At 62.6% G+C, this 57,671-nt stretch carries 49 protein-coding genes (1 of these 49 running past the window's edge); 20 read left to right on the top strand and 29 right to left on the bottom strand.

Annotated features, from left to right (window positions below; all coding sequences use genetic code 11):
- Together QQL79_RS00245 and QQL79_RS00240 are read right to left on the bottom strand one after the other, a co-directional pair.
- Positions 1 to 292, bottom strand: partial view of an LLM class flavin-dependent oxidoreductase gene (locus QQL79_RS00245; RefSeq protein WP_284386797.1) — the beginning only. The gene continues 779 nt to the left of window position 1, outside the view; the window shows 292 of its 1,071 coding nt (coding positions 1-292); it begins with the start codon at positions 290 to 292; its stop codon lies off the left edge, out of view.
- Positions 293 to 372: 80 nt separating this feature from the next.
- On the bottom strand, positions 373 to 981 hold the full coding sequence (locus tag QQL79_RS00240; RefSeq protein ID WP_284386795.1) for a TetR/AcrR family transcriptional regulator: 609 nt from the start codon (positions 979 to 981) through the stop codon (positions 373 to 375).
- Positions 982 to 1,108: 127 nt separating this feature from the next.
- Between QQL79_RS00240 and QQL79_RS00235 the strand changes: the two genes are divergently transcribed.
- The 3 genes from QQL79_RS00235 to QQL79_RS00225 all read left to right on the top strand — a co-directional run bounded on the left by QQL79_RS00235 (position 1,109) and on the right by QQL79_RS00225 (position 4,859).
- On the top strand, positions 1,109 to 2,323 hold the full coding sequence (locus QQL79_RS00235) for an MFS transporter (protein WP_284386794.1): 1,215 nt from the start codon (positions 1,109 to 1,111) through the stop codon (positions 2,321 to 2,323).
- A 292-nt stretch (positions 2,324 to 2,615) separates the two neighbouring features.
- Positions 2,616 to 3,605, top strand: a complete 990-nt coding sequence (locus QQL79_RS00230) for an AraC family transcriptional regulator (RefSeq protein WP_284386792.1) — start codon at positions 2,616 to 2,618, stop codon at positions 3,603 to 3,605.
- A gap of 60 nt (positions 3,606 to 3,665) precedes the next feature.
- A complete protein-coding gene (locus QQL79_RS00225) occupies positions 3,666 to 4,859 on the top strand; it encodes an MFS transporter (RefSeq protein WP_284386790.1) in 1,194 nt (397 codons plus the stop codon).
- 41 nt (positions 4,860 to 4,900) lie between these two features.
- Here QQL79_RS00225 and QQL79_RS00220 read toward each other — a convergent pair whose 3' ends face one another.
- The 3 genes from QQL79_RS00220 to QQL79_RS00210 all read right to left on the bottom strand — a co-directional run bounded on the left by QQL79_RS00220 (position 4,901) and on the right by QQL79_RS00210 (position 9,873).
- Complete coding sequence (locus QQL79_RS00220) at positions 4,901 to 6,034, bottom strand: patatin-like phospholipase family protein (RefSeq protein WP_284386788.1); 1,134 nt, start codon at positions 6,032 to 6,034, stop codon at positions 4,901 to 4,903.
- 108 nt (positions 6,035 to 6,142) lie between these two features.
- On the bottom strand, positions 6,143 to 8,056 hold the full coding sequence (locus tag QQL79_RS00215; RefSeq protein ID WP_284386786.1) for a glycoside hydrolase family 127 protein: 1,914 nt from the start codon (positions 8,054 to 8,056) through the stop codon (positions 6,143 to 6,145).
- Positions 8,053 to 9,873, bottom strand: a complete 1,821-nt coding sequence (locus QQL79_RS00210; RefSeq protein WP_284386784.1) for an aminopeptidase P family protein — start codon at positions 9,871 to 9,873, stop codon at positions 8,053 to 8,055. Before QQL79_RS00210 ends, QQL79_RS00215 begins: the two co-directional genes overlap by 4 nt.
- Positions 9,874 to 10,043: 170 nt before the next feature.
- Between QQL79_RS00210 and QQL79_RS00205 the strand changes: the two genes are divergently transcribed.
- The 5 genes from QQL79_RS00205 (at position 10,044) to QQL79_RS00185 (ending at position 17,067) form a co-directional block, all read left to right on the top strand.
- Entirely contained in the window at positions 10,044 to 11,786 is a 1,743-nt protein-coding gene (locus QQL79_RS00205) for an ABC transporter substrate-binding protein (RefSeq protein ID WP_284386782.1), read from the top strand.
- 228 nt (positions 11,787 to 12,014) lie between these two features.
- Positions 12,015 to 13,859, top strand: a complete 1,845-nt coding sequence (locus tag QQL79_RS00200; protein ID WP_284392773.1) for a dipeptide ABC transporter ATP-binding protein — start codon at positions 12,015 to 12,017, stop codon at positions 13,857 to 13,859.
- Positions 13,856 to 14,806 (top strand): ABC transporter permease, encoded by a 951-nt coding sequence (locus tag QQL79_RS00195; RefSeq protein WP_284386780.1) that lies wholly within the window; start codon positions 13,856 to 13,858, stop codon positions 14,804 to 14,806. The genes QQL79_RS00200 and QQL79_RS00195 overlap by 4 nt, the downstream gene beginning before the upstream one ends.
- Positions 14,803 to 15,756, top strand: coding sequence for an ABC transporter permease (locus tag QQL79_RS00190; protein ID WP_284386778.1), 954 nt, complete (start codon positions 14,803 to 14,805; stop codon positions 15,754 to 15,756). Before QQL79_RS00195 ends, QQL79_RS00190 begins: the two co-directional genes overlap by 4 nt.
- A 9-nt stretch (positions 15,757 to 15,765) precedes the next feature.
- Complete coding sequence (locus QQL79_RS00185) at positions 15,766 to 17,067, top strand: alpha/beta fold hydrolase (protein WP_284386777.1); 1,302 nt, start codon at positions 15,766 to 15,768, stop codon at positions 17,065 to 17,067.
- Positions 17,068 to 17,130: 63 nt separating this feature from the next.
- On the opposite strand, the gene QQL79_RS00180 is transcribed toward QQL79_RS00185, so the two are convergent.
- The 12 genes from QQL79_RS00180 to QQL79_RS00125 all read right to left on the bottom strand — a co-directional run bounded on the left by QQL79_RS00180 (position 17,131) and on the right by QQL79_RS00125 (position 29,193).
- Entirely contained in the window at positions 17,131 to 17,946 is an 816-nt protein-coding gene (locus QQL79_RS00180) for a MetQ/NlpA family ABC transporter substrate-binding protein (RefSeq protein WP_284386775.1), read from the bottom strand.
- A 19-nt stretch (positions 17,947 to 17,965) separates the two neighbouring features.
- Positions 17,966 to 18,634, bottom strand: coding sequence for a methionine ABC transporter permease (locus tag QQL79_RS00175; protein WP_284386772.1), 669 nt, complete (start codon positions 18,632 to 18,634; stop codon positions 17,966 to 17,968).
- Between the two features lie 5 nt (positions 18,635 to 18,639).
- Entirely contained in the window at positions 18,640 to 19,611 is a 972-nt protein-coding gene (locus tag QQL79_RS00170) for a methionine ABC transporter ATP-binding protein (protein ID WP_284386770.1), read from the bottom strand.
- 202 nt (positions 19,612 to 19,813) lie between these two features.
- The gene (locus QQL79_RS00165) at positions 19,814 to 20,890 is read right to left on the bottom strand and encodes an ABC transporter ATP-binding protein (RefSeq protein ID WP_284386768.1); all 1,077 of its coding nucleotides are present in this window, start codon (positions 20,888 to 20,890) and stop codon (positions 19,814 to 19,816) included.
- A 5-nt stretch (positions 20,891 to 20,895) separates the two neighbouring features.
- Positions 20,896 to 22,812 (bottom strand): glycoside hydrolase family 127 protein, encoded by a 1,917-nt coding sequence (locus QQL79_RS00160; protein ID WP_284386766.1) that lies wholly within the window; start codon positions 22,810 to 22,812, stop codon positions 20,896 to 20,898.
- A gap of 23 nt (positions 22,813 to 22,835) precedes the next feature.
- Positions 22,836 to 23,702, bottom strand: a complete 867-nt coding sequence (locus QQL79_RS00155) for a carbohydrate ABC transporter permease (RefSeq protein ID WP_284386763.1) — start codon at positions 23,700 to 23,702, stop codon at positions 22,836 to 22,838.
- Positions 23,699 to 24,595 carry a carbohydrate ABC transporter permease gene (locus QQL79_RS00150; RefSeq protein ID WP_370461233.1) on the bottom strand — a complete coding sequence of 299 codons (897 nt, stop codon included), beginning with the start codon at positions 24,593 to 24,595 and terminating at the stop codon, positions 23,699 to 23,701. Before QQL79_RS00150 ends, QQL79_RS00155 begins: the two co-directional genes overlap by 4 nt.
- An 81-nt stretch (positions 24,596 to 24,676) precedes the next feature.
- Positions 24,677 to 25,915, bottom strand: coding sequence for an ABC transporter substrate-binding protein (locus tag QQL79_RS00145; protein ID WP_284386759.1), 1,239 nt, complete (start codon positions 25,913 to 25,915; stop codon positions 24,677 to 24,679).
- 48 nt (positions 25,916 to 25,963) lie between these two features.
- Complete coding sequence (locus tag QQL79_RS00140) at positions 25,964 to 26,983, bottom strand: LacI family DNA-binding transcriptional regulator (protein ID WP_284386757.1); 1,020 nt, start codon at positions 26,981 to 26,983, stop codon at positions 25,964 to 25,966.
- A gap of 285 nt (positions 26,984 to 27,268) precedes the next feature.
- Entirely contained in the window at positions 27,269 to 28,033 is a 765-nt protein-coding gene (locus tag QQL79_RS00135; protein WP_284386755.1) for an SDR family NAD(P)-dependent oxidoreductase, read from the bottom strand.
- Positions 28,011 to 28,508 (bottom strand): 2,4'-dihydroxyacetophenone dioxygenase family protein, encoded by a 498-nt coding sequence (locus tag QQL79_RS00130; RefSeq protein WP_284386753.1) that lies wholly within the window; start codon positions 28,506 to 28,508, stop codon positions 28,011 to 28,013. The genes QQL79_RS00135 and QQL79_RS00130 overlap by 23 nt, the downstream gene beginning before the upstream one ends.
- A 34-nt stretch (positions 28,509 to 28,542) precedes the next feature.
- Positions 28,543 to 29,193 carry a GntR family transcriptional regulator gene (locus QQL79_RS00125; protein WP_284386751.1) on the bottom strand — a complete coding sequence of 217 codons (651 nt, stop codon included), beginning with the start codon at positions 29,191 to 29,193 and terminating at the stop codon, positions 28,543 to 28,545.
- A 238-nt stretch (positions 29,194 to 29,431) separates the two neighbouring features.
- On the opposite strand from QQL79_RS00125, the gene QQL79_RS00120 reads away from it, so the two are divergent.
- From QQL79_RS00120 to QQL79_RS00070, 11 genes are all read left to right on the top strand, one after another.
- Positions 29,432 to 30,481, top strand: a complete 1,050-nt coding sequence (locus QQL79_RS00120; protein ID WP_284386750.1) for a mannonate dehydratase — start codon at positions 29,432 to 29,434, stop codon at positions 30,479 to 30,481.
- 13 nt (positions 30,482 to 30,494) lie between these two features.
- Positions 30,495 to 31,604, top strand: coding sequence for a lactonase family protein (locus tag QQL79_RS00115; protein ID WP_284386748.1), 1,110 nt, complete (start codon positions 30,495 to 30,497; stop codon positions 31,602 to 31,604).
- 6 nt (positions 31,605 to 31,610) lie between these two features.
- Entirely contained in the window at positions 31,611 to 32,822 is a 1,212-nt protein-coding gene (manD, locus tag QQL79_RS00110) for a D-mannonate dehydratase ManD (RefSeq protein WP_284386747.1), read from the top strand.
- Between the two features lie 7 nt (positions 32,823 to 32,829).
- Entirely contained in the window at positions 32,830 to 33,834 is a 1,005-nt protein-coding gene (locus QQL79_RS00105; protein WP_284386744.1) for an aldose epimerase family protein, read from the top strand.
- 341 nt (positions 33,835 to 34,175) lie between these two features.
- Positions 34,176 to 35,966, top strand: a complete 1,791-nt coding sequence (locus tag QQL79_RS00100; RefSeq protein ID WP_284386742.1) for an ABC transporter substrate-binding protein — start codon at positions 34,176 to 34,178, stop codon at positions 35,964 to 35,966.
- A 62-nt stretch (positions 35,967 to 36,028) separates the two neighbouring features.
- Entirely contained in the window at positions 36,029 to 37,027 is a 999-nt protein-coding gene (locus QQL79_RS00095) for an ABC transporter permease (RefSeq protein ID WP_284386740.1), read from the top strand.
- Between the two features lie 9 nt (positions 37,028 to 37,036).
- Positions 37,037 to 37,939: an ABC transporter permease gene (locus QQL79_RS00090; protein ID WP_284386739.1), complete on the top strand. Its 903-nt coding sequence runs from the start codon at positions 37,037 to 37,039 to the stop codon at positions 37,937 to 37,939.
- 9 nt (positions 37,940 to 37,948) lie between these two features.
- Positions 37,949 to 38,989 (top strand): ABC transporter ATP-binding protein, encoded by a 1,041-nt coding sequence (locus QQL79_RS00085; protein ID WP_284386737.1) that lies wholly within the window; start codon positions 37,949 to 37,951, stop codon positions 38,987 to 38,989.
- Positions 38,986 to 39,990 carry an ABC transporter ATP-binding protein gene (locus QQL79_RS00080; protein WP_284386736.1) on the top strand — a complete coding sequence of 335 codons (1,005 nt, stop codon included), beginning with the start codon at positions 38,986 to 38,988 and terminating at the stop codon, positions 39,988 to 39,990. Before QQL79_RS00085 ends, QQL79_RS00080 begins: the two co-directional genes overlap by 4 nt.
- 24 nt (positions 39,991 to 40,014) lie before the next feature.
- Positions 40,015 to 40,989, top strand: coding sequence for a mannonate dehydratase (locus QQL79_RS00075; protein ID WP_284386734.1), 975 nt, complete (start codon positions 40,015 to 40,017; stop codon positions 40,987 to 40,989).
- Complete coding sequence (locus QQL79_RS00070) at positions 40,986 to 41,807, top strand: NAD-dependent epimerase/dehydratase family protein (RefSeq protein ID WP_284386732.1); 822 nt, start codon at positions 40,986 to 40,988, stop codon at positions 41,805 to 41,807. The genes QQL79_RS00075 and QQL79_RS00070 overlap by 4 nt, the downstream gene beginning before the upstream one ends.
- Here QQL79_RS00070 and QQL79_RS00065 read toward each other — a convergent pair.
- The 7 genes from QQL79_RS00065 to ftsH all read right to left on the bottom strand — a co-directional run bounded on the left by QQL79_RS00065 (position 41,804) and on the right by ftsH (position 51,087).
- The gene (locus QQL79_RS00065) at positions 41,804 to 42,778 is read right to left on the bottom strand and encodes a nucleoside hydrolase (protein WP_284386730.1); all 975 of its coding nucleotides are present in this window, start codon (positions 42,776 to 42,778) and stop codon (positions 41,804 to 41,806) included. The genes QQL79_RS00070 and QQL79_RS00065 overlap by 4 nt on opposite strands.
- Before the next feature lie 24 nt (positions 42,779 to 42,802).
- Complete coding sequence (locus tag QQL79_RS00060; RefSeq protein ID WP_284386728.1) at positions 42,803 to 44,317, bottom strand: DUF5060 domain-containing protein; 1,515 nt, start codon at positions 44,315 to 44,317, stop codon at positions 42,803 to 42,805.
- 219 nt (positions 44,318 to 44,536) lie between these two features.
- Positions 44,537 to 45,379: a DeoR/GlpR family DNA-binding transcription regulator gene (locus QQL79_RS00055; protein ID WP_284386726.1), complete on the bottom strand. Its 843-nt coding sequence runs from the start codon at positions 45,377 to 45,379 to the stop codon at positions 44,537 to 44,539.
- A 207-nt stretch (positions 45,380 to 45,586) separates the two neighbouring features.
- Positions 45,587 to 46,567, bottom strand: coding sequence for a D-erythronate dehydrogenase (gene denD, locus QQL79_RS00050; protein WP_284386724.1), 981 nt, complete (start codon positions 46,565 to 46,567; stop codon positions 45,587 to 45,589).
- A 112-nt stretch (positions 46,568 to 46,679) separates the two neighbouring features.
- Positions 46,680 to 47,405: an outer membrane protein gene (locus QQL79_RS00045; RefSeq protein WP_284386722.1), complete on the bottom strand. Its 726-nt coding sequence runs from the start codon at positions 47,403 to 47,405 to the stop codon at positions 46,680 to 46,682.
- 273 nt (positions 47,406 to 47,678) lie between these two features.
- Entirely contained in the window at positions 47,679 to 49,022 is a 1,344-nt protein-coding gene (glmM, locus tag QQL79_RS00040; protein WP_284386721.1) for a phosphoglucosamine mutase, read from the bottom strand.
- Between the two features lie 133 nt (positions 49,023 to 49,155).
- Complete coding sequence (gene ftsH, locus QQL79_RS00035) at positions 49,156 to 51,087, bottom strand: ATP-dependent zinc metalloprotease FtsH (RefSeq protein WP_284386719.1); 1,932 nt, start codon at positions 51,085 to 51,087, stop codon at positions 49,156 to 49,158.
- 343 nt (positions 51,088 to 51,430) lie between these two features.
- Here ftsH and QQL79_RS00030 point away from each other — a divergent pair, with 343 nt between their 5' ends.
- Positions 51,431 to 52,384: an ABC transporter substrate-binding protein gene (locus QQL79_RS00030; RefSeq protein WP_284386718.1), complete on the top strand. Its 954-nt coding sequence runs from the start codon at positions 51,431 to 51,433 to the stop codon at positions 52,382 to 52,384.
- On the opposite strand, the gene tilS is transcribed toward QQL79_RS00030, so the two are convergent.
- From tilS to tolA, 5 genes are all read right to left on the bottom strand, one after another.
- Entirely contained in the window at positions 52,381 to 53,643 is a 1,263-nt protein-coding gene (gene tilS / locus QQL79_RS00025) for a tRNA lysidine(34) synthetase TilS (protein WP_284386716.1), read from the bottom strand. The two genes, QQL79_RS00030 and tilS, sit on opposite strands and share 4 nt — an antisense overlap.
- A complete protein-coding gene (gene ybgF / locus QQL79_RS00020; protein ID WP_284386714.1) occupies positions 53,640 to 54,665 on the bottom strand; it encodes a tol-pal system protein YbgF in 1,026 nt (341 codons plus the stop codon). Before ybgF ends, tilS begins: the two co-directional genes overlap by 4 nt.
- A gap of 184 nt (positions 54,666 to 54,849) precedes the next feature.
- Positions 54,850 to 55,338, bottom strand: coding sequence for a peptidoglycan-associated lipoprotein Pal (gene pal, locus QQL79_RS00015; protein ID WP_113120222.1), 489 nt, complete (start codon positions 55,336 to 55,338; stop codon positions 54,850 to 54,852).
- 274 nt (positions 55,339 to 55,612) lie between these two features.
- Entirely contained in the window at positions 55,613 to 56,923 is a 1,311-nt protein-coding gene (gene tolB / locus QQL79_RS00010) for a Tol-Pal system beta propeller repeat protein TolB (protein ID WP_284386712.1), read from the bottom strand.
- A 60-nt stretch (positions 56,924 to 56,983) separates the two neighbouring features.
- The coding region (tolA, locus tag QQL79_RS00005; RefSeq protein WP_284386708.1) for a cell envelope integrity protein TolA at positions 56,984 to 57,671 on the bottom strand (688 nt) is incomplete at its 5' end.

Raw genomic sequence — 57,671 nt, 5'->3', positions numbered from 1 at the left:
CGAGCGTTGCCGCCGCCGAAGCGAAATTGGCCGGCCGCCAATAGCCCGGCCGGATCGCAATCAGCGGCTCGAAAGTCGTCGTGCGCGCCGCCAGCGCCGCGGCGAGGGTAAAGGTATCGGGCCGCCCCCAGCCCGTGCCGATCAACGCGCCCCGCCAGCCATGCTCTTCCAGGGCCCTGGCATGGCTGGTCAAAGTCTCAAGGCTGTTATGGCCGTCACTGGCCGTGTCACCCCGATGACCGGGCTTCACGTCATTGGGAATGTACCAGAGGAATTCGGAAGTGCTGCTCATGCTCGAAAGCTAGCGGCAATGCCGGGGCCAATCCCGTCATTTTGAACAGCGCATCGGCGAAGCTTTGCTTTTCGCTGGGCCTAATGCGGCCGTTCCGGCGCCTCCCGCAACAACCCCTCGACCAGTTGGCGATAGGCGGCAGTAGCGCGTTTGGACGTCGCGACCGGGTCCTCCGCATTGGCGATCCATTGCGCCGCATAACAGGATGCGCCCGTCACCATGCGAGCCGTTGCCTCGGTATCGATATCGCGGATGGCGCCCTCGGCCAGGAGCGCATCAAGGCTGGTCTTCATGGCCATGATGCAGCCATTCGCGCTCGGCCAGGAGGCCGGATCGCCCATGACGGCCGGACCGTCGCGCAGCATGATGCGGCCGATTTCGGGCTCGAGCGCCATTTCGATATAGCCGATCCCCTCCTCGACAAAGCCTTCCCAGCGGCTCGGGGCCCTGGCGGCTCTCTCCTTGAGGCGCAGGGTCATTTCCCCGTCGATCTCAGCGACAACGGCCTCGAACAGCCCCTTCTTGTCGCCGAAATGGTGATAGAGCGCGCCGCGCGTCAGCCCGGCTTCGGCGGTGAAATCATCCATCGAGGCCTCGGCATAGCCCAGCGTGGCAAAGGCCTGCCGCCCCGCGGCCAGGAGCTTGGCGCGGGTCTCGACGATCATTTCCTGACGGGTTCTGCGTGTCATACCGATACCTACTCACATACGGCTCGAATGTCAATTGACATACGGATCGTATGCCATTACCTGTTTCCCATACGCCCCGTATGCGAACTGCATGAGGGCCTTTCATTCATGTCGAGGACGGTCCGAAATGTCGAACCCCTATGCAGAAATATTCAAAGCCCCCGGAGCCAAGGCCTTTGCCAGTGCCGGCTTCTTTGCCCGCATGCCCATCGCCATGGCGCCGATCGGCATCGTCGCCATGCTGTCCCAGACCCATGGCGAATATTGGCTCGCCGGCGCCGTTTCGGCCGCCTATGCGCTGACCAATGCGCTCCTTGCCCCGCAAATCTCCCGCGTGGTCGACCGGCTCGGCCAGGCCCGGGTGCTCGCGCCCACCACCATCATCGCCGTCATCGCCTTCGCCGTTCTGGTGCTGGCCGCCAATCAGGGCTGGCCTGCCTGGACGCTCTTTGCGGCAGCGCTGGGCGCCTCGGTCATGCCCAGCTTTCCGGCCATGCTGCGCGCCCGCTGGAGCGAATTGTTCCGCGACCGGCCGGAGCTGAACACCGCCTTTGCCTTCGAATCGGCAGCCGACGAGCTGGTCTATATTGCCGGCGCGTCGCTTTCGGTGGGGCTCAGCGTCTCCCTCTTCCCCGAAGCGGGCCTTGTGGTCAGCACCATATTGCTCGCGCTGGGCGGCTTTGCCTTCATCGTGCAACGCGCCACCCAGCCCAAAACGCGCAGCGGCGCGGAAGCCTCCGGCGCATCGGCCATCTGGCAGCGTCCGGTGCAGATCATTACCCTGGCCCTGATTTTCGTCGGCGCCATTTTCGCCACCGCCGAAGTCAGTGTCGTCGCCATCACCGAGGAACTGGGACAGCCCGGCGCGGCCAGCCTCGTCATCGGCGTCTATGCCGTCGGCTCCTTCGTCGTGGGGCTGATCATCGGTGCGCTCAATCTCAAAATGGCGCTGGAACGGCAATTGGCCATCGCTCTCTCCGTGCTGGCCATAACCGCGATACCGCTGCTCTTCGTCGATAACGTGCCGCTCCTGGCCGTGGCCGTCTTTGTCAGCGGCGTCGCCATCTCGCCCACCTTCATCACCGCTTTCGGCCTGGTCGAACGGCGCGTGCCGGCCGCCATCCTCACCGAGGGCATTACCTGGGTGGTGACCGGCATCGGCATCGGCATGGCGCTCGGTGCTTTCCTCACCGGCTGGGTGGTGGACACCTATGGCCCCGCCAATGGCTTCTGGGTCTCGGTCATCGCCGCCGCACTGGCGCTCACCACCATCCTGCTGGGGCAAAAGACGCTCGCGGGCGGCTCCGATTGCGCGGATGCTCATCCTCAGCCCGCGGAGTGAGATGCGGGTCCGCTCGGATGCTTGGGGTACCGTCTTCCCCACCCACCGCCGCTTCCCTCGGGCTTGATCCGAGGGCCACTCGCCGCTTGTGCCGGGTTGAAAATAGCCCTCGGGTCAAGCCCGAGGGAAGCGATTGTGGGTGGGAGGGGCATGGTGTCTCTGATTCGAGGCTTGGCGGTCGTGCCAAGGCCGCCCAATCAACCGCGATGTGGGAGAACCAGCCGAGGCCGCCGCCGCCCAACCGTCAAAGCCGCCCCTTGCCCACCAGACGATCAATGCATAATATCCACCCATGCTTGATCGTTCGTCCGCACCCGCCCTGTCCCCCAGCGTTCCGATGGATGCGCTGAGCGAGGTCTTGCAGGATTTTCGCCTGAGCGGGGTTAATTATGGCCGCTGCGAGCTGCGCCATCCCTGGGGCATTGCCTTTCCCGAACAGCCCCTGCTGCGCTTCCATTTCGTCAGCCAGGGGCCATGCTGGCTCTATACCGAGCAGCAGGGTTGGCTGGAATTGAACGATGGCGACCTGGTGCTGCTGCCCAAGGGCATAGCGCATCGCCTCGCCAGCGCGCCCGATGTGCCCTGCAATGCGCTCAGGAGCTGCCAGGTCACCCGCTTTGGCGGCAATGTCTGCGAGGTCATGCAGGAGGGACCCGGGCCGACCAGCACGCTGTTCAGCGGCTCCATGGTGCTGGGCGCCAGGGCGCTCCATCCCCTGCTCGATCTCATGCCACCGGTGATCCGCAGTTGCGATGTCGCCACCAAGGATCCCGTGGTCACCCCCCTGCTCGAAGCCATGACGGCCGAAGCCGGCCAGCATCGCATGGGCGGGGCTACCATTCTCTCGCGCATGGCCGACCTCCTCACCGCCCGCCTCATCCGCTGCTGGTTCGACTGCACCAGCAGTCCCACCACCGGCTGGCTGGCGGCCATCCGCGATGTGCATGTGGGCCGGGCTTTGGCCGCCATGCATCGCGACCCCGGCCATGGCTGGACGGTGGAAAGCCTGGCCGCCACTGCCGGGCAATCGCGCTCGGTCTTTGCCGAACGCTTCAGCACGCTATTGGGCGAAGGCGCGGCCCACTATCTGACGCGCTGGCGCATGCAGCTGGCCCAGGAATGGCTCGGACAGGGCGAGCTGACAATTGCCGAAGCCGCGTCACGGCTGGGCTATGAATCGGAAGCCTCCTTCGCCCGGGCCTTCAAGCGCACCACCGGCCAATCGCCCGGTGCGGCTCGTCGCACACCTTCCGGACAAACGGGCATGGAATTCGGATTGTAGGACACAGATCGTCCGAATGAGCTCGTCTATGAAGACCCTCCAAATTCTGGAGACTCTTCAATGACAGACACAAGTATGCCGCTGGACGGCGACGCGGCGGCGCAGGCCCGCTGGAGCACCAGCACCTGGCTGGCGGTCATTTCCATGTCGGTCGCCACCTTCGCCCTGGTATCAGCCGAATTCCTGCCCGCGGGCCTGTTGACGCCGATGGCGGCCGATCTCGGCATCAGCGAAGGCACGGCCGGCCAGGTGGTCACCGCCACGGCCAGCGTGGGCGCCGTCGCCGCCCTGTTCGCCAATGTCGCCATCGGCCGGCTCAGTCGCAAGGCGGTGCTGGTCGGGCTGAGCGCCCTGGCCATCGCCTCCAATATCCTGGCGGCAATAGCCACCGATTTCTGGATATTGCTGCTGGCCCGCGCCGGGCTCGGTATTGCGCTCAGCGGCTTCTGGTCGCTTTCGGCCGCCGTCGTGGCGCGGCTGGTCGGCGTCAATTCGCTGGGCCGGGGCATGTCCATCATCTTTGTCGGCGTGTCGCTCGCCACCATTGCCGCCCCCTCGATCGGCGCCCTGCTCAGCGACTGGCTGGGCTGGCGTACCGCCATGGCCGCAACCGCCGGCGCGGCCGCCATCGCCATGCTGCTGCAATTGGTGAGCCTGCCCAGCCTGCCGGCCGGCAAGGGCACCAGCCTTGGCGATGTCTTCCGCCTGATGGGCCGCCGGGGCATCCAGCTCGGCATGCTCGCCGTGCTGCTTTTGGTCACCGGGCACTTTGCAGGCTTCGTCTATGTGCGCCCCTTCCTCGAACAGGTGACCCAGCTGCCCGCCAGCGCCGTTGCCTGGGCCCTGCTCGGCTATGGCGTTGCCAGCGTCATTGGCAATGTCGCGGGCGGCCGCATGGCCGACGCCAATGTGCGGGCGGCATTGGCCACCACCGGCACCACGCTGGGCATAGCCGCCCTCGCCCTGGTGCTCTGGGGCAGCTATACCGGCGCCGCCTTCGGCTTCGTGGCGCTCTGGGGCTTTGCCTTCGGCACCGCGCCGATCGTGTTGCAGACCAATCTGTCGCGCGCCGCGCTCGATGCCCTGGAAGCCTCGGGCAGCCTCATGGTCGTCTGCTTCCAGGTCGCCATCGCCGTGGGCGCCGTGGTCGGCGGCTATATCGTGGATGGCGTCACTGTTGCCGGCACGCTCGCCCTTACCGCCGTGCTGGCGGGATTGACCATGCTTCTGGCCCTGCTGCAACCGCGCAGCTGATGCCCATCAGCCCCCTTCCCAAAGCCTGGGAAGGGGTTTTGCTACAGGCTGGCAGCCCAGCGGTCGCCGCTTTGCGCGGCGGCACAACCGAAATCATAGAGCCTGGTCATCTTGGCCCGGTCGAAATCGGTGGCGGCAATCCCCTCGGCCGTCTCGGGAATGGCCGTCACCTTGAGGCTGCCTCCGAGCCGGCGCAGGAATTCCATGCTCGCAATCAACGAATTGCGCGTATTGGCCTTGATCGCGGTTTCAAACGCCCTTTGGAAAATGGGCAGGATCTGCGGATCGACCACCGAAAAATCGGGACCGAGCTTGCCATTGACGATGGCATAGACCTCGACCTTGGCGCCATTGGCCGAAACGCGGGAGGTCAAAATGGCCTCCGGCACCACCAGGATATTGGCCGTTACGCCCCCATCCACATGCATTTCGCTGAAGCTGCGGCCATTGGCCTGCACCTTGATCAGCTCGGCGGGGAACACGCCCGGAATGCTGGCCGAAGCCAGCAGCACCGATTTGAACAGCGCAAAGGCATGCGGGTCCCTGCTGCTGGCAATGGCGCCCATGTCCCAAACCGCGGTGCGCTGGGAATCGAGATTGGTGGTGACAACCGTCAGCACCCGGCCCTTGGCATGCTCAGCCGCAATGGCGGCCAGCAATTGCGGGGTGACATATTTGTCGACCAGCCGCGCCAGTGGCTCATCGCGGAACAAGCCCGTTCCGAACAGGCCCGAAAGCCCGGCAAATTGCAGCAGGCCATCGGTTTCCCCCGAGGTGAACATCTGCGTCAATACCGGATCATAGGCCGGGCCGAGAAAGGCGAAGGGCGCGATCAGCGCTCCCACGCTCGCCCCGCTCACCACCGAAAAGGCCGGCCGCTGTCCGGTTTTGCTCCAGCAGGCGAGGAACCCCGCGCCATAGGCCCCCGAGGCGCCACCGCCCGAAAGCGCCAGAAATTTCACCTGCGACCCGGTCGCGACGCGCCCCACATTGGCAACCAGCTCCTTGCTGTCGTCGGCCCAGAACCGCGCCGCCGGAATGCCCGGAATGCTCGCCTGGCCGTCTTCGGCAAGGCTATAGGGGGTTCGGGAGGTCGTGGTGCAGCCTGCCAGCAACAGGGCCATGCCCACCGCCGTGACCAAACCCCTCAGCCTGGAAAAGCCCTGCCTGGCCATAGCACCCTCCGCCGCATTGCCCAGAATTGGCGCAGCAAGCGGCTTCTGTCCAGAGCCGGAGCCCGCGCTGTTTAACAGCCCCTTGCCCTGGCCGGTGCGTCGATTGGCTCAGAATTGCTCGCGCAGCCACACGGCCATGCCGCCAGCCTGCCTGTTGGCCCAGAGGTGATAGGGGATGGCGCGCAGCTGCGTCACTTCGGTTGCCGGCCGTTCGCGCCGATAGAGCTGGCCGTTCCAACCAGCATGGCTGGTCTTGCCGGCAGTGGCCGACAGCCGCACGGCGCCCCCCAATAGATCGGGATCGAACGCTGCCACAATCTCGGCATCGGCCGGCAACACCAGCAATTGCGGGGCAAAACCCAGATCGGCCTCTTCGGCGCAATAAACCACCGGCCCGCGCTTTAGCGCCACTTTTCCGGCATCCTCGCTGACCTCGGGATGGGCATGGAGGCGCTCGACCGGCATGTCGAAGCCGATCCGCACCACATCGCCCGCCGCCCATTGCCGGGCAATGGCGAGATAGCCCTTTTCGGCAGTGCGCACATCGACCGCTTCGCCATTGACCGCAACGCTGGCCTTGCTGCACCAGCCCGGCAGGCGCAGCCGCAAGGTGAACTGCGCGGGCGCCGCCGGGGTAAGGGTCAGCGCAATGTCGCCATCCCAGGGATAGGCCGTCTCCTGGGCAATCCGCACCGTCTGCCCGCCAATCTCGGCTTCGGCACTATTGGCGCCATAGAGATGCACCGCCAGTTCATCCGGCTTGGTCGTATAGAAATAGCTGCCCAGCGAGGCGATCAGCCGGGCAATATTGGTGGGGCAGCAGGGGCAGTAATGCCATTTCCAGCGCCGGTGCTGGCCGTGGCTCTCCAGCACATTCTCATAGAAATAGTGCTCGCCATCGCGCGCAATGCCGGACAGGGCACCGTTGAAGATGGCCAGCTCGACATGGTCGGTAAACCGGCCATCCAGCTCGATCTGGGCCATGCGATGGCCCCAAAAGGCCAGCGCCACCGCGGCACAGGTCTCGGCATAGGCGGTTTCGTTGGGCAGGTCATATTCGCGGGTAAAGCCCTCATTGGCGCCCGATGGCCCCAGCCCGCCGGTGACATAGAGCTGGCGCCTGGTGAGGTTGTCGAATAGCCGGTCCGAAGCCGTCAGCAGCGTCAAATCGCTGCTTTCATAGGCCAGGTCCGCCATGGCCGAGAACAGATACATGGCCCGCACGGCATGGCCCACCACCTGGGTCTGCTCGCGCACCGGCATATGGGCCTGGCTATAGGCATAGGTCTGGTAGTGGTAATGCGCCGGATCATCGCCGCGGCGGCGCGCCTCCTCGTCGTAATAGGAGGGCATCTGGCCCCGCTCGTCGACGAAATATTGCGCGAGTTCGAGGTGCCGGGGGTCCTTGGTCACGCGGTAGAGCTTGACCAGCGCCAGCTCGATTTCCTCGTGGGCGTCATATCCAACCAGCTTGCCCGGCTCGCGGCCGAAGGTGGCCTCGATATGATCGACAGCCCTGATCATCACATCGAGAAAGGCCCGTTTGCCGGTGGCCTCGAAATAGGCGACCGCGCCCTCCAGCAGATGCCCCATGGAATACATTTCATGCAGGTCGCGCAGGTTGGTCCAGCGCTTGTCCGGCTCGCGGCGGATGAACCAGGAATTGAGATACCCATCGTCCATCTGGCCCTGGGCGAGCTTGGCGACGATCTCGTCGATCTTTTCTTCCAGCGCCGGATTGGGATGGGCCTTGAGCGTATAGCTGGCCGCTTCGATCCACTTGCCGAAATCGCTGTCGAAAAAATGCTGCATCGACAAGCCGCTGGGCTGGATCGGCCGGGCCAATGGGCCGGGCGGCTGATCGAAATTCAGCACTTCGAGAAAGCGTTCCTCGTCGAGCCGCCTATGCTGGCTGGGCACCGTCACCTCGCGGACGGTGCGGGTCCAGCTTTCCCAGAAACCGCCGGTGAAATCGACCTTGGCATGATCGACGGGGACATAGCGTTGGGAGAGATCGGTCATCGGATTGCTTTCGCGGGATTGGTGGCAATCGGGGCAGTGCTGCGTTCGAGGAAGGCTGCGGCGCGTGGCGACAGGCGGCCGGTCAGGGCTTTGCGCACCCTGACGTGATAGTCGTCGAGGAAGGCGATTTCGGCCGCGGTCAACGTCGAGATATCGGCCAGGCGCAGATCGATCGGCACCAGGGTGAGCGTTTCAAAGCGCAGGAAACCGGCGGCCCCGGCCACCACTTCGACCTGGTTTTCGACGCGTAATCCGAAGGCGCCTTCGCGGTAATAGCCGGGCTCGATGGTCATCACCACGCCCGGCTCGAAGCCAAATGCATTGACGGCCTTGCCGAAGCGGTGGGGATGCTCGTGTACCGAGAGGAAATGGCCGACGCCATGCCCGGTACCATGGTCGTAATCGAGGCCAATATCCCAGAGCGGGCGGCGGGCCAGGGCATCGAGATGATGGCCCTGGGCGGTGGGTGGGAATTGTGCCGTCATCAGCGCCACAAAGCCCTTGAGCACCGCGGTATAGGTTTGTCGCACGGCGGCATTGGCGGGGCCGAAACTCATGGTGCGCGTCGCGTCGGTCGTGCCGCCCCAATATTGGCCGCCCGAATCGATGAGATAGGGCAATTCGCCCGTCAGCGGGGCATTGGTTTCGGGCTTGGACGAATAATGGCACATGGCCGCATTGCTGCCGGAAGCCGAAATCGCGCCGAAACTGTCCTCGACGAAATCCATGCCGGCGCGGCGGAAGTCAAGCAATTGCGCCTGCGCCTCAAGCTCGGTGATGGGATTGCCCGATGCGAGCCGGGCGGGCACTTCGGCATCGAGCCAGGCCAGAAACTCCGTCCAGGCCACGCCATCCTGGAGATGCGCCTGCCGGAAGCCCGCCAGCTCCACAGCGTTCTTGATGGCCTTGGCCAAGGTCACCGGGCTGAATTGCAGCAGCGGCTTGCCGCCGCCGGCCTCGACGGCCAGCCGCACCGCCACCGGAGCAAAGCCCGGATCGACCAGTACGGCTTTGCCCGCCGCCCGTTCGCGCACCGCCGCGATCAACCCATCGGCGGGCTGCATGACGAGGCCCTCGGCCTCGATGTCGCTGCGGTCATTGGGCAGTTTGCGCTCGTCCACGAACCAATCCACCCGCCCATCGCGGCCGACAATGGCGGTCGAATGCGCAATGGGCGTATGGGCGATATCGCCGCCCCGGATATTGAGCAGCCAGGCGATATTGTCGGGCTGGGTTTCGACCAGGAAATCGGCGCCGGATCGTTCGACCGCCGCCCCGATACGGCCGCGCTTGCTGACGCTGTCCTCGCCCGCCCAGCGCAGCGGAAAGGCCCGGATCGGGGATAGTGGCGGCGGCGGTTGATCGGGCCAGATGGCGTCGATGAGATCGGTTTCCAGCAGGACCAGTTCCCCGCCGGTGCGGCTCATCGCCGTTTCGAGCTTTCCATAAAGCGCGCTCGGCACCAGCATAGGATTGATGCCGATGCGCTGCCCAGGCGGCAGCTTTTGTTCGAGCCAGGCCTCGATGGGAAAATCGAAGAAATGGGCGATCTCGAACCGGCTGGTATCGACCTCGCTGCGCACCTGCACCTGATAGCGGCCATCGACGAACAGCACGGCGTGATCGGCGGTAACCGCCGCAATCCCCGCCGAACCGCTAAAGCCGGTGAGAAAGGCCAGCCGCTCATCATGGGGCGCCACGACCTCGCCCTGATAGGGGTCGAACCGAGGTACGACGAGGCCATAAAGACCGGCTGCGGCCAGCTTTTCCCGCAGCTGGCGCAGGACGCTCTCGGTTCGACTCGGCGCGTTCGGCATGGTGGCCCTCCTCCCATTTCCCCTTATGGCGGCAATGTTCTAAGTCACTGTATTTAGTTTGTCGACAAATTCGTTGACTCGGGCGGGCGCATCTGTTGTCCTCTGGCTTCCGCCGGAGACAGAGGGGTCTGGCCCGGCACAAAAACGCTTGGAGGGAGACCATGCATCACATGACCGGATTTGCACGATTGGCCCTGGCGGGCCTCATGGCCACGACCAGCATCATCGCCTTGCCACAGCTCGCCGCGGCCCAGGATGGCCAGCCCGGCGGCACGCTGCGCATTCTGGGTACCGCCGATATCGACCATTTCGATCCGACGTCCGCAGCGCTGGTCACCAGCAATAATTTCCTGCGCGCGGTGACCCGGCAGCTGATCAGCTATGCCGCTTCGACCGATGAGGCCGCCCGCATCACGCCCGAGGGCGACCTTGCCACCGAAGTGCCCCAGCCCAGCAATGACGGGTTGACCTATACGTTCAAGCTGCGCCAGGGCGCGCAGTGGAATGCCCCCTCGGGCGCGCGCCAAATCACCTCGGCCGATTTCGAGCGCGGTATCAAGCGCATGTGCAATCCGCTGCTGGGTTCGGCCGCGCTGACCTATTACCAGGACCTGATCGTGGGCCTGGCCGATTTCTGCTCGGGTTTCTCCAAGGTCGAGCCGACTGTCGAGGCGATGAAGGCTTATATCGAAGGCAATGACATTACCGGCATCGAGACGCCGGATGACGAAACCATCGTCATCAACCTCACCCAGAAGGCTGGCGACTTCATCTATATGCTGAGCCTGCCCACCTCCGCGCCGGCTCCGGTCGAAGTGCTCGACTACCTGCCCGATGGCCCCGATTATCGCAGCAATTTCATCGCCAGCGGTCCCTATACCCCCGGCGACTACACGCCCGATAGCAGCCTGCAACTGGTCCGCAACCCGGCCTGGACCGCTGAGAGCGATCCACTGCGCAAGGCCTATGTCGATGACATCCAGATCACGTTCGGCCTGCAGCCAGATGCCGTTCTGCAGCAATTGCAGTCCGGCGATGGCGACATGACCTATGACATCACTATCCCGCCGGCCATCCTGCAATTGCTGACAGCCACGGGCGATGAAAAACTGATGACGGTCTCGTCGGGCGCCACGGCATTCCTCTTCATCAACACGGTGTCGGAAAACAACAATGGCGCCCTGCGCGACCTCAAGGTGCGCCAGGCGCTGAACTACGCCATCGACAAGGCCGCCATCGTGCAGCAATCGGGCGGCCCAACGGTCGGCCAGCCGGTCAACGGCATTTTCGGACCGGGCGTGCTGGGCTATCACGATTTCAATCTCTATCCCTCGCCCGACGCCAAGGGTGATCCGGCCAAGGCCAAGGAATTGCTGGCCGAAGCGGGCTATCCTGATGGCATCACGCTCAAAATGCCGTTCCGCAACCAGAATAACGAGCCGGCCATCGCCCAGACCATCCAGGCCAGCATGGCAGCCGCCGGCATCACGCTGGAGCTGACCCCGGTGGCCCCGGCGGACTATTATTCCAAGTTCATGACCAACCCGGTCAACACCAAGGAAGGCACCTGGGATATCGCTCCGGTGGGCTGGACGCCCGACTGGGCCGGCGGCTCGGCCCGCTCGGTATTCCAGCCGCAATTCAGCTTCAACGGCACGCACCAGACCTATAATTACACCGACTACAACAATCCCAAGGCCAATGAACTGGCCCAGCAGGCCATCAATGCCACGACGCCCGAGGAAGTGGGCAAGCTGTGGTCTGAGGTTGACGAGCTGGTCATGGCTGACGCGCCGGTCGTGCCGTATCTGGCCAACAAGGTCGTGCTTTACCGCAGCGCCGCCGTGCAGAACTTCCAGCCCTATGCGCTGGGTGTGCAGGGTGATTGGACCAATGTCTGGATCCAGCGCTAGACTAAGTGAATAGCGAGCCGCGATCCCAGCTTTTTCGCGTACGCGAAAAAGCTGACCTCCCTCCCCCTTGAGGGGAGGGATTGAGGATGGGGGTGCTGGATTTTCCACGAGCATAGAGTTCGTGGAGGCCGCGGCACCCCCACCCTAGCCCTCCCCTCAAGGGGGAGGGATTGGATCGCGGCTCGCGCCCATTTGCGCCAGCTCAAAACACGGAGCCGCTCCTTGCCAGTGCTTGAAGCCCGCAATCTGACTGTTTCCATTCCCACCGAAGACGGCACGATCCATGCCGTTCAGAATGTCTCATTCGCCATCGAGGCCGGGGAATTGTTCGGCATTGCCGGGGAATCGGGCTCGGGCAAATCGGTCATGATGCAGGCCATTCTGGGGCTGCTGCCCTATGCCGATATTACCGGTGAAGTGCTGTTCGAAGGCCGCGACCTGCTGCGCGAAAACCCCAGAGGCCTGCGCAAATTGCGCGGCTCGCGCATCGGCATGATCTTCCAGGACCCGCTGTCGAGCCTGCATCCCTATTACACCATCGGCAGCCAGATCACCGAGGCGATCCACGCCCATGAAAAGGTGAGCAAACCGGCGGCGCGGGCCCGCGCCATCGAGATGCTGGCCAAGGTGGGCATAGCCAATGCGGACGAGCGGTTTCATGCCTATCCGCACCAGTTTTCCGGCGGCATGCGCCAGCGCGTGATGATCGCCATGGCCCTGGTGCTGAACCCAGCTTTGATCATTGCCGACGAACCCACAACGGCGCTCGACGTGACGGTGCAGGCGCAGATCGTTGCGCTGCTCGACACCATGCGCAAGGAATTGGGCACGACCGTCATCATGATCACCCATGATCTGGGGCTGCTGTCCTCCGTCGCCGACCGGGTGATGGTGATGTATGCCGGCAATCGCATGGAATATGGCGCCAGCGACGCCGTCTTCACCACGCCCGCTCACCCCTATACGGCGGGCCTGCTCCGCTCCTCCCCGGCCAATTATGCGGCGGGGGAAGAGCTGATCGCCATTCCAGGCCGCCCGCCCAGCCTGTTGCACATGCCCGAGGGCTGCGCCTTTGCGCCGCGTTGCAGCGCCGTGATGGACAAGTGCCACACGCGGCGCCCGCCGCTGCGCCGCTATAGCGACAAGGTCGAAGCCCTGTGCTGGCTGGAAGACACCGCCCCAGCCCCCGCGCAGCGGGCCATATCCACCGACCGCCGAGCCGACACGCAGACTGCGCCTGTCGTGCTCAGAATCGAGGATGTCGCACTGAGCTTTGCCACCGGCGGCCTCTTTGACAAGAAGGGTCGGTTCGAGGTGCTCAAGGGCATTAATCTGGAAGTCCGGCGCGGCGAAACGCTGGGGCTAGTGGGTGAGAGCGGTTGTGGCAAATCCACCCTCGCCCGGGTCATTGCCGGCCTTATCCCGGCTACCAGTGGCCGTGTGTTGTTGGGCGATGCCGATATGGCCCATCTCGATGCCGCCGGCTGGCGCGAGACGCGCAAGGCCGTGCAATTAGTGTTTCAGGACCCGTTCGGCTCGCTCAATCCGCGCCGCCGCGTCGGCGCGATTATCGGGGACCCCTTCCGCATCCACCACGTCGCCTCCGGCGCCGGCCGCAAGGCCCGCGTGCAGGAACTGATGGAGCGGGTGGGGCTCAATCCCGAGCACTATAACCGCTTCCCGTCCGAATTCTCCGGCGGGCAGCGCCAGCGCATCGGCATTGCCCGCGCCCTGGCGCTCAATCCGGGCCTCATCATCTTTGACGAACCGGTCTCGGCGCTCGATGTGTCCATCCAGGCGCAGGTGCTCAATCTGATGTCCAAGCTGCAGCGCGAACTGGGCCTTACCTATCTGTTCATTTCGCACGATCTGGCCGTCGTCCGGCAAATCTGCAACCGCATCGCGGTGATGAACAAGGGCCGCATTGTCGAACTGGCCGATGCCGAGGCGATCTATGCCAATCCGCAGGATGAGTATACGCGAACCCTGCTTGCCGCCTCGGTTACCCCACCGCCGCAGCACGCCGCGCGCGGCCGCGATCTGGTCCGGACCATAGATTGGGTCGCCGCATGAGCATTCCGGCAAGTTCCGCCCCCGCCGTGGTCCAGCGCGGCTCCTTCTCGCTCACCCTGCGGCGGTTGCTGCGCGACAAGGCCAGCCTTGCCGCCATGGTGTTCATCATTGTGCTGGTGCTGTTTGCCGCTGCCGCGCCGCTGATCGAGGCCTGGGCCGGCCATTCCCCGATCCAGCAATTCCGCGATACGGGCCTCTCCACCATGGGCCTGCCTGTGGCGCCCAATGCCGAATTCGTACTGGGCACCGACCAGTTGGGCCGCGATGTCCTTGTTCGCCTTGCCTATGGCGCTCGGGTGTCGCTGCTGGTGGGGGTGCTGGCCTCGCTGGCGGCCTCGCTGATCGGGGTTACGGTCGGCGTGCTGGCCGGCTTTTTCGGCGGCTGGATCGATATGGTGCTGAGCCGCGCCATGGATCTGGTGATGAGCGTGCCCTTCCTGCTCTGCGCCCTGGCGCTGGTTTCGGTGTTTGGACCCAGCCTGTCGCTGAGCATCGGGGTGATCGTATTTTTCAGCTGGACCACGATGGGCCGCGTGGTGCGCAGCCAGGTCATGTCGCTGCGCGCCCGCGAATTCGTCCAGGCCAGCCGCTCCCTCGGCGCCGGCCCACTCTCCATCATGGTGATCGATATCCTGCCCAATCTGAGCGTGCCCATCATCGTCTACACCACCATGATGATCCCCAGCGCCATCGTCTTTGAAGCCACCCTCTCCTTCCTGGGTCTGGGCATTGTGCCGCCCGCGCCCAGTTGGGGCGGCATGCTGGCCGATGCCGCCGCCAATTCGATTTATCTGGTGGCCTGGTGGCTGGTGCTTATTCCCGGTCTGGCGCTGCTGCTGACCACGCTGTCGTTCAATATTCTGGGCGATGGGCTGCGCGATGCGCTTGATCCCAAATCCCGGCCCGTGATCAGGCGCAGCCTGCTGCGGTGGGGGAAAAGGCCATGATCCGGTTCCTCCTCGGCCGCATTGGTTTTGCCGCGCTGATCCTGTTCGCGCTCAGCACTTTCGTCTTTTTCCTCTTCTTCGTGGCGCCCGGCGATCCCGCCCGCATGGTGGCCGGCGACAAGGCCACCGAAGCCCAGCTCGTACAGATCAGGAGTAATCTGGGGCTCGATCGCCCCATCCACGAGCAATATCTGAGCTTTCTCGGCCGCGCCGCCACCGGCGATCTCGGCTTTTCCTACCGCAACCAGCAACCGGTCACGACGCTCATTGCCAATCGCCTGCCCGCCACTATTTCGCTGGTCATTGGCGGCGTCATCGTCTGGCTCGCCGTCGGCATTCCCATCGGCATCATGTCGGCCCGCCATCCCGGCGGGCTGCGCGACCGGCTGGGCCAGGCCTTCATCCTCGTTGGCTTGAGTTTTCCGACCTTCGTGCTCGGCATGGTCTCGCTCTATGTGTTTTATTTCCTGCCGCGCCAGGCCGGGTTCACCCTGTTCCCGGCCGGCGGCTTCAAGCCATTCCTGCCCAATCCGGCGCTCTGGGCCTGGCACCTGGCCCTGCCCTGGGCCACCCTGGCGCTGACCACCGCTGCCGTCTATGCCCGCCTCACCCGCGGACAAATGCTCGAAGTGATGAACGAGGACTATATCCGCACCGCCCGTGCCAAGGGCCTGTCGGAAGGGCGCGTGGTTTTCAAACACGGCATGCGCGCCACCCTCACCCCGCTGGTGACGCAACTCGGCGCCGATATCGCCCTGCTGCTGGGCGGCGCCATCGTCATCGAACAGGTCTATGGTCTGCAGGGCGTCGGCGCGCTGGCGGTGCAGGCGGTCAATAATCAGGACCGACCCATCATTATCGGGGTGGTGCTGCTGGGTGGCTTTTTCATCGTCATCTCCAACATTATCGTCGATATCACCTATGCTCTGCTCGACCCGCGCGTTCGCTAGGAAGCCGTCATGATCGTCTCGCAATACACCATCCCTGGCATGCATATTCGCGATCACCTGATCGACGTGCCACTCGACTGGTTCGCCAGTCCCGATGGCCCCACGATCAAGCTCTTCGCCCGCGAAGTGGTCGACCCGACCAAGAAGGATGCCGCTCTGCCGCTGCTGGTCTTCCTGCAGGGCGGGCCCGGCGGCAAGTCGCCCCGCCCGGCCGGCGGCGGGCCATCCTGGTTGGCCGAAGCGCTCAAGACCCACCGGGTCATCCTGCCCGATCAGCGCGGCACCGGCCGCAGTATGCGGGTCGATGGCGCAACCATGCAGCGCTTTACCAATGGCGAAGCGGCCGGCGACTACCTCGCCCATTTCCGCGCCGATTCCATCGTGGCCGATTTCGAGCATTTGCGGAAAACCGTGTTCGGCGGAGCCAAATGGCAATCGCTGGGCCAGAGCTATGGCGGCTTCCTCACGCTGACATATCTGAGCCAGGCGCCCGAGGGCCTTTCTGCCTGCTATGTGGCTGGGGGGCTGGCCAGCCTCACTCCGTCCGCCGAAGAGGTCTATCGGCGCACCTATCCTCGCGTGGAAGCCAAGACGGCTCGCTATTACAAGCGCTATCCCGACGATCGCGCAACGATCGGCGCCCTGGCCGATTTCATTGCCAATAATGATGTCCGCCTGCCCGATGGCGACCGCCTCACCGTGCGGCGGCTCCAGAGCATCGGCATCGATTTCGGCATGGCGCCGGGCTTCGAGAACATTCACTGGCTGGTCGACGATGCCTTCGCCACGCCCGAGCGCGACCGTCTCTCCGACCACTTCCTGGCCGAGGCGATGCGCTCGACCAGCTATGACGGCAATCCGCTCTTTGCCGTGCTGCAGGAAAGCATCTATGGGCACGGACCGGGTGCCACCGCCTGGGCAGCCCAGAAAGTGCGTGAGGAGCTGCCCCAATTTGCCGAAACCGGCCGCCCCCTGCTGTTCACCGGCGAGATGATGTTTCCCTGGATGTTCGAGGACATCCGTTCGCTGCGGCCCTTCCGAGCCGGGACGGAGGCCCTGGCCCGGCGCAGTGATCACAGCCTGCTCTACGATCGAGAACGGCTGGCGGCCAATGCGATCCCGGTCTCGGCCATCATCTATCACGACGACATGTATGTGGATGCCGGGCTGTCGCTCGAAACGGCCGCCCTGGTCGGCAATCTCGACCATTGGGTGACCAATGAATTCGAGCATGACGGCATCCGCCAAAGCGGCAATGTCTTCAAACGGCTGGTGAAGATGACGGAAGAGCGCGGCGGGCCGTTGGCCTAGGTTCGGAACCCGGCAAATGCGGAAAATCCGCCCGGTACGAGACCGGGCGGATCAACATCGAAACTACTGGCTGACGGGCAGGACAGCGCCCTTGTACTTTTCGGTGATGAAGTCCTGGATCGGCTTGGAATGCAGCACTTCCACCAGCTTGACGATCTCCGGCCGGGTCTCGTCACCCCGGCGCACGGTGATGATATTGGCATAGGGGTTGTTCTCCCCGCTCTCGACTGCCACCGGGTCGTTGACCGGATCGAGCCCGGCATCGAGCGCATAATTGGCATTGATCACCACTGCATCGGCCTCGTCATTGGCATAGACCTGCGGCAGCAGCGGACCCTCGATATTGGGCAGGAATTCAAGATTCTTGGGGTTTTCGACAATGTCGGAAATCCGCGCTGACAGTGCATCGACACCGTCCTTAAGCTTGATCACCCCTTCACGCTGGAAAATGGTGAGGATGCGCCCTTCCTCGGCCACGGCATCGCGCAGGATGACCTGACCATTTTCCGGCAGATCGGCCAGGCTCTCCACGCGCTTGGAATAGATGCCGATCGGCTCGATATGGATGCCGCCGGCATTGACGAAATCATAGGTCGGATCGTCCTTGTGATCGGCCAGCACGGAATTGAGATAGGGCACGTGCTGGAAGTAATTGGCGTCGATTTCGCCAGCGGCCAGCGCCGTATTGGGCAGGATATAGTCCTGGAACGGCACGATCTCGAGCTCGATCCCTGCTTCCGCCAGGATGGGCTTGGCCTGTTCGAGAATTTCGGCATGCGGCACATAGGAGGCGCCGACCACCAGCTTGGTCTGGGCCAGGGCCGGGGTCGCCAGCGCCACGGCGCCAAACAGGGCGCTCGTCAGGAGAGTCTTGATCATGGAGAAATCCTTGGTTGAACTAACGTTTGTCGAGCTTTCGCGTCACCTGATCGCCCACGAACTGAATGGCGAACACGATGATGAGAACTGTGACCGTGGCGACGAGCGTGACGTCGCCATGATTGCGCTGGAAGCCTTCAAGATAGGCGAGATTGCCCAGGCCCCCTGCCCCGATGACGCCGGCCATGGCGGTGAAACCGACGAGAGAAATCAGCGTCACCGTGAGCCCAGAGGCCAGGGCGGGCGCGGCTTCGGGGATGAGCACCTTGAAGACGATGGTGCCGATGCCCCCGCCCATGGAACGGGTAGCTTCGATGACGCCCTTGCTGACCTCGCGAAAGGCGATCTCGACCAGTCGCGCATAGAAGGGCGCTGCCCCGATAATCAGCGCCGGCAGTGCGGCATTGACCCCCAGAATGCGCCCCACCACCAGCTTGGTGAAGGGAATGAGCAGCACGATGAGGATGATGAAGGGAATGGAGCGGAAGACATTGCTGAGCAGCGAAAGCGCACCATAGACAGCGCGATTGGCCAGCAATTGTCCCGGCCCGGTGAGGAACAACACCGCACCCAGAGCCAGGCCCAGCACGAACGTCGCCGCACCGGCAATGGCCGTCATATAGAGCGTCTCGTAGGTCGCCCGCAGCAATTGGTCGAGTTTGACATAGGGGAAAAGGCTTTCGAGCATAGACATCACCCCTGCCGCAGGATTTCGGAGGCGATGTCGCGCTCGGCCAGATAGGCCAGGACCCCGGCCAGGGGCTCGCCGCTGGCCGGAACATGCACGTAAAGTTCGCCAATGGCCGCATCGCGCGTGCGCGTCAGCCGGCCATGGAGGATATTGATGGGCAGATCGAACTGGCGGATGGCATCGGCCAGGGCCGGCTGGCGCGCCTGCGGCCCGACATAAACCAGCTTGACCAGCGCGCCCTGGCCGATCTCGGCCAGATCGGGATCGAAAGCGCTTTGGCTGACATCGGCTTCGGAAACCTGGCGCACGAAGCGCTGCGTCACCTTCTGGCGCGGATGAGTGAAGACATCGAGCACCTTGCCGGTTTCGACAATCCGCCCCTCTTCCATCACGGCAACACTGTCGCAGATGCGGCGCACCACATGCATTTCATGGGTGATGAGCACGATGGTCAGCCCGAAGCTGCGATTGATATCGAGCAGGAGATCGAGAATGGCATCGGTGGTTTCGGGATCGAGCGCCGAAGTCGCCTCGTCGCAGAGCAAGACATCGGGCCGGTTGGCAAGGGCCCGTGCTATGCCCACGCGCTGCTTCTGGCCGCCGCTGAGCTGGGCGGGATAGGCGTCTTCGCGACCCTCCAGCCCCACAAGCTGGATCAGCTCGGCCACGCGCGCGGCAATCTGGGCCTTGTCCGCCCCGGCGATTTCGAGCGCAAAGGCGATATTCTGGGCGACGGTGCGCGACCAGAGCAGATTGAAGTGCTGGAAGATCATGCCGATCTTGAGCCGCGCCTGACGCAATTGGCGCGAACTGGCCTTGGCCAGATCGAGATCGCCCACCACGACCGAGCCGCTATCGGGCTGTTCCAGTCCGTTGAGCAGGCGGATCAGCGTGCTCTTGCCCGCCCCGCTATAGCCGATGATCCCATAGATCTGCCCACGCTCGATATCGAGGTCCACGGCATCGACCGCCACAATAGGCCCGGCGCCTTGCGCAAAGGACTTCGAGAGATTTCGGAGCGTTATCAAATCGGGCCATCGCGGCTGTTTCGGGAACAGCCATTATATAGCCTAGCGGATACTCGATCCAAACAGTCGTGATTAGACGCGATTGCTCCCGATCCGCGCCATGTGGAAAAGCTGTCCCGCGTTTGGAGGGCTCGCCGTAATAGGCGCTCTAGCGCAAGCGCAATCCGGCAGCGTCGAACAGGCGCAAATGCTCCGGCTTCCAGGTGAAGTGGACGGCGGCACCCGCCTCGATGTCGGGACCCTCGCGTGATTCAGCGACCAGTGCCTGCCCATCGGCCAATTGACAGTAAAGATAGCGCGTGCCGCCCAGATATTCGGAGAAGTCGACCCGGGCCGAAAGCCGGTCCGGCCCGGCTTCGGCCAGCACCAGGTGCTCGGGACGCAGCCCCAGCGTGATGGCGCCATCCCCGGTGGGTGATTTTATCGTTGTTGCGACTTCGGTGCCACCGGCGAGGATCTTGCCCGCGCCGTCGACGGCGGCCGTGATCAGGTTCATGCGGGGCGAGCCGATGAAACCGGCGACGAAGGTATTGGCCGGGTCTTCATAGACGTCGCGCGGCGAGCCCACCTGCTCGATCACCCCATCGCGCAGCACCACGATCTTGTCGGCCAGGGTCATGGCCTCGGTCTGGTCGTGGGTGACATAGATCATGGTATTGCCCAGCTCGCGATGGAGCCGGGCAATCTCGATGCGCATGCTGACGCGCAGCTCGGCATCGAGATTGCTGAGCGGTTCGTCGAAGAGAAAAACCTGCGGCTTGCGCACGATGGCGCGGCCAATGGCCACGCGCTGACGCTGGCCGCCCGACAATTGCCCGGGGCGCCGGTCGAGCAGTGGCTCGATCTTGAGAATGCGCGCGGCGGCGGCCACCTGCTGCTCGATCTCCGGTTTGGGCGTATTGGCCATGGCGAGGCCAAAGCCCAGATTGTCGCGCACGCTCATATGCGGATAGAGCGCATAGGACTGGAACACCATGGCAATGCCGCGCTGGGAGGGATCGAGATCGGTGACGCTGCGGCCGCCGATTTCGATTTCCCCGTCAGTGACCTCTTCGAGGCCCGCAATCATGCGCAGCAAGGTGGATTTGCCGCAGCCGGAGGGGCCGACAAAGACGACGAACTCCCCCTCCTCCACGACGAGATCGACGCCGTGGATCACTTCCACCTTGCCGAAACTCTTGCGCACATCGGCCAGCACCATGCCCGGCTTTAGTCCCTTGGCCATATCCACTATCCCCGCTGTGCCCGCAGCCAGACCAGCATGTCACCCGGCGCGCGGTTGTCCCAGAGATGGTAGGGCACCAGACGTGCGGTTTCGGCGACCACATCGGGCGTCTCGGCCGTATAGAGCTCGTCGCTGGCGATGACCTCTTTGAGGACCGGCAGGTCGATGGCGATGGCCCGGTTGAGATCGGGAATAACAGCCGTTTCCGAGCGACCCAGCCCATCGCCCAGAAGAATGGAATTGAGACCCACCGGATTGTCGGTGCCTTCGAGGCAATAGACCAGCGGGCCCCGCATGACCGCCACGCGGCCGGCATCCTGCCGCACCTTGCTATTGGCCCGGAGGGCCCGCGGCACCAGCGGCAGGGCGAGCGCCACGACATCGCCGGGCTGCCACTCCCGCTCGATCCGCGCATAGCCCCTGTCGGTCGCCGCGCCGAGCTCGATGCTCTGGCCGTTGACGGCAAGGCTGGCGCCCTTGGCCCAGGCGGGAATGCGCAGCGACAGCGCAAACCTTGTGGGCTGCTCCACCCCGATTGTGAGGCCGATGGCCCCGTCCCAGGGATAGTGCGTCTGCTGGGTGAGGGTGACCTTGGCGCCATTGCCCAGTTCGAGCCGCGCGGTACTCTCGCCATAGAGGTGAACGGCGACCTCGTCCTTGGCGACGCCATACATATAGGAGCCGATCGAAGCGACGAGCCGCGCGATATTGGGCGGGCAGCAGGGGCAGGTATGCCAGGTCCAGCGATGATGCTTGCCGGTGCTTTCGAGCGGGTTTTCGTAAAAGAAGGTCTTGCCGTCACGGGAGAGACCGGCAATGGCGCCATTGTAGAGCGCCTGCTCCATGATATCGGCGTAACGCCGGTCCGGCCCGCGGCCCAGCATGCGATTGGCCCAGAAGACCAGGCCTACCGAGGCGCAGGTTTCGGCATAGGCGGTGTCATTGGGCAGGTCGTAATAGTCGGTGAACCCCTCATTGGAGGCCGCCGGACCGATGCCGCCAGTAACATACATCTGCTTGCCGGTCAGATCGTCCCAGAGGATTTCCAGCGCATCGGTGAGGGTGTCGTCATTATACTCGGTGGCGATATCGGCCATGCCCGAATAGAGATACATGGCCCGCACGGCATGGCCAACCACCTTGGTCTGCTCGCGCACGGGGAGATGCGACTGATTATAGCCCAGCGTATCCTTCTGCGCGCTCTTGGTGTCGCGGCCCTGGGCAATGGCTTCCTCGATGAAGAAATTGGGCTTTTGCCCACGCTCGTCGATGAAGAACTTGGCCAGATCCATATAGGCCTGCTTGCCGGTGACGCGGGCCAGTTTCACCAGCGCCAGCTCGATCTCCTCATGACCGCAATAGCCGCGGACCTGGCCGGGACCGCGACCGAACCGCGCCACCAGATGGTCGGCCATGCGGCTCATGATATCGAGGAACTTGCGCTTGCCGGTGGCCTGGTAATAGGCGACGGCGCCCTCGATCATATGCCCGGCGCAATAGAGCTCGTGGAAATCGCGCAGATTGGTCCATTTCCACTCCGGCTTGATGCGCTGGAAGAAGGAATTGAGATAGCCATCGGGCTCCTGCAGCTTCTCATAGAGATCGATGATCGCATCGGCCCTGGCCTCGAGCTCTGGATTGGGCTTGCGGTAAAGCGAATAGGCAATGGTCTCGATGGACTTGCCCAGATCGCTATCCCAGAACATCTGGGCCGAGCCGAGCCAGCCGATAAAGGGAATGACGACGCCGGGATTGGGCGCATCGATATCGACCTGTTCGAGCATGCGCGCTTCCACGCATCTATCGAGCAGGATGGCGGCGGTATGGTCGCACACCGCCTCCTGCCAATCGCCCCAGAAACCGGAAACATCGACGCTGGGCACGGGCAGTGGGCGGAATTGACGATCTTGGGCAAGAGACATTTGGGACTTTCCGGTGGGTTGGATCATTTGACTGCGCCGGCCATCAGCCCGCGCATGTAATAGCGTTGCAGAACCAGGAAGACGAAGAGGCAGGGTATGGTCATCACCATGACGCCGGCCTGCACCGCTCCCCAATTGATGGCGCCAAGGCGCCCGGCCCGCACCGCTGTCATCAGCACGGGCAAAGTGTATTTGTCGTTGTCGGACAGAAGGATGAGCGCCGCGAGGAACTCGTTCCAGGAATTGAGGAAGGCAAAGATGGCGACGGTCGCCACGCCCGGCATGACGAGCGGCAGCAGCACGCGTGCCAAGAGCTTGAGATCGCGCGCGCCGTCGATCCGCGCCGCCTCCTCGATCTCGCGCGGCACCGCATCGAACGCATTGCGCATCATGAAGACCGAGAAGGGCAATTGCAGCGTCACATAGACCAGCATGAGCCCGACCAGCGAATTGTTGAGCCCGAGCTTGGCCAGGATGATGAAGAGCGGGGTCAGGATCGACTGGAACGGGATCATCAGCGTGGCGATGATCAGCACGAAGCAGACATTCTTGAACGGGAAGCGGTAGCGCGAGAAGCCATAGCCGGCCAGCAGGCTGACCAGCACCGTCAGCACCACCGTACCCAGCGCCACAACGGCCGAATTGATAATGTGCTGCCAGACGCCCGACCCGAACGTATCGAGCACCGCATAGGTATCAAAGCTGATGCCATTGCGCGGCCAGGGCGGCAGCGGCGGCGATTGCGCCTCGGACCCACTGCGCAGCGAGGCCAGCCCCGTCCATACGAAAGGCGCGAGAAAGAAGCAGGCGGCTCCAATACCAAAGGCATGAAAGGCCAGATTACCGCGGAACTTGCGCCGCCGGCGGGCGAGCTTAGTGTCGGTGGTCATTTCTCGTCCCCCACCCGCAAGAGCCGCAATTGGACGACGCTGAGCAGCACGAGAATGCCCAGCAATACGATGGAGAGCGCCGAGCCATAGCCGAGCTGGAACGAAACGAAGGACTGGTTGAAGATGAAATAGACCACCGAGATCATCCGGTTCTGCGGGCCACCGCTGGTCATGATGTAGAACTGATCGAAGGCCAGTACCGAACCGGTGACACTGAGGATCAGCGCCAATGCAATTGTACGGCGCATGAGGGGAAGCGTCAGATAGCGAAAGCGCTGCCAGCGCTTGGCGCCATCGATGCGCGCCGCCTCTGTCAGCTCGGTGGGGATCGATTGGAGCCCGGTGAGCAGGATGATCATGGTGAAACCGGCAATCTTCCACACCACCATGACGACGATGGTGGCAAAGGCGCTGTCGAAATTGGCGAGCAGGTTGACCTTCTTTTCGCTAAGGCCAAGCATGCGGATGGCCGGACCGAAGAGGCCGCTATCGACATTGGCCAGCCAGACCCAAAGCAGCGACGCGGTCGCCAGCCCCACCACGACCGGCAGGAAAAACACCGTGCGGTAGAAGGCGACGCCCCGCCGCTGCTGCTCGACGAACAGCGCCAGCGGGAAGGCGACGACGAAAATGACGATGGTCGTGATAACAGTGTAATAGGCAGTGAAGCCCAGGGCCGCAAAGAAGCGGTTATCGCTCAGCATGCGGATGTAATTGCCCAGCCCGATCCAGGTCGGCTGGCCCAGCAGCGGCCAGTTATGCAGGCTCATCCAGGCGGTGAACAGCACCGGGATCAGAAAGAACACGATGACCAGCGCCATGGCGGGCGCGATGTAAAGCAGACCCTGCCATTGCCCGGTCCGCAGGCGGCGGCGGGCATGCGGTTTTGCCAATGCAAGCGCGGAACTGGTCAATCGTGTCGCTCCGGTCGAAGGGAAAAAGCCGGGAGCCTCAAGCCCCCGGCTCAGAAAGCATCAGGGCGCGTTGTCGATGATCGACTGCATTTCAGCCTGTGCATTGGCGAAGGCGCCATCGACATCGTCGCCATAGATGGCGGCATTGGTGAAGGTGGCCCAGGGCCCATTGGCGCTGTTGATCAGATCGTTGAACAGCAGCGTATAGGGGGTCTTGGCGACGGCAATGGCATCGACCGCCACCTGCAGGCGCGGATCGAGCCCGGCAAGCGTTTCGGCCGCGATATCGGACCGGGTCGGCAGGGAGCCGTTCTGGGCCAGGATCTTCTGGCCTTCGGGCGAATAGGCGAATTCGATGAATTCCTGCACGGCAGCCAGGCGCGGCGTATCCTTGGTAACAACGATATTGTCGCCGCCGGCAAAGGACGAGGTGCCTCCTTCAATGCCGGGGATCAGCGTCACGCCGAAGTCGATATCGGGATAGTCGTTGACCAGCGTGCCGATGGCAAAGGCGCCCAGGCTCTGATGGCCGATCTTGCCATTGGTGAAGCTGAGGAAATTGACGCCATTGTCGGTCGCCGAGCTTTCCGGAACGAGATCCTTTTCCACCATGGAGCGATAGGCGGCGACAGCAGCCCGCATTTGCGGGGTGTCGAGCGTTGCCGTCTTGCCGTCTTCGGACAGGATATCGGCGCCCGAGGCCCAGACCAGGGGCGTGAACGTGAAGATCATGCAGCCGCCGCAGGAGCCGCCGGAGAAGTAGAAGCCGTAGGTATCCCCACCCAGAGCGCGGATGGCCTCGGCATTGGTTTCAACTTCAGCCCAGCTGGTGGGGGCCTTTTCAGGATCGAGTCCTGCCTGCTGGTAGAGCCCCTTGTTCCAGGCGAGAACCGAGGTTTCTACCAGGAGCGGCAGGCCATAGACCTTGTCTTCATAGGTGCCCAGGGCGACGTGCGAAGGCGAGAGGCTCTCGAAATAATCGAGGCCCTTGGCCCAATCGGTCAGGTCCTGCAGCTGGCCGGCCGCGGCAAAGGCGGGCGTATAGATGAGATCGAGCGACAGCGCGTCAGGCGCCTGGCCGCCGGCAATGGCAGTGGCGTATTTCTGCACCAACTCGGCAAACGGCACTTCGGTCAGCGCGATCTGGTTCTCGTGGCTGGCATTATAGGCTTCGGCCAGCGAGGTGAATGCCTTACCGATCCCGGTACGCACCCACATATTGATGGTCTCCTGCGCCGAGGCGCTGGAAACCAGGCACAGCGTGGCAACGCTGACCGCTCCCAATAGACGTTTCAACATGACAGTCCTCCCTTTGGGCCTTTGCAACGCCGGCCCTTGGCGTTTCTCCTAGGTTGGCGCCGAACCTCCACATGACTGGCGCACCACCAACTGACAGGGCAATCGCCTTATGCCCGGCTCGACCCGTTCCCCCTCGGCCAGCGCCAGAACCGTCAGCCCGGCCTCCCTGCCGAGCGCTCGCAGGTTCATATCTACTGTGGTCAGGGGCGGACGCGTCGCCGCGGCGACGATTTCCCAATTGTCGAAACCGACGACCGATACGTCGCCGGGCACGGTAACGCCCCGCTCGCGCAGGGCATCGACGACGCCGCGGGCAATCTGGTCATTGCCGCAGAAAATGCCGTCGGGCGGAATTGCCGCGCCATCCCAGAGCCGGGCGACAGCCTCATGCCCCCAGGCCTCGGTCCATTTGCCATAGTAAATCTCGGCCTGCTCACCGACGACGGCGCGATAGGCCTCAGCCCGTACATGCACCGAGGCAAAGCTCTCGGGCCCGGTAATATGGACAATGCGCTTGCGACCGCACCCCGCGAGCCATTCCACAGCCTCGCGCGAGCCCTGAGCGTCATCGGAAACGAAGGTGACACTGTCATCGGGCCCATCGGTAAAGGCGTAGACCACGGGCACCGGGGCTTTGCTCAGATCCACCGGCAGGCGCCGGTCGACACGCTTGCCCGAAGCGATAATGCCATCGACCTGCTTGTCCAGCATGGCATCGACATGCACCTTGGCCAGTGTCGCATCGTCCTCAATGGCGCACAGAAAAACCGACACACCACGATCGACCAGCGCCTCGGAAATGCCCGCCATGACCGGCAGGGTAAAGCGCCCATAGGTATCGTTGGTCAGAAGCCCAATGGTGAAGCTGCGTTTGCTCAACAGGCCCCGCGCCATGGCATTGGGACGAAAACCAAGCTCGGCCGCCACCTGCTTGACCCGCTCGCGGGTTTCGTCCGTCATGCGGCCGGTATCATTCAGCGCCCGGGACGCCGTGGCGACGCTGACGCCCGCGGCGGCAGCCACGTCGTAGATCCTTGCGCGCTCGACATTTTTAATCGGGTCTGACACCGCAACCTAACTGAGAAAACGTTTGCTCATCTTGCGCAAACGTTTTCTCACCAGAAATCGAGGACGTCAACCGGGAAAGTTGGAGGGTGGGTGGGTTATAGCTTTTGGTGCTATCGCCCTGGCCTTCCGGCGTTCTCTTCAGTCCCCTCCACAACGTCATTCCCGCGTAGGCGGGAATCCATTCTGCCGCCGGCGCAAAAGAAGAATGGATTCCCGCCTACGCGGGAATGACGTTGTGGGGATACTTGAATCGCGTGAAGCAACCAGATCGCGGCAGGAGCCTGATCAAGCGACGGAATAGCCTCCGTCAACCGGAAGCACAGCGCCAGTGATGAAACGTGCAGCCGGGGAGCAGAGGAACAGCGCGGCGCCGGCAACGTCCTCGGGTTGCCCCCAGCGATTGAGTGGAGTGCGGGACAATATCGCCTGGCTCCGCGCCGGGTCCTCACGCAAGGCGCCGGTCAGCGGCGTGGCGATCCAGCCGGGGGCGACGGCATTGACCCGAATGGTGTCGGCGGCATAGGCGATGGCCAGCGACTTGGTGAGCTGGGCAATGCCGCCCTTGCTGGCCGAATAGCCGGGCACCAGGCCACCGCCGAAGATCGACAGCATGGAAGCCAGATTGACGATGCTGCCCGCGCCGGACGCCGCAAGCAATGGCCGGGCGGCGGCGCACATGCGCATGGTGCCATTAAGGTTGATGTCGACAACCTGCTCGAACACCTCCGGGTCATGCTCATCGCCCCGGCGGATGATCCCGGCGCAATTGACCAATATGTCGAGCGCACCGAGCCGGCCGATCAGGGCCGCGATGGCGGCCTGATCGCGAACATCGAGAACCACCAGCTCGCGCCCGTCAAAACCCGGCGCGTCGCGCTCCGCCTCGATCTCCCCCAGGAACGCGCCAGCGCTGACAACCTTGGCACCGGCCCCGGCAAAAGCCCGGGAAATAGCGGCGCCTATGCCGGAGGTGCCACCCGTGACCAGCACGGACTTGCCGGTGAACCAGCCGGCGGCCCAGCCATAGTCAGCGGATGAACTGGTCGACATAATCCGCCCCCAAACCGATTTTGGTGTAGTGGGCGCGGCACATATCGATCTTGGTGAAGACATCCTCGTAGCCGACATGCCGATTGGCATCGTCGAGGTAAAGCATGCAACCGGTAATGTTGAAAAAGGTGATCATCTCCGGGCAATCTTCCGGCACCAGCAGCGTATGCACTTCGCCGGGCGGCTCGAAGACGTAGGAGCCGGTTTCGGCCACCCAATCGTGCTCGCGATAATGCCAGCGGCCCTTGATCACATAGCCATGGACCGGATTGGTATGCAGATGCCGCGACAGCACACCGGCTCGCCGCACCCGCAAAAGATTGCACCACTGCCCCTGCATGGTGTTGAGCATCAGCGGGCGGAACCAGACGCCCTCGGCCTGCGGCACCCAGATACGCTCATCCTCGGGCATGGCGGCAGTGGCGATCTCGGTTGGGGCCAGCCTATGGGCTGATCCTTTCATATCGGCATACATGGCGGCTCCTCTCCTCCAAATATTGTCCAGCCGGTCAGGCCGTGAGCACTCGATGCAAGCTCCCTTGCAGATGCTTGTCCAGCGCCGCCACCGCTCCCTCGGCGTCGCGCTGTTCCAGTGCATCGAGAATATCCAGATGCTCGCTCATCGAGCGGATCGTGTTGGCGGGCCCGACCGCTTCCATATTGATCAGCCGGATCAGGAACATTTTCTGCGTCAGGCGCTGGTAGATCATATCGATCTGGAGATTATCGAAGGCCGCGATGAAGCTGCCGTGAAATGCGCGCTCGAGCAGCCGTACCGGCTCGCGATAGACCGACTGGTCATTAACCTGCCGCACATAGTCGATCATGGCCTCATGGTCGTCGCGCGTCCTGCGCACCCAGCCAATATCCGTCGAGCGGGCAAATTTGGTTAGCCCCTCGCGCTCGAGAATGCCGCGAAACTGGAAGGTATTGCCGACGAATTTCACATCCGGGTAGAAAATCGTGATGCCGATACGGCGGCGCACGGTGATCAACCCCTCGGCTTCGAGCAGCGTCGTGGTCTCGCGCATGGGCGACAGCGACATATCAAGCACATCGCATAATTCTTCCTGCTTGAGGGTCTGGCCGAGCTTGAGCCGGCCGGCCAGCAACGCATCGACAAAAGCCAGATAGCCAGGATTGTCGATCCCTTCGCTCACCCTTGCTCCCCAATAGATTGTTTCAGAAAAACGCGCCCCAAGACCCGTTGACAGCTCTTAATCCAGCGTAATAACATTTTCTAGTCGCCAATAAATATATTTAAACGGAGTGCGACGCGGCCTGACGGAAGCCTGAGGAGGTCCCGTCTTTCGCTGGTTCATTGCGATTTTTCTCCGGCACCACGGCGCCGAAGACCGATGTTTTACGGCCTGATGGCCCAGCGGCAGGGACGGGGTAATGGCGATCAGAATCGCGGTGGGGCAGTTTCACGAGCTCAGCGAAGAACGGCTGCGCTTTGCCGCCCAGATCGGGGCCACGGGCCTGCAGATGAACAATCCCAAGCTGCCCGGCGACAGCCGCTGGGAGGAACGGGATGTTCGCGCGCTGGTCGCAGAGGTCGAGGCAGCGGGCCTCACATTCGAAGCCATCGAAAACGTCCCCACCCATTTCTACCACAAGGCGATGATGGGGCTGGAAGGGCGCGACGAGCAGATCGAGAATTACCAGGCGACCATTCGCGCCGTGGCGCGGGCCGGCATTCCCGTGCTCGGCTATCATTTCATGCCCAATTCGGTCTGGAGCACGAGCCGCACGGCACAAACTCGCGGCGGCGCCCAGGCAAGGCAATTCGACATGGCGATGGTCGAGGCCAATGCGGGCAATCTCGACATGCTGCGCTCATTCATGCCCACCACGCTCGGACGGGCTTCCTCCATGCCGCTTTTCGGCAAGGACGGGCCGGTGATCACCGAAGAGCAGATGTGGGCCAATTACCAATATTTCATCGAGGCGGTGCTGCCGGTAGCCGAGGAAGAGGGCCTCAAACTCGCCCTCCATCCCGACGATCCGCCGGTGCCCATGCTGGGCGGGGTGGCGCGGCTCTTCTATCGGCCCTGGGGGTTCAAACACGCCTATGAACTGGCTGGGCAATCGCCGGCCTGGTCGCTCGATCTTTGCCTGGGCTGCTGCTCGGAAATGGTGGGCGGCAGGGCTAATGTCACCGAAATGATCGAGTTCTTCGCACCCAAGGGAGCGATCTCTTACATCCATTTCCGCGACGTGCGGGGCTCTGTGCCCGACTTCACCGAATGCTTCATCGGCGACGGCAATTTCGACCCCGCCGAAGTCATGGTGCTGCTGGCAAAGAACGGCTTTGACGGCTTCCTGCTCGACGACCACGTCCCCAAAATGGATGGCGACAGCGACTGGAACCATCGCGGCCGCGCCCATGCCATCGGCTATATGCAGGGCCTGCTGCGCATGGCCCAATTCCTCAAAGCCGCCTAGATCCGGAGCCCCTATGCCTTCTGCTCTTTTCTATGTCGGTTGCTGCAATCGCAGCCTGGGCTATGTGCGCAACCCTGCGGGTAAGGGCATAGCCGCCTTCCGCCTCGACCTCACCAGCGGCGCGGCCCAGCCATTGGGCGTGACCGAAGGCATCGACAATCCGACCTTTCTCGAAGTGGCACGCGACGGCGTCTCGCTCTCGGCAGTGAGCGAAGTGGCCGGCTGGAACGAGGGCGATATCACCGCCTATGGCATCGACTATGCGACAGGGGCGCTCGACTATCTTTCCAAGCAGCCGACGCGCGGCGACGGCACGGCCCATAACAGTCATGACGGCACTGGGCGCTTTGCCGCCATCGCCAATTATTCGGGCCTGCCGGCCAGCGCCCGACCCAACCAATCCATTGCCATCTATCCGCGCGATCCCGATGGCACGCTCCACCCGCCAATTGCCGAAATCCGCCACCATGGCACGGGTCCCGATGCGGGGCGGCAGGAACGTCCGCACGCCCATTGCATCCGCTGGACGCCGGACAATCGCTTCGTCGTCGTCGCCGATCTGGGGATCGACCGGCTGCTGGTCTATCGTTTCGACGCGCGGACCGGTGCTCTCTCCCCGCATAGCGAGACGCTAATGCCTCCGGGGTCCGGCCCGCGGCATTTCCGCTTTCACCCCAGCCTGCCATTCGCCTATTGCGTCAACGAACTGACCTGCACATTGGCGAGCCTGGCCTTCGACGCCGAGGCGGGCTCATTCACCCTTCTCGCCATCGAGCCGACACTGCCCGAACCTTTTGCCGGCAATTCGGGATCAGCCATCGATATCGCGGCTGGTGGGCGGCATCTTTATGTCGGCAATCGCGGCCATGACAGCCTGGCCGGCTTTGCCATCGACCAGGCCAGCGGCATTGCCCGGCTGATCGGCACCACACCCTGCGGCGGGCACGTGCCGCGCGATTTCGCCTTCGATCCGACAGGAACAATTCTCGCGGTTGCCAACCAGGAAAGCGACCTCATCTCGCTCTTCCGCTACGAGCCTGAAAGCGGCGCGCTGAAATCTTTCGGCAGCCCGATCATGACCGGCTCGCCGACCGCCATCGCCTTCCATCCCCTTATTGCCTGAGCCAACATGAAAATCACCGACATCAAAATCATCGTCGCCTCGCCCGGACGCAATTTCGTCACGGTCAAGGTAATGACCGATGAAGGGCTCTATGGCATTGGCGACGCCACGGTAAATGGCCGCGAGAAGGCCGTCGTCGCCTATCTCGAAGACCATGTCGTGCCCTGCCTGATCGGACGCGATCCCCAACGGATCGAGGACATCTGGCAATACCTCTACAAGGGCGCCTATTGGCGGCGCGGGCCGATCACCATGGCGGCCATCTCCGGCGTGGACATGGCGCTCTGGGATATCAAGGCCAAGGCCGCCAATATGCCGCTCTATCAATTGCTGGGCGGCCGCTCGCGCGACAAGGTCATGGTCTATAAGCATGCCGGCGGGCTCGATATCGGCGAGGTTGTCGAGGGCGTAGTGGCGCTGCGCGAACAGGGGCTGGACGCCATCCGGGCGCAGGTTTCCATTCCCGGCCTGCCGCCAATCTATGGCACGGGCCATTCCCTCGACCAGACCGCCGGCGGCATGATCAAGGCCCTGCCCGAAGAGGAAGTCTGGTCCACCCACAAATATCTACCGCTGATCCCCAGGCTGTTTGAAAAAGTGCGCGACGCGGTCGGCTGGGATGTCCATCTGCTGCATGACGTGCACCATCGCCTGACCCCTATCGAGGCGGCGCGGCTGGGCAAGGATCTTGAGCCATTCCGCCTGTTCTGGCTGGAAGATGCCATTCCGGCCGAGCTGCAGGAAGGCTTCCGGATCATCCGCCAGCACACCACCCAACCTATTGCGGTGGGCGAGGTGTTCAACACCATCTGGGATTGCCAGCAGCTCATTTCCGAGCAGCTTATCGACTATATCCGCGTCACCTCGGTGCATGCCGGCGGCGTCACCGGCCTCAAGAAAATCTTCGACTTTGCCGCCATCTATCATGTCCGTTCGGCCTGCCATGGACCAATGGATGTGTCGCCCGTGGCCATGGGCTGCAATATCCATGTCGATACCGCCATTCCCAATTTCGGCATCCAGGAATTCTCCGGCTACACCGACGCCACCTATGACATGTTCCCCCGCGCCTGGAGCTATGATCGTGGCTACCTCCAGCCCGGCGAAGCACCCGGCCATGGCGTCGATATCGATGAGGCGGTCGCCGCCAAATACCCCTATTCCCCCGCCTACCTGCCGGTTGCCCGGCTGGAAGACGGCACGCTGACCAGCTGGTAGCAGACCGATGCAAAGCGCCTTGCAGGACCGGACGATTGCTTCGCACAGGCTGACCTGGCCATATGGCGAGGCAACGGTTCTGGCCACGGCCGCCATGCTGGCCGAATGCCGGTTCGACCTGCCCAATGGTCCCTTCTCGCCCTTTGCCAGGGCGCCCTGGATGGGCAAAGTCGACGATCGCTCGATCATCGGGCATTTGCGCGAACTGGGCGGCGATTTCGTCTGCGTGCCCTTTGGCGCAGGCGGGCATAAGGGCCAAGCCCCCGAGGAATGGACTGATCTCACGGATCAGCCCGCCTCTCGGCCCATTCACGGCCCAGCCGGCGACGAGGACTGGACGGTAATAGAGGCCAATCCGGGCAACATCACGCTGGCGCTGGACTATCCCGAACACTCCCCCGTTAAACGGCTCGAACGCGTGATCTCGGCACGGGAAGGCGCTCCGGCACTGGACTTCTCGCTGATCATCCATGCCCGCCGCCCGGCCGCGATTTCGGTGGGTCTTCACCCCATCATGCGCTTGCCCGAGCGGTCCGGCACTCTTGAGCTGCTGGCCGACTTCGCCTTCGGCCTTACCCATCCCTTCCAGACGGCGCCCGGCCAGAACCAGGAATTTTCCGACCTCGCCCGGGTGCCCCAAGGCGACCATACGGTCGATCTGGCCCATCCCCCCATTTCCCAGCCCAATCTCAATGTTCAGCTCTGCGGCATGCGCGGCCCGGTGACCGCCATCTATCGCGATGAGAGCGCCGGCATCGTGCTCGACTGGGACCGTTCGCTACTGCCTTCACTGCAGATCTGGCACACCGACCGGGGCATCGATGGGCCACCTTGGCACGGACAATATCGCGGTCTCGGCCTCGAGCCGATTGCCGCCGCTTTCGACCTCAATGACGCCGTTTCGACCGGCGCCAACCCGATCAATGCGCGCGGCATAGCCACCGCCATCCATATCGATCCCGCAGCGCCGGTCACGATCCGGCACTCGATCACGGCTTTCAGCACCATCTAGAAACCAGGAGGATTTTCGAGAAAAGCCAGAGATTTCGCCCCTGGGCACCGGCAACCATCGTTTGGTTGACTCGCCATGGGGTGACGGTCCAAGAATAACAATCAACCGGCCAGCCTTGCAGAGATGAGGCGGACGGGTTGGGAGGATTTCAATCAAAGGCTTTGCACATGCTGCTTTCAGCATGCGTGTGTTTTTGCGCCTAAAACGCGTGACGACCAGGCAATGCCATGGCCGAACACAGGGAGAAGACTGGCGGCGAGGAGGCCGCCGATACGACTGTTCTGACTTTCGAGACTGATGCCTTTTCGTTCCACGGACAGCAAAAGGGAGAAGACTGTCACATGGTTAGACTCACATTCGCAGCGGCGATGACGTCGCTAGTTTTGGCACTCACGCCGATCGCCACTTTCGCTCAGGATGCACCGTCCCCTGCTGCTGCGGCCGACATCGTTCCCGCATCGCTGCCCGAGGTGCCCCGCAACCAGACCGTGGTTCTCGCCTGGGGCGTTTCAAGCGGCGCCACCATCGGCACCACCAATCCCTGGTCCGTGCCGCCCACCTATACCCACCAGGAAGGCAATAACCTGCTGTGGGAACCGCTGATGTATTTCGCCATCTACAAGAACGAGTTCATTCCCTGGCTGGCCGACAGCATGGACTATACCGACGACACCTTCACCACCCTGGTCATCAAGCTCAATGCCCAGGCCCAATGGTCCGATGGCACGCCGGTGACCTCCAAGGATGTGGTCTATACCTTCCAGGGCCAAATCGATAACGAGAGGCTGCAATACCACAACCAGTTCACCCAGGAGGTGGCCAGCGTCACCGCTGTCGACGACCTGACCGTCGAGGTTAAGTTCAACGCCCCCGCGCCGCGCTTCAAGTTCGAGGTGCTGACCCAAAAATTCGATACCGGCGTTTCCATCGTGCCGGAGGCCTATCTATCGGCCCAGGCCGATCCAACCGCCGCCCCCGGCCGCGACGAGATTCCTCATTCCGGACCCTTCAATGTCGTCGCCTGGAACAACAACCAGAAGATCTTGGATCTGCGTCCCGATTGGTGGGCGGTCAAGGCTGGCCGCGTTGCCGAGCCTGCGGTCAAGCGCGTCATCATGGTCAATATTCTCAACCAGCCGATCGACACCGTCGCCCAGCGCATCGTCAACAACGAGTTCGATTCCTCGGTCGATATGCGCGCCCAGATTATCGGCACGATCCTCCAGCAAAATCCGGATGTGCAATCCTGGACTGGTACGGAATCACCCTATGGCTATCTCGATTGGTGGCCCAATTCGCTGTGGGTGAACACCCAGCTTGAACCCTATAGCGACCCCAATGTCCGCAAGGCCATCAGCCTCGCCATCGATCGCAACCTGATCGACGAAATACTTTATGAAGGCGCCAAGATCGCCACGATCTACCCCTTCCCGCTCTATCCCAACCTGCAGGCTTTTGCCGACAGCCCCGAGGTCAAGGCGGAAGAAGCCAAGTACGAACCGGGCAAATTCGACCTCGAAGCCAGCGCCAAACTCATGACTGACGCCGGCTTTGCTCTGGACGGCGATGGTCTATGGGCCAAGGACGGCCAGACTCTCGACGCCACGATCCAGGCTTTCGAAACCATCCACGGCGACATCGCCCCGGTGCTGGCCGAAATGCTGCGCAATGCCGGCTTCGATGCCAATGTCAATTTCGGCACCGACGCCTACCAGAACATGACCGACGGCAAAGCCGGACTATACATGTTCGGCCATGGCGCCAGCCTGTTCGACCCCTTCGAGGCCCTCAATCTCTACGACAGCGATTTTGCTGCCGCACCGGGCGCACCGGCCAATGCCGGCCGCTTCTCTCGTTACAGCAACCCAGAATATGACGCGCTGATCAATGAAATTGCCCCGCTCGACTCGAGCGACCCCAAATTCATTGCCGGCGCGGCCAAGGCCCTGGGCATTTACTGGCGCGACACGATCGACATACCGGTCATCCAGTGGCTGCACCGCATCCCCTATAACAACCACTATTGGACCAATTGGCCCTCGGCCAGCAGTCCTGGCCTGGGCACCAATGGTGCCTTCTGGGCCTATACCGGCATGCTGGTGATTACCGGCCTGCAGCCCTCCGGCAAATAAGACGTCAATCCGAAGCGCGCCGCCCCGGCGGCGCGCTTACCGACACGCCAAGGAGCTCTCGGTTGACCGTCAGGATCATTCTCAAGCGGCTACTGTTTCTCGTCCTCGTTATCTGGGCCGCCTCCACCATCGTCTTTTTCGTTCCGCGCCTATCCCCGCGCAGCGCCATTCGCGAACGGTTTGCTGAATTGGCCCGCACTGGCGGGTTTTCTTCCGGCGACATGGAAAAGCTCATTGCCTCCATGGAGCAGCAATTCGGCCTCGATAAGCCTCTGCTCGATCAATATTTCCAGTATCTCAACAACGTCATTCACCTCGATTTCGGCTATTCGCTCTCCAAATACCCCGCGACCGTCACGCAATTGATTGCCCAGGCGCTGCCCTGGTCCATCGGCCTGCTGCTGGTCACCACCATTTTGAGCTTCGCCATCGGCACTGTGCTGGGCGCCATCGCCGCCTGGCCCCGGGCGCCGGGCTGGCTGCGCTCGATCGCCACCCCATTCATCCTCTTGACCGGCGTGCCGCCGGTTATCATGGGCATCCTGCTGGTCTTCTTCATCGGCTTCCGCCTCAAATGGCTCCCCTTGGGCGGCGCCTATTCGGTGGGCACCGTGCCAACCTTCTCCTGGGCATTTTCCCTCGATCTGATGCGCCATCAGATCCTGCCGGCACTGTCACTGATCCTGGGATCGGTCGGCGGCTGGGTCCTGTCCATGCGCGGCATGGGCGTCACCATCCAGGGCGAAGATTATGTGAATTTCGCCGAACACAAGGGCCTGACCGGCCGCCGCATCTTCCGCGATTATTACCTGCGCAACGCCCTGTTGCCGCAAGCCACGGCCCTGGCCCTGGCCCTTGGCACAGTCGTCACCTCGGCCATTATCGTGGAGGGATTGTTCGGCCTGCCCGGCGTCGGCACGCTGCTCAACCTTGCCATCCGCGCCAACGACTTCCCCGTCATTTACGGCGTCGTACTGTTCATCACCATCGCCGTGGCGACGCTGATGACTGTGCTCGAATTCATCTATCCGCTGCTCGATCCGCGGATCAGGAACCAATAGGAGCGCAGTATGGCATCGATCGTTCTGACCGCCGAACAACGGGTCGAACAGCCGGGCAAGCTGACCCTGTTGCTGCGCTATCTCCGGCGCAACAAGGGATTGGCGATTGGCCTCTTCATCCTGCTGTGCCTGGCCCTGTTCACGCTGGTCGGCATGGCGCTGATCAACCCCAAACACGCCTATCCGCTCTCGGCCCCTCTCAAGCAGGCGCCCAGCCTCAAATATCCCTTCGGCACCGATTTCTTCGGCCGCAACCTCCTTGCCGCCATGGTGGTGGGCATGTGGCAGACCGCGCTGATCGGCCTGCTGGCCGGTGGCATTGGCACGCTGATCGGCGTCGTGCTCGGCTTTACCTCGGCCTATTTCGGCGGCTGGATCGACAGCGCGATCCGCACCATCTGCCAGATCCTGACGCCGATCCCGGTGCTGCTCATCCAGGTCGTGATCGCCGGCTCGCTCGACAAACGCGACGTCACCATCCTGACCATGTCCTTCATCGTCGTGCTGCTGGCTTGGATGGGACCGACCCTGGTGATCCGCGCCCAGGTGCTAACCATGAAGGAACGGCAATTCGTGGCCGTCGCCAAGCTTTCGGGCATGAGCGACTTCGGCATCATCTTCAAGGAAATCCTGCCCAATCTTTTGCCGTTCATCGCGGCAGCTTTCGTGGGGCAAGTCTTCGCCGCCGTCTTTGCCTCCTTCTATCTCGCCGTGCTGGGCCTGGGACCACTGCGCGAGCCGCTATTGGGCAACATCATCTGGGCCGCCCAGTCGCAGGGCGCGTTTTTCAATGGCTGGTGGTGGTGGCCGCTCGAACCCGCCTTCGCGATGATCCTGATCCTGGGCTCGCTCGCTCTGGTCAATATGGGGCTCGACGAGCTAGCCAATCCGCGCGTGCGCAGAACCGAATAGGTGATGACGATGAACTCAATCGTGACAACGGCGCAAACCGGATCGAGAAACGCCACCAAGGCCTATGATGCAGGCAATGCCAAATCGGTGCTGCAGGTCAAAGGGCTGGAGGTAACCTATTATACCGACCTGGGCCGGGCCAAGGCGCTCGATGATGTGAGCTTCAACCTCGGTGCCGGCGAAAAGCTCGGCATGGTCGGCGAATCCGGCTCCGGCAAGAGCACCATGGCCCTGGCCATGATGCGCATGATCAAGCCGCCCGGGCGCATCGAGGGCGGCAGCGTCACCATCGATGGCGTCGACCTCATGGCGCTCGACGATGACGGCATGCGCAAGGCGCGGCTCGACAAAATCGCCTATATCCCCCAGGGCGCGATGAATTCACTCAACCCGGTGATGCGGATCGGGGCGCAAATGGTCGACGCGGTGCGCTCCCATATGCCGCGCGAAAGCGGCTCAGCCATCAAGGACCGCTGCATGCATGCGCTGCGCTCGGTCGACCTCGATCCCAGCGTCTTCCGCATGTATGCCCATGAGCTGAGCGGCGGCATGAAGCAGCGCGTCTGCATCGCCATCGGCATCCTGCTCGAACCCAAAGTGATCATCGCCGACGAGCCCACCAGCGCGCTCGATGTGGTCACCCAGCGCCAGGTGATGGAAACCATCGATCGGGTGCAGGACCAGATCAATGCCGCTGTGATCCTGATCGGACACGATATGGGCCTGATGGCCCAATTCGTCGACAAGGTCGCAGTGATGTATGCCGGGCGGCTGGTGGAAGTCAGTTCGGTGCGCGACATGTTCACCGCCCCCAACCATCCCTATGCCCGGGCGCTGATCAGCAGCCTGCCCAATCTCGACAATAAGGGCGTGTTCCAGGGCATTCCGGGGCTCGCGCCCTCGCTGCTGCGGCTGCCCGGGGGCTGCGCCTTCCACCCCCGCTGCTCCTTTGCCATGGACAAATGCAGCACCGTCCGCCCCGAGCCGCAAATCCTGGCCAATGGCCGGCTCATCACCTGCCACCTCTTCGACGAGGAGACCCGGCAATGAGTAATCTTCTGGAACTGCGCAATGTCTCCAAGGTCTATCAGCGTGGCCTCATCAGCCCGCATGCCAATATCGCCCTGCGCGACATGTCCCTGACGCTCAGGGAAGACGAGCCCACCATCATGACCGTGGCCGGCGAGAGCGGTAGCGGCAAGACCACGCTCGCCATGTTGCTGCTGGGCTTCATCACGCCGACGACTGGCGAGATCATCTATCGCGGCAAGAACATTGTCTCGCTCACCGGCAAGGACCGGCTGGCCTATCGCCGCGAAGTGCAGGCGGTGTTCCAGGACCCCTTCGCCGTGTTCAACCCATTTTACACGGTCGATCACCTGCTGACCGTGCCGATCAAGCGCTTCAAGCTGGCCAAGAGCAAAGCCGATGCCCGTAACCGCATGGAAGAGGCCCTGACGGCGGTGGGTCTCCGGCCCGAGGATATTCTGGGGCGCTTTCCGCATCAGCTCTCCGGCGGACAGCGCCAGCGCATCAATGTCGCCCGCGCTTTGCTGCTCAAGCCGCGCCTCTTGATCGCCGACGAGCCGGTCTCGATGGTCGATGCCTCGCTGCGGGCCAATATCCTCGAAACCCTGCGCAATCTGCAGCGCGATCATGGCGTCTCGATCATCTACATCACCCATGATCTGACCACGGCCTATCACATCGCCAAATCCATCATCGTGCTCTATCGCGGCGCGGTGATGGAAGCCGGTGATGTCGACCGGGTGATCAAGTCGCCGCAGCACCCCTATACCCAGCTGCTGGTCGATTCCATTCCCTGGCCTAATCTGGACCAGCGCTGGGGTGAGCATCCCATCATCGCCCGCGAGGCCGGCCGCGCCGATGGCGGCTGCCCCTTCCGCTCGCGCTGCCCCATGGCAATGGATGTCTGCGCCACCCGCCCGCCACTCTTCCAGGTCAAGCCGAACCAGGCAGCCGCCTGCTATCTCCATGCCGAACAACCCGAAATCATTGCCGAGCGGCTTTCCGAATTGCTGCCCGCCTGAAGTCTTTTATTGACGTGAGGTTTTATGCTCGAAATTGCCGAATTCATCAGCCCGACGCCCTCCCCCGTCTGGAAGCTGGCCCAGCAGGCCGGCGTCAATCTGGCCGTGGGCGGCCTGCCCTTCGATATGCTGCAGGCCAATGAGCAATTATGCGATTACGCGCCACTGCTCCGCATGAAACAAAGCTATGAGGCGGCCGGCTTCAAGCTGGTCGTCATCGAGGCCCGCCCGCCGCTCAACAAGGCCAAACGCGGCCTGCCCGGACGCGACGAGGAGATCGCCACGGTCTGCACGCTCATCGAGAATATGGGCCGGCTGGGCATTCCGGTCTGGTGCTATGAGTGGATGACCGATTTCAACTGGGTCCGCACCAATATGGCCACGCCCTCTCGCGGCGGCTCGGTGGTGACCAGCTTTGACATCAATGACGTACCTGCCGATCTCACCAGCAATCCCCCCATTGATGAGGAGGCGCTGTGGAGCAATCTCGACTATTTCCTCAAGCGCGTGCTGCCGGTGGCCGAACGCGCCAATGTCAAACTCTCCATGCATCCCGACGATCCCCCGCTCTCGCCCATTCGTGGTGTCGGACGCATCATGCGCAGCATCGAGAACTATCAACGCCTGATCGATTTCGTGCCCAGCCCGATGAATACGATCACCATGTGCCAGGGCAATTTCACCCTGATGACCGACGATCTGCCGCGCGAAATCCGCAAGTTCGGCAACAAGATTTCCTTCATCCACTTCCGCGACGTGCGGGGTGTGCCGACCCGCTTCGAGGAAACCTGGCACGATGCCGGCAAGACCGACATGCTAGCCTGCATGAAGGCCTATCGCGATATTGGTTTTGAGGGCGTACTGCGGCCCGATCACGTGCCGACCGTCGAAGGCGACAGCAATGACCATGCCGGTTACTCCGCCTTCGGCCGGCTCTATGCCATCGGCTATATCCGGGGCCTGCTAGAGGCCGTCTATGCCAATGAGGCCATCCAATGAAAATCGCCATTACCGGCTCGAGCGGCCGTGTCGGCCAGGGCATTGTGAGCAATGCCCGCGCCAGGGGGCACGATCTGGTGCTGATCGACCGGGTCGCGCCACCCGAAACGCAGGACCAGACCATTCCCTTTATCCTGGCGGAAATGACCGATTACGAGGCCACGGTCGCGGCCTTTGCCGGCTGCGATGCCATCATCCATATGGCGGCCATTCCCTCGCCGGGCCGGAACCCCGACCATGTGGTGCATAACAATAACGTTGTGGGCAGCTACAATGCGCTGCGCGCCGCCGCCGAGCATGGCATCAAGCGGGTGTGCCAGGCCTCCAGTGTCAATGCCATCGGCCATGCCTATAGCCGGCACCCGCGCTACGATTATTTCCCGCTCGACGAATTGCATCCCAATTACAGCGAAGAGCCCTATAGCCTCTCGAAATGGATCTGCGAGGAACAGGGCGAGGCTTTTGCCCGGCGCTACGAAGACATGGTGATCGCCAGCATGCGCTTCCATCTCGTCGTGCCCGACAAGGCTATTGCCCTCGATCTCTATGGCGACAATCCCAATGTCGAAAAACATCTCTGGGCCTGGACCCAACTCGACGCCGCTGCGGATGCCTGCCTGCTGAGTCTAACCGCGCCATTCACCGGCCACGAGGCCTTCTACATCGTCGCGCCCGAGACGATTTCGGAGACGCCGAGCCTGGACCTTGCGAGGCGCTATTTCCCCGGCATTCCCATCACCGGAGACCTCAGCGGCCATAATAGCTTTTTCAGTTCGGCCAAGGCCGAGCGCCTGCTCGGTTGGCGTCACAACCGCTAGATTTGCGCGGCAAGTTGCAGCTTGGCGAAGAAATCCCCGAAGGTGAGGCGGCCGTCGATTTGCGTATAGACCCGGATCGGCCGGCCGCCAGAATCCGGCACATAGCTGCCATCGTCGGCAATTTCCGGGGCCGGGCGCGTCACATAGGAACTCGATGACGGATCGGCTTCGAATGAGGATTGCAACGCGGTGAGCGTCACCAGCGGGCTATCGCCCATGACATAGGTTTCCCCGATGCCATGGCGGAACCCGGACGTCCATTGCATGACCCGCTCGATATTGTCGGCCAGATAGCGGCCGAGGGCGCCATGCGGCCGCACATTGGTCAGCAGTTCGGCATAGCTGAGCAGAAGTTGACGATAGGTGCTGCGCGGCACCTGCCAGATGGCGATGTCGGACTGGTTGAACACCACCTGCGCTGCAGCAATATCGATGCGCAAATTATATTCCGGCCCACTCGATCCCGGCGGCGGTGGCGCGATATCGGCATATTCCGGCCCACCAATCCAGACCAACGTGATCCGCTTGCCGATGCGCGGCTCCATCAGCCAGGCACTGGCCAATTCGGTCAGCCCCGCCCCAGCCGCGAAATAGAGCGGCAGATCGGTATCCTCGCGCATCGCTTCGGCAATGATGGCCTCGGCCGCGGGCGTGACCTGTGGCCTGCCCGGTGCGGGCAGGGCGGTCTCCGCCCCCTTCAACACAAGATGGCGGCCAGCCAGCCCCATGACGTCCAGCAATTCATTGATCTTGGCCAGGGCATTGGCGGCCTGTTGTGTGCTCCTGTCCCAGGGGTCACCAACCGACAGGTGCGAGGCGATGATCGCCCTGATCTCCACCGAAGGCGACAGCAGGTGATGCGCCATCTGCACCAGATCGTCCGGATCACCGGAAAAGTCATTGTCGACTATGACCCGGGCGCGGGGCCTGACCAGCGGCCAGTCGAGCGCCAGGGGAGATGATCCGGACATGATGCTGGTCTCCGACAAGCGCGTCTAGTCCAGCGGGCGGACGCGCAGGGCAAGATAGGGCTTGCCGGGCAATTCCACGGCAAAGGCCGCATCGGGCTTGCGCTGGCGGAGCACCGCGCCATGGCGGGTTGGGTGGTTTTCCGGTGCTGATACGATCTTGGCCGGCGTCACCGTCATGTTCCAGGTGTCGATGATATCGGCCTCATATTTGCGATCGTCCTGCGGCAGGCCACCGGCCCAGATCACCGGCTGATGCTCGCCGAAATAGATCCAGGTCACATCGCCATCGCGCGAACCCGAAATGCGGTTCCAGGGGAACGTGCCGTCCTTGTTGAGCGGCTCGAGGCCATGAGTTGCGTCCTGCTCCAGGAGGTCCCGCAAATAGCCGATGCGCTTCCAGGCCTCACCACGCAATTCGCCGCCCTTGGCCCACCAGATCAGATCTTCGGGATGGCTGAAGGTCTCCCCATGCCCGGCATAGCCGCCGCGCAGCGTGGTAATCCAGAATCGATGGGTCAGCTCCTGCGCCGAGATATTGCCCCAGGACTGGATGATATTGCCCTCATATTCCGGCTCATCATTGACCACGGGCTTGCCATAGGCCTCGCGCCATTCCCCGGTCCGCTTCACATCCCAATGCTGGATGCAGACATGGCTGACCCATGGCTTGCGATGGTCATAATTGGCGGCCGGATCGCCATTGTGGATCGAGCGAAGATGATTATAGGGGTCGTTTTCCTCGATGATATGGAAGTAGCGGTCCCACTGCGCCATCGGCTTGGTGTCGAGCAGGAAGTCATATTCATTGGCCAGCGACCACCACACATTGCGATAAGCGGCCAAGCGCGCGGTGAGATAGGCGAAATAGCGGTAGTCCTGCTCCGGGCTCATGTCGCAATAGCCCCAACGGTCATAGGGGTGCAGCATGATGATGTCGGCTTCGATGCCAAGCTCGCCCAATGCCGCGACCTGATTTTCGAAATGCCGGAAACTCTCGGGATTGGGCCGGTCGAAATCAAGCTTCCCATCCGCGCCGCGCTGGTAGACGTCATGCAGCGGCTCATTGACATTATAGGGATAGTCCTTGGGGAACACACCCATCCGCATCTTGTTGAAGCGGGCGGCCTTGAGCGTATCGAGCGTCTTCTGCTGCTCGCTCAGCGGCTGGTGCGTCCAGGCATAGCAGGTGGTGCCGAAGGAGAGGAACGGGGTGCCATCGGCATAGGCGAAATGGAATTTGTTGGCGACGCTGACCGGGCCGTGATTGCCCTTGCGCGCGGCCGTTACGGTGAAGTTGCCGGTCTTGCCATCCAGCGCCGGGGTGGCCGATTTGGTGACGAAGCTCCAGGCGCCTTCATTGTCGGGCATGAAGCGAATTTTGTAGACGCCGTTCCCGTCATAGAAACCCGGCACCCGCACCTTGCGGCTGTTCTGCGAGAAATCGGCTTCGAACGCCACATCAATGAATGGGTTGCCTTCAGCCGGCCCGCTGAAGCTGGCTTCATAAACATCCCATTTGGCGACGGATTGATCGGTCATATGCTCTCTCCCACGCAAGATGTCTCCGCCGGCCGGCAATAGGCCCGCCGCGAGCATTCTTGCTCATCGATTTTCGAATTTTATCGAATATTGCGATTTATAGAGCAAGTTGCCGGCAAACTGTCAAGCTCCGCTGACGAGCGCAATTGCTTCGGGCGCAAACCGAACGGACCGCTGCAATCGCTGCACGGCCAGGCTCCGAATCGAGAGAAAAAGCGCCTAGGACGCGATCATCACCACAATGCCCAGCGCCTCGAAGCGCGCCCTGTCGGCATCGGCAATACCGGCATCGGTGATCAGGGTATGCACCAGACCCACCTGGCCGAGCGAGGAAAACGAAGTGCGGCCGATCTTGGTGGAATCGGCCAGCAGGACGACCTTCGAGGCCGCCTTGATCATGGCCTTTTTGACATAGATGTCGCCCAGGGCCGGATAGGTCAGCCCCGCTTCAAAGGAAATGCCTGCGGTGGCCAGGAACAGCGTTTCGACAAAGATGCCTTCGAAGAATTCGCCCGACTTTTCTCCGCTCAGCGACAGGGTCGGCGCCTTGAACTGCCCGGCCGGCATATGCACGGTATTGGTCGGATTGGCGCCAAGCAGCAGCGCGATATTGAGGGCATTGGTGACGACATTAAGCCCTTGTCGAGCCACGAGATTATCCGCCAAGGCGGTGGTCGTCGAACCGGAATCGATGATGATCGAATCGTAGTCATGCACCATGCCGGCAGCCAGCAGGCCAATGCGCCGTTTGCTGTCGATGTTTTCCATATGCTGCAGCGACATGGACTGAACTTGCTGGGCCACTGACTTCAGGAAAGCGCCGCCATGCTCGCGGGTCACATGGCCTTCCAGCTCGAGCCGCTCCAGATCCTGGCGGACCGTCGCTTCGGACACGCCGAACGCCGCCGAGAGATCGCGCACCCTGGCGCTGCCCTCTTCCTGCAGCCATTCGAGAATTTTCATGCGCCGCGGCTCGGCCAGCAGCGAGACCCGGGGCGCTTCTGCGCCCTTACGCCGCCCGGGACGCGTCCGATCCGCAGATTGGTTCGCATTGTCAGGCATATCGCACTCCCTCGACTGACCTCTGGCCTACATGAAACGCCAGCAATTGGAAACGCCCGCACCACGCGATCCAAGGAAAACAGGGGATTTCCGGCTTGGCCACATGCGACCTCCGTCCAGCCCGCGACCGCTTCGCAGTCATCTCGCCAGATAATTCAGCAGAAATCGACATCAAAAGAAATGATTCAGCAAATTTGCGGGCCCTGGCTAGTTCCCCGGCGTCAGCTCGTCCGCAATGTGGATGCGGATGATCTCGTCAAAGCTGGTTTCGGCTCGGAACCCCAACTGGCTCGCTCGTTGTGCGTCAAAAGCCCGTGGCCAGCCGGCCACGATTTTGGCGACGACGGCGTCGGGCTGGCGGCGGATCAGTGCGACGGCCGCAGGACCGGCAACGCGCTCAAGCGCCGCAATCTGCTCAGCGACGGTAACGGACAGGCCCGGCATGGTCAGGCTGCGCTGCTGTCCCAGCGGCGCGGTATCCATCTGCGCGGCATGCAGCAGGAAGCCAACCGCCGCCCTGGGGCTGGCGAACCAATGCTGGACACTCTCCTCGACGGGCAGGATTGCCTCCATGCCTGCCAGCGGCTCCCGGATGATCCCCGAAAAGAAACCGGATGCCGCCTTGTTCGGCTTGCCGGGACGGACGGCGATGGTGGGCAGACGGATGCCAACGCCGTCGAGAAAACCCCGCCGCGAATAATCGGCGAGCAACAGCTCGCAAATGGCTTTTTGTGTGCCGTAGCTGGTGAGGGGTGTGTGCTCGTGGCTATCGCCGATCACGGCGGGAAGCGGCTCACCATAAACGGCGATGGATGAGGTAAAAACCAACCGCGGCCGATAGGGGCCTTTTGCGCCTTCGAGCCGGATGGCCTCGAACAGGAACCGCGTACCATCGAGATTGATACGATAGCCCTTTTCAAAATCGGCCTCGGCTTCCCCGGACACGATTGCCGCCAGATGAAAGATCAGGTCAGGCCTGGCCGCAGCCAGGGCTGCAGCAGCACCGGGCTCGGAGAGGTCGGTTGCGAGGGTAGTGATGGCGATATCCGCGGCCGGTTTTGCAGGTGCAATGATATCGGCCAAAACCAGGCTCTCGATGGCCTGACCACCCACCTGCCCTGCCGCCAGCAGCGCCGCCGTCAACTTGCGGCCCACCATGCCCGCCGCCCCGATCACCAAAACCTTCATGCCATCCTCCTGCTGGTCGCTTCGCAGCATGGTAGGGGCGATTCTGGCAATTCGGACGAAAAAAATCGGCGCCCGAGGACGCCGATTTCAGATTATTGCCGTCAGATGCCGCCTAGAAGCGATAGCGAACCGTGCCGCGCACTTCGTGAGCCCAGACATTGTCGAGGCTATAGGGATAAGCCGGCGCGTCATTGGCAACCGAATTGATGTAGAGGGCGCGATAGCCGATATCGGCGACTACCTGGCCGAAATCATAGCCAACGCCAACCATACCGGCGGCCGCGAAGCTGGTATTGTCACCGCGCGTGTCGGGCGCGCCTGGGCCGTTGGTGATGATGTCGTTGAAGGCCACACCAGCGCCGGCGCCGACATAACCGAAGGCACCGCCCGCAGCGCCGTAACCGCCGCCGCCCAGACCGAAGTCATAATAGGCGTTGGCCAGGAGGATCGTGGAGCGCAGCGACAGCTTGTGCTGGCCATTGGCCAGGTTGGCCGAGCCGGCAATGGTGGTGGAAAGCTCGTCATTGCCGAGATAGTCGGCGGTGACGTCAAAGCGCAGACCCGTGCCGGTTTCGTAGCCCACGCCCGCGCCGACCGAATAGCCGAAGCCCCAATCGTCCGTGGCGAACACCGTATCCGGAACGCCACTGGGGTGGTTGACTTCCTTGGCCCAGAGGCCATTCACACCAGCGCTGCCGCGCAAGTAAAAGGCGCCCTGCACCCCATAATCTACATCCGGAATCTCGATGGGCGGATAATAGGGCATGTCGGCTGCCAGCGCCGGGGCCGCCACAATAGCGGCTCCTGCCACCATGACCGCAGCGATGAGCTTGTTCATGAATTTCGTCCTTGGGTTGCCACGACACGAGTCGATTGTTGGCAAATATCGGACAATTTCCTTAAAGCCCGATTAACCTAAAGACTTAACCCTAACGTCAGTATAATGGGCGGGATCTGACAGTCATTGCAGGGCGTTACGCAGACGACATCCAGGTTTGTCCCGCGAAAGCGAGATCTCTGTTTACCTAGGAGGCAGCGTTAAGCGGAGATTCCCGCTTTCGCGGAAATGACTCCATACTGGCACGGGATTGAAACTCTTGGGCCGTTGGCCTCAGGCGACCTGCAGAATTGCCGCCTCGACCTGCCCCACGACGGTCGAAACCAGTGCCGCATCATCGGCCTCGCCCATCACCCGGATAACCGGTTCGGTGCCCGACGCGCGGACCACCAGGCGCCCGCCCTTGCCGAGCATGGCCTGACCATCGGCAATGGCCTGAATGACCTGCTTATGCTCCAGCGGCTTGCCGGATTTGAATTTGACGCTGCGCAGCAATTGGGGAACTTTTTCGAAACGCGCACAGATTTCGGAGATCGGCCGTTCCTGCTGTTTGAGCACGGCCAGCAATTGCAGCGCCGCCACCAGGCCATCGCCCGTCGTGGTAAAATCGGACAGGATGATGTGGCCCGATTGTTCGCCACCGACATTGAAGCCCTTGCTACGCATGGCTTCGAGCACATAGCGGTCGCCAACCTGGGTGCGCTCCAGCGTCAACCCCAGCGAGAGCAGATAGCGCTCCAGGCCAAGATTGGACATGACGGTGGCGACGATTCCGCCACCCACCAGCATTTCGCGCTCCATCCAGCTCTGGGCGATCACGGCCATGAACTGGTCGCCATCAACCACATTGCCCTTTTCGTCGATGATGATGACGCGGTCGGCGTCACCATCGAGCGCGATACCGATATCGGCGCGCATCTCGCGCACCTTGGCGGCCACGGCGTCCGGAGCGGTGGAGCCAACCTTGTGATTGATATTGTAGCCATCGGGCTCGACGCCGATGGTGATGACCTCAGCGCCCAATTCCCACAGCGCCATCGGGGCAACCTTATAGGCGGCACCATTGGCGCAATCGAGCACCACCCGCAGCCCGCTGAGATCGATATTGCGCGGCAGCGTGCGCTTGGCATATTCGACATAGCGGGTGCGGGCTTCCTCGTCGCGATAGGCGCGGCCGATATTCATGCCATGCGCCAGCAACTTGGACGTGTCGCTTTCGATCAGCCGTTCGATTTCCAGCTCCAGCTCGTCGCTGAGCTTGTAGCCATCGGGCCGGAACAGCTTGATGCCATTGTCGTCATAGGGATTGTGCGAGGCCGAGATCATAACGCCCAGATCCGCGCGTAGCGAACGCGTCAGCATGGCAACGGCCGGCGTCGGCATCGGGCCGAGCAGATAGACATCCATACCCACGGCGGTAAAGCCGGCGGTCAGTGCCGTTTCGATCATATAGCCCGAACGGCGGGTATCCTTGCCGATCACCACGCGATTACGATGATCGCCGCGAACGAATTTGGTGCCAGCGGCCATGCCGACCTTCATCGCCAGTTCGGGGGTCAGCTTGCTGCCATTGGCAAGCCCGCGGATACCGTCGGTGCCGAAATACTTCCTGACCATGATCTGTCCTCGCACTCGTCTCGAGCGAATAGTTTTAGCGTGCAACCTTTAACAGCGCTTAACGCAAATAGCGGTGCACAGTAAACGCGGAAAGGCCGCCTTGCGGCGACCTTTCCAACTGTTCCGGTGGCATTTAGCTGCCCGGCTGCGGCTCCAGCCCGCCTTCCGGCGGTGCATCGGGGCGCTTCTTGCCCGACTTGCCGGCCGAGGGCACACCCGATGCCTTGGGCGCAGCAGGGCCGTTATCGTCCGGACGAACCGGCTGCTTGCCTTCCATCAGAGCGCGCAATTCATCGCCAGTCAGCGTCTCGTATTCGAGCAAGGCCTGCGCGATCGCCTCCCACTCGTCGTGATAGGTGGTGAGGATTTCCTTGGCCGAAGCCTCGCCATCCTCGATCAGCTTGCGCACTTCCTGGTCGATGATGCGCGCGGTGTCGTCCGACATGTTGGTCGACTGCGTCACCGAGTGACCCAGGAACACTTCCTGATCGCTCGACTTGTAGCGGACGCGGCCAAGCTTCTCGCTCATGCCCCATTCCATGACCATGGAACGGGCGAGGCTCGTCGCCATCTGGATATCGCCGGAAGCACCGCTGGTGACCTTTTCCGGGCCGAACTTGATGATCTCGGCCTCGCGGCCGCCGAACAGCATGGTCAGGCGCGCCAGGGCCTTTTCGCGGGAGAAGGAATAGCTGTCACTCTCTGGCAGGGTCATGACCATGCCCAGGGCGCGGCCGCGCGGAATGATCGTCGCCTTGTGGATCGGGTCGATGCCCGCAACCTTGAGCGCGATGATGGCGTGGCCGGCTTCGTGATAGGCAGTCAGCTTCTTCTCATCCTCGGACATGGCCATGGTGCGGCGCTCGGCGCCCATCATGATCTTGTCCTTTGCGTCTTCAAACTCGGCATGGGTGACGAAACGCTTGTTGCGCCGCGCCGCCATCAGGGCCGCCTCGTTGACGAGGTTCATGAGATCAGCACCCGAGAAGCCGGGCGTACCACGGGCGAGAACCTTGAGATCCACATCGGGCGCCAGCGGCACCTTGCGGACGTGAACCTTGAGCACCTTTTCGCGGCCCGACACGTCGGGGTTCGGCACCACGACCTGACGGTCGAAACGGCCCGGACGCAGCAGGGCGGGATCGAGCACATCGGGACGGTTGGTGGCGGCGATCAGGATGATGCCTTCATTGGCTTCAAAGCCGTCCATCTCGACCAGCAACTGGTTGAGGGTCTGCTCGCGTTCGTCGTTACCGCCGCCGAGGCCCGCGCCACGCTGGCGGCCGACGGCGTCGATTTCGTCGATGAAGATAATGCAGGGCGCATTCTTCTTGGCCTGCTCGAACATGTCGCGCACGCGGGACGCGCCGACACCGACGAACATTTCAACAAAGTCCGAACCCGAAATGGTGAAGAAGGGCACATTGGCTTCGCCGGCGACCGAACGAGCCAGCAGCGTCTTACCAGTACCCGGAGGGCCCACAAGCAGCACGCCGCGCGGAATACGGCCGCCCAGACGCTGGAACTTGCCGGGATCACGCAGGAATTCGACGATTTCTTCCAAGTCCTGCTTGGCTTCGTCCACACCGGCGACATCCTCGAACGTCACCTTGCCATGGGTTTCGGTGAGCAGCTTGGCGCGCGACTTGCCAAAGCCCATCGCGCCGCCACGGCCGCCACCCTGCATCTGCCGGATGAAGAAGAACCACACGCCGATGATGACGATGAAGGGCAGCCAGGAGCTGAGCAGGATCGACCAGAACGGGCTCGATTCGGGGGCGCGAGCGGTGATCGACACGCCCTTGTCTTCGAGGCGACTGATCACGTCAGCGCCATCGGGCAAGACGGTTTCAAAACGCGTACCGTCATTGAGCACGCCCGACACCACATTATTGGTGATGGTGACGGACTGGACGCGGCTGGCTTCCACATCAGTAACGAACTGGCTGTAGCTCTTGTCGGAGACCGAAATCGAGCGGGTCGACGACTGGAAGACCTGGAACAGGCCCATCAGCATGAAGAGTATGACTAGCCAGATGGCGAAGTTGCGGAAGTTTCCGTTCATCAATCCTGTCCCGGAGAAGCCGGCCAAATGACCCGGCCAGCAGTAAGGCCGAATGTATGTCCGGCATTGGGGCGTTACAAGGGCAAGACCTGCTGTCCTTTGGGCGCTCCGTCCAGTCATAATGTCGCGATTGGGTTAATACGCGGTGGCGGAGTGGAAAGTTCCACAGGGATTTCGGCGGAGTGCATCTCCGCACATCCCCTCCATGTTCGACATCTGCTCCCCACCACCGCTTGTGCCGGACTGTTGTGGGGCGCCCCAACCCCACCACCTCGCCAAGTTAAACTTGACTATATGGATCATAAATCTAAACAGAGCGCGGGAGGACGTTTGGAGACTGAGCATGCGTATTTTTCCGGCCCTTGCGGGCGCCCTTCTGTGCCTCGCTATGCTGTCGGCCGCCATGGCCCAGGAAACTGTAACCGTCACGGACGATCTTGGCCGAACCGTTGAAATCCCGGCCCATCCGAGCCGCATCGCCAGTCTCGATGACCTGCGCCTTTCGGTTCCCCTGATTGAATTGGGCGTCTTCCCGGTCGCGAGCCATGGCCGGCCCTCGGACAACGGCCCCTATATTCGCGCCAGCAAGATTCTGACCGGGGTCGACTTCGACAATAGCGGCATCGTTTTCCTGGGCAATGACCTCGATATCGAAGCACTGGCCAAGGCCGAGCCCGACCTGATCGTGACGCTGGCCAGCCGGGATTCCCCTGTCGACCAGCTCGAAAAGATCGCGCCGACGCTGGTTTTCGATCCTGCGGTATCGGATTATCTGGGCATTTATGACCGGCTCGCCGAAATCACCGGCACCCAGGCCAAGCTCGATTTCCTCGAAACCCGCTATGCCACCCAGCTCGCCCAATTGCGGCGTCTCGTCGACGCGCCCAGCATAACAGTGTCGGTTATCTCGGGCTCCGATGGAGCAATCTCGGTCCTGCACACCTTCGGCAGCCTCGGCATCGTGCTGCGCGATGCCGGCTTTGCCTTCCCCGCTGTCTACGCCGACATTGCCGAAGGCAGTGAAGTCGAGCTCAGCGCCGAATATCTGCCGCAGGTCGATGCCGACATCATCTTTGACTCGTTCCGCGCCGACCGGAACGAAACGCCGGCCGATGCCAGGGCCCGCATGAGCGAGGTCATCGAGGGCTATTGCGAAGCGCTGTGGGCCTGCAGCAACGGGCAATATGTGATCCTGCCGCGTGAGGAAATCTACGCCATTTCCTATGAAGGGCTGAGCACGGCCATCAACATGATCACGGCGCTGATGAGTGCCCAGGACCTGCAGCTTAGGCCCTAGTCGATCAGCAGCTTGACCGAAATGCGCTCGTCGAACGACCAGCCGCCCAGCGACAGCACGCCCCCCTCCGCGTCGCGGACAATGGGGGCGGTGCGGATGGCTTCTGCCGGCGCGGTCACCTTGAAACCGAGGAATTCTTCCAGCCGGTGGCGCGGCAGATAGTCCGCGACGCTGGCGGTGAGGCCGCTTTCGTCCGAGCCATTGATGATCAGGAATCGCTCGTCCCACACCAGTTCAGCGTGGGGCAAAAGGATCGCATCAGCGGGCACGGCGCGACCCGGCTCGCGGGCGATAACCACCGCATCGTCCTTGAGGCGGATGACACAGCCCAGAACCGTGGTGGACTTGGGCAGCATCCCATCGGCAATCGACTGGCGGAGCCGTTCGACCTGCCCCAGCGCCCGAGGCTTTTGCCGACCCCCCACAATATTAAGGACGCGACCCAGCACCCGCACAGAGACGGCAGGGCTCAGACCAATGAAACTGGCCAGTTCGATCCGCGCCGAACCGAAGCCATCGAGCCGCACCATGGTCGCGAAACGTTCCTCGGCCATCTGCGCAATCGCCGCATCGGCCTCCGCCATGCGCTCGGCAAAAACCCCGATCGTCACCGCGTCAAGACCTAGCACCGCCAATTGGGGCAGCGCCTTGCGCCAGCGGACGCGCTCATAATGATCGTCGCTATTGGAAGGGTCCTCGGCTGGTACGAGCCCCGCCGCATCCACCACGGCGCGCAGCGCGGCCGGATCAATGCCGAGCAGTGGCCGGCAGACACGGACGCCCTCGACATTGGCCATTTCGGCCATGCCCTTCAGCCCCTCGATACCGCTGCCATGGGCCATGCGCATCAACACAGTCTCCGCCTGATCATGGCGGTGATGCGCGGTAAGGAGGATATCGACGCCGTCCTTGGCCATGGCCTTCCCGATCAGCCGGTAGCGAGCAGCGCGGGCCGCTTCCTGCAAGCCGGCAGCGGGCTTGGCATCCGTCCATTTAAGTCCGGCTGCCGCAATGCCGAGCCGTTTGGCTGTTGCAAGCACCATGGCCACCTCTGCGGCCGCCTCGGGCCGCAGGCCATGATCAACCGAATAGACATGCAAGCGGGGCGCATTCCCGCGCTCACTGGCCCAACGTTGGGCCAGCACCAGCAGTGCGAGACTATCCCCGCCCCCCGACACCGCCAGCCCGATCGCCTGTTCTGCGGCAACCATTGCAAAGAGCCGGTCAAGCCCTGCCGCATCGTCAAGGCTTGGGGTCATGCGGGCGGGCATTCGGCCTTGGTCTTTTCCTCGGCCAGCTTGCCTTTGACGGCATCGGGCAGCGCGGCATAGCGGCGGTCGATTTCAGCAAAGGTGCGGCAGGCGGTTTCGCGCTCCCCGGCACCCGACAGCGACATGCCCAGCTTGAGCAGCAATTCGGGGGCCCTGGGACTATCCGGCGCCTTCTGGAAGGCATTGAGCAAAACATCGGCCGCCTCGCTATAGGCCTGCCGCTGCAACAGCGCATCGCCCAGCCAATTGGCGGCGTCGGTAGCCTGCGGATTGTCCGGATAAAGTTCGATGAATTGGCTGAACTGATCCTCGGCAAAGTCATAGTCGCCGCGGGCCAGCGCCTCGTAACCGGCGCGGAACTTTGCGTCGGCATCGGGATTGCCCGATGGTCCGGCAGCCGGATCGTAGCTGAGATCGAGCGGCTCGCCTGTCGTCAGGTCCACGCCCCCGGTCCGCCCGGTGCCCACCAGCGGGTCGCTGGAATTGCCCAGATCGTCCATCGGCACGCTGCCATCATCGAATGTGGGGTCGAACTCGGCTTCCCCGGGCAACGGCTGCACGCCCTGCTCGGGAATATCGGTCATGGGCACATTGGATTCGTCATTGGCTGGGGCCTGCGGCAACGCCTGGGGCTGCGTTGCACCGCCCTCCTGGGTTGCCGCCTCAGGTTTTCCCGCCGCACCGCCTTCGAGCGCCCGGAACCGCGCTTCGCTGTCATCGCTCAGGCGCTGCACCAGCGTCTGCATCTGGGTGAGCTGGAACGTCAGGCCTTCGACCTGGCCATTGAGCGAGCGGATCTGCTCCTCGAGCTGCTGGATGCGCAGCATCAATTGGGCCGTATCATTGGCCTGCGCCACCAGCACGGGCGGCGTTTCATCGCTCAGCGTGCGCCCCACCAGCGCAGGCGGGGAAACCGGCAATGCGGACTGGGCAAGGGCCGGGGCCGCAACCCCGAGGGCCAGCACCGTAGCCAGCGCCAGCCGGGCCTTGAAATCAATACTCGTCGTCAAAGCAGTCAGCCTCCAAACACGTCGCGCCTGCGCAACGCAGCATGAACTTTGCTAGGCACGCGAATAAAGACAAATTTTGGTCAAAAGAAAGCGCCCGGGTCCTTTAGTAAGGGCTCCGGGCGCTCTTGCCTCCAGTTTGCACTGGATCGCTTCGGCCCCGCCAGGCGGCAGGGCCGGTTTTGTCTTACTGGACCACAGTAACCGCGCGGCGGTTCTGGCTCCAGCAGGAAATGTCGTTACAGATGGCCACCGGACGTTCCTTGCCGAAGGACTGGCTGGTGATGCGCTGGCCATTGACGCCCTTGGAGGTCAGGTAATTGACCACGATGGAGGCGCGGCGGGCGCCCAGGGCAATATTGTATTCGCGGGTGCCGCGCTCGTCGGCATGGCCTTCGATCATGATGCGGTAGTTCGAATACTGGTTGAGCCAGGCGGCCTGCTTGTCCAGCGTGGCCATGGCGGTCGGGGTCAAATTGCTCGAATCGGTTTCGAAGAACACGCGGTCACCGACCGACACCAGGAATTCCTGCTGGCTGCCCGGCGCGCCGCCGCCCGGACCGAGATTGCCGACACCGGTCGGCATCGCATTGGGGGTGCGGGAACAGGCCGCAATCGCGACGACGAAGAGCAGCATTGCGAATGCGCGCAACGCAGTGTTGAGGGGTGCGGAAATGGCCAATGGAGGCTCCTGAAAGGCTACAATCTTAAGCACGGCATTTACCGCGCTTATTCTTAAGACCGCGTTTGCGTGTCTGGTTAATGTTTGCCTATCCGGGCACAAATGTGGCGGAAATCCGGGCTTTTTCGTGATGGTGCAGTTCCGCCACAGGGCGCCCCGCAGATCACGTTAAGGTTAAGTCACGCACTGTTGCCCTTCTCCTCTTGCGGCGGAAGGGTAACAGACTGTGCACGTTGACACCGCAATTGGTGTCATTTCCCCGCCGAGCCTAGCTCCGCAGCCCCGACCATGCCGGATCGGATGCATAGCCATCGGTCGGGATAGTCAGAAGATTGCGGCCCCAGATATCGATGCTCATCAGGCGCGGGCCGTCATTGCCGCCCGGGTCCTGGAAGAACATGATGACCCGGCCATTGGGTGCCCAGGTCGGGCCCTCGGCATGGAAGCTCGAATAGAGCATGCGTTCGCCCGAGCCATCGGGGTTCATCACCCCGATATTGAACTGGCCGCCGGACTGGCGGGTAAAGGCCAGCAAATCGCCCTTGGGCGACCAGACAGGGGTCGAATAGCTGCCCTGGCCGAAGCTGACGCGCTGGGCGTTGCCGCCGCTCGCGCCCATCATATAAATCTGCGGCGAACCACCCCGGTCGCTTTCAAAGGCGATGCGGCTGCCATCGGGCGAATAGGAGGGGCCGGTATCGATGGCTGCGCCCGAGGTCAGCTGCATGGGCTGACCGCCCCCGGTGGCGACCGAATAGATATTGGTGGCGCCGCCCTGCTCCACCGAAAAGGCCACCGTGCCGCCATCGGGCGAGAAACGGGGAGCAAAGGTCATTGCCCCCACCGCGGCCAGCTGCTGCTGGCGGCCGCTCGACAGCTGCAGCAGATAGACCTGAGGATTGCCACTGGCAAAATTCATATAGGTCAGCATATCGCCATTGGGCGAAAATCGCGGCGTCAGCGCCATGGAACTGCCATCGGTCAGGTACTGCGAATTGGCGCCGTCCTGATCCATGATGGCCAGGCGCCGCACGCGATTGGCCTTGGGACCGCTTTCGGCCACATAGACCACGCGCGTATCGAAATAGCCGCCACCCCCGGTGAGGTTGGCATAGATGGCGTCGGAAATGATATGGCCGATGCGGCGCGAGGAATTGGGATCGGTATTGTAACTGGTGCCCACGACCTGGGCCCCCTGCCGCGTGTCCCACACGCGCACCGAGGAAGAAATCTGCCCGCCGCGCTCGACACTGCCCATCACCAGCGCATCCACATTGGCGGTGCGCCAGGTGTTGAAATCGGGCGTGGCGTTCACATCGCCCACCTGTACGGGCAGCGAAGCCGGATCGAGCGGCTGGAACAGGCCTGAGCGGCGCAGATTGTTGCGCACGATATCGGCGATCTCGCGCCCGAAAGTGGGATCGGCCGAAGCGAAATCGGGAATGGCAATCGGCAGCGGGCGGAAATTGGCGCCCTCGACCGTGATGTTGAGCTGGGCATTGGCCTTGGCCGCGGCGGCCATCGCCACGCCACCAGCAAGACCGAGCTTGAGGGCATTGCGCCGGGTGAGAAGGGTCATTTCAGTCTCCGTTCCTGCCGTTCGCCGACAATGCTGCCAGACAAAGGCGCTTCCAAGATGTCACGGCCGCAACGTGACGTTAATATTCTGCCATTGGTCATAAGTATTGGCCGATAGCATGTTGTAGGGTCCGCAACCGGCCACCGCGCTCACCGCCTTCTGGGCGATGCCGATGGCTTCGGGTTGCTGGCTGACCGAGACGATCCGCGGCACATCGGCCAGCGAACCATCCTGTCTGAGCCGCATATTGACGACGACTTCGGCGCCGCTCGCTTCCTCATTGGGCAGCAGGTACCAGCACTGCTTGATCTTGGCGACCAGGGCGCCGATCTCGGTCTGGCTGAGCGTAGCCGACGTGCCGGTGGTATCGCCCAGCGAGGGCGAGCCGCCCTGCCCGGTCGTGGCGCCGGTCGAATTGTCCCGATTGATGATCGAGGAAATGTCGTCGGCCAACGCGGAATCGAGCTGCGACGGCTGGGGCGGGCGCGGCGACTGGGTCGGCGTGGACGGCGCCGGCTGCTGTGCGGCTGCCTGGCGACGCCGTTCCTCTTCCTCGCGCCGGCGGCGTTCGGCCTCGGCAGCGGCGAATTGCTGGCGCAATTGATTGAGGTTGCTCGGACGCGCGGCGGGCGTCGGCGCGGCCGGTTGAGGCGGCTGCGGCGTGGGTTCTGGTTCCGGCTCAGGTGCCGGCTCGGGCTCGGGCTCCGGTGTCGGCTCCGGCGTTGGCGTGGGAGCAGGCTCTGGCTCC

The organism is Devosia yakushimensis (genome assembly GCF_030159855.1).
Taxonomy (GTDB): domain Bacteria; phylum Pseudomonadota; class Alphaproteobacteria; order Rhizobiales; family Devosiaceae; genus Devosia; species Devosia yakushimensis.
This window is presented reverse-complemented; position numbering and strand designations above follow the sequence as displayed.

Bases quoted from the DNA above. Each gene is read 5' to 3' on its own strand.
- QQL79_RS00240 (WP_284386795.1), bottom strand. From the start codon at position 981: ATGACACGCAGAACCCGTCAGGAAATGATCGTCGAGACCCGCGCCAAG.
- QQL79_RS00235 (WP_284386794.1), top strand. From the start codon at position 1,109: ATGTCGAACCCCTATGCAGAAATATTCAAAGCCCCCGGAGCCAAGGCC.
- QQL79_RS00230 (WP_284386792.1), top strand. From the start codon at position 2,616: ATGCTTGATCGTTCGTCCGCACCCGCCCTGTCCCCCAGCGTTCCGATG.
- QQL79_RS00225 (WP_284386790.1), top strand. From the start codon at position 3,666: ATGACAGACACAAGTATGCCGCTGGACGGCGACGCGGCGGCGCAGGCC.
- QQL79_RS00220 (WP_284386788.1), bottom strand. From the start codon at position 6,034: ATGGCCAGGCAGGGCTTTTCCAGGCTGAGGGGTTTGGTCACGGCGGTG.
- QQL79_RS00215 (WP_284386786.1), bottom strand. From the start codon at position 8,056: ATGACCGATCTCTCCCAACGCTATGTCCCCGTCGATCATGCCAAGGTC.
- QQL79_RS00210 (WP_284386784.1), bottom strand. From the start codon at position 9,873: ATGCCGAACGCGCCGAGTCGAACCGAGAGCGTCCTGCGCCAGCTGCGG.
- QQL79_RS00205 (WP_284386782.1), top strand. From the start codon at position 10,044: ATGACCGGATTTGCACGATTGGCCCTGGCGGGCCTCATGGCCACGACC.
- QQL79_RS00195 (WP_284386780.1), top strand. From the start codon at position 13,856: ATGAGCATTCCGGCAAGTTCCGCCCCCGCCGTGGTCCAGCGCGGCTCC.
- QQL79_RS00190 (WP_284386778.1), top strand. From the start codon at position 14,803: ATGATCCGGTTCCTCCTCGGCCGCATTGGTTTTGCCGCGCTGATCCTG.
- QQL79_RS00185 (WP_284386777.1), top strand. From the start codon at position 15,766: ATGATCGTCTCGCAATACACCATCCCTGGCATGCATATTCGCGATCAC.
- QQL79_RS00180 (WP_284386775.1), bottom strand. From the start codon at position 17,946: ATGATCAAGACTCTCCTGACGAGCGCCCTGTTTGGCGCCGTGGCGCTG.
- QQL79_RS00175 (WP_284386772.1), bottom strand. From the start codon at position 18,634: ATGCTCGAAAGCCTTTTCCCCTATGTCAAACTCGACCAATTGCTGCGG.
- QQL79_RS00165 (WP_284386768.1), bottom strand. From the start codon at position 20,890: ATGGCCAAGGGACTAAAGCCGGGCATGGTGCTGGCCGATGTGCGCAAG.
- QQL79_RS00160 (WP_284386766.1), bottom strand. From the start codon at position 22,812: ATGTCTCTTGCCCAAGATCGTCAATTCCGCCCACTGCCCGTGCCCAGC.
- QQL79_RS00155 (WP_284386763.1), bottom strand. From the start codon at position 23,702: ATGACCACCGACACTAAGCTCGCCCGCCGGCGGCGCAAGTTCCGCGGT.
- QQL79_RS00145 (WP_284386759.1), bottom strand. From the start codon at position 25,915: ATGTTGAAACGTCTATTGGGAGCGGTCAGCGTTGCCACGCTGTGCCTG.
- QQL79_RS00135 (WP_284386755.1), bottom strand. From the start codon at position 28,033: ATGTCGACCAGTTCATCCGCTGACTATGGCTGGGCCGCCGGCTGGTTC.
- QQL79_RS00130 (WP_284386753.1), bottom strand. From the start codon at position 28,508: ATGTATGCCGATATGAAAGGATCAGCCCATAGGCTGGCCCCAACCGAG.
- QQL79_RS00120 (WP_284386750.1), top strand. From the start codon at position 29,432: ATGGCGATCAGAATCGCGGTGGGGCAGTTTCACGAGCTCAGCGAAGAA.
- QQL79_RS00115 (WP_284386748.1), top strand. From the start codon at position 30,495: ATGCCTTCTGCTCTTTTCTATGTCGGTTGCTGCAATCGCAGCCTGGGC.
- manD (WP_284386747.1), top strand. From the start codon at position 31,611: ATGAAAATCACCGACATCAAAATCATCGTCGCCTCGCCCGGACGCAAT.
- QQL79_RS00105 (WP_284386744.1), top strand. From the start codon at position 32,830: ATGCAAAGCGCCTTGCAGGACCGGACGATTGCTTCGCACAGGCTGACC.
- QQL79_RS00100 (WP_284386742.1), top strand. From the start codon at position 34,176: ATGGTTAGACTCACATTCGCAGCGGCGATGACGTCGCTAGTTTTGGCA.
- QQL79_RS00090 (WP_284386739.1), top strand. From the start codon at position 37,037: ATGGCATCGATCGTTCTGACCGCCGAACAACGGGTCGAACAGCCGGGC.
- QQL79_RS00085 (WP_284386737.1), top strand. From the start codon at position 37,949: ATGAACTCAATCGTGACAACGGCGCAAACCGGATCGAGAAACGCCACC.
- QQL79_RS00080 (WP_284386736.1), top strand. From the start codon at position 38,986: ATGAGTAATCTTCTGGAACTGCGCAATGTCTCCAAGGTCTATCAGCGT.
- QQL79_RS00075 (WP_284386734.1), top strand. From the start codon at position 40,015: ATGCTCGAAATTGCCGAATTCATCAGCCCGACGCCCTCCCCCGTCTGG.
- QQL79_RS00070 (WP_284386732.1), top strand. From the start codon at position 40,986: ATGAAAATCGCCATTACCGGCTCGAGCGGCCGTGTCGGCCAGGGCATT.
- QQL79_RS00065 (WP_284386730.1), bottom strand. From the start codon at position 42,778: ATGTCCGGATCATCTCCCCTGGCGCTCGACTGGCCGCTGGTCAGGCCC.
- QQL79_RS00060 (WP_284386728.1), bottom strand. From the start codon at position 44,317: ATGACCGATCAATCCGTCGCCAAATGGGATGTTTATGAAGCCAGCTTC.
- QQL79_RS00055 (WP_284386726.1), bottom strand. From the start codon at position 45,379: ATGCCTGACAATGCGAACCAATCTGCGGATCGGACGCGTCCCGGGCGG.
- denD (WP_284386724.1), bottom strand. From the start codon at position 46,567: ATGAAGGTTTTGGTGATCGGGGCGGCGGGCATGGTGGGCCGCAAGTTG.
- QQL79_RS00045 (WP_284386722.1), bottom strand. From the start codon at position 47,405: ATGAACAAGCTCATCGCTGCGGTCATGGTGGCAGGAGCCGCTATTGTG.
- glmM (WP_284386721.1), bottom strand. From the start codon at position 49,022: ATGGTCAGGAAGTATTTCGGCACCGACGGTATCCGCGGGCTTGCCAAT.
- ftsH (WP_284386719.1), bottom strand. From the start codon at position 51,087: ATGAACGGAAACTTCCGCAACTTCGCCATCTGGCTAGTCATACTCTTC.
- QQL79_RS00030 (WP_284386718.1), top strand. From the start codon at position 51,431: ATGCGTATTTTTCCGGCCCTTGCGGGCGCCCTTCTGTGCCTCGCTATG.
- tilS (WP_284386716.1), bottom strand. From the start codon at position 53,643: ATGACCCCAAGCCTTGACGATGCGGCAGGGCTTGACCGGCTCTTTGCA.
- tolB (WP_284386712.1), bottom strand. From the start codon at position 56,923: ATGACCCTTCTCACCCGGCGCAATGCCCTCAAGCTCGGTCTTGCTGGT.